Here is a 57,262-nt window from a genome sequence, read left to right as displayed (position 1 = left end):
CTAATTGAACGGATGTCGGAAGTGTCAAAGAAAGTAAATGATTGGTTTTTGTAAAGAATTCAGGTGTTAATCCTATTTCTTCTTCCGTTTCACGAATCATCGCTTCCTTCGGGCTTTCCGTTGGTTCTATTTTTCCACCTACACCATTATATAGGTCTCCATAAGGTTCTTTTGCCCTTTTCAACATAAGGACATGTTCCATGTTGTTATCAAAAATAAGACCAACCACATATTCTTTCATGAATTATTCTCCCTCTCTATCCATAATCCCTAATAATTTCTTGGCATGGTCTAAGAAGTATGTTCGCTCTCCATGACAACGAACAAATTCGCCTTTGTCATTCAGATAAATAACAGGGTTATGGTGAGGCTTTTTAATTTCAATACACATAGATTTGGTATCAATTGACGATTGAATTTCAATTACTTCGTCTTCATATACCTTGAAGCTGGTTGCTTTGGTATGAAAACTTCTTACGAATACTTCATCTTCTTTGGTTGGGTAACGCTGAATGATACGTTTGGCTAATTCCACACAATAATCACCGTCTGTTAGCGTGACAAATCCTTGGTCATACCCTTCTAATCCTCCAAAGTCAATCAATCCAATATTGCCACAATTCATACACTCATGAGGAATCGTACCACCGAATCCCATTGAGCGTGACATATAAGGTTTGTTCCGAACATCTTCGTAAACTTTAATTTCGTCAGCTAATTCACCTACACCTTTTGGATAATACTTTCCATAATGCTGAATTGCTCCTCTATTTTCACATTTTACACATTTAACGTCTTTCAGAACTGTGTAAAGTGTGTCTGTTTTCTTACTCAAAGAACTTCCTCCGTTTCAATAGTTAGTTGATAGTTTCCGTATAGACAACCATCATCTTTGATATAAACTTGTCTTTCTACTGGTTTAAAACCATTCTTCTTGCAGAATTCCACCATTGCTCTTGTTGTTACATTTTCAACAAAGAGCTTTCTTTTGTTATTTTTTGCAAGATATTGAATAAGCTCTTCCAATACTGCTGTACCCAATCCTTTTCGTTCATTTTTAAAGGACATATGATGGATACTTACATTTTCCTCATTATCTTCTTTTAATTGAAAAACAACATTTCCTAAACCACCAATGTAAGTGATGCTTTTTTTACCAAAACCAGCATCCACTCTTAGTTTTACCTTGTCTTTATTCTCAATCATTTTCTTGATATGTTCAAAATCATTTGGTTTTAACACTGTTATCACCTATTTCCTTTCTATCTATCTATCTATCTATCCATCTATCCATAAATACTCTCATATTAATTGTATGATAATTTGTTATTTTTGTCAATTTTAATTTACAAATAAGTAAAACTGTTATATAATAAATGTATAGACAGAGCACCATACGACATAGTGATTTACTATAACTGGTGTTTTGTCTATCGTAAAGATAGCACCAAGGAGTGAAGAAAACTAAACGCTTCTTTAAACCAAATTCCTAACAGCGTTTGGTTTTTTTATTTATAAACAAAAAAAGACAAAGAGCATTTACTCTTTGCCTTCGTCTTTCCGATAAAGTTCCCACTTAGAAGAAAGAATTGTCCAATCTAACTGAACTAATTTCCTTGTTTTTGACCATATAATCCCTTCTCCTTCTACGTATTCAATTTTATCTCCATCTGGATAGGTAGCGGATACACAATAGGCATAATTATCACTACGGAGCTTCCCTATCAATTCATAAAAGTAATGGGTCTTTTTCAAAATCCTTACCTCCTTTCTCATTTGCCAAGTTAATTAGCTTACTTGCTTTAACAATTGAACGACTTGCTGAATTTCTTTTTCGTTCAATAGTTTCTTCTCGGAAGTTAAAATATAATTCATTAATTCTTGTGAATCACCATAGGAGAAAACAGGAATAGAACCATCTCCACTATTGCGAACATCAACAGAAGTATTGCGATTAGAAAAATAAACAGAACTTTTAACCCATATGTTTACCTTGTTCGCTTTTAGATATTGAGACAATCTCCAAGTATGTGTTTTTACTTGTTTTACAGGATTGTAGAATGTCTTTTTATAAGGTGTTCCACCTCTACCCACTTTATGTTGTGTCCAGTTTTTCTCTTCAATATTTCCTATGATTCTTCCTTTATGGTTTTTGGTTTCTACAATACAAACGCCATAAGGCGAAACAATGATGTTGTCCATTTCAGAACTTTGACCATCTACTTCTATCTTTATATCATTAAAAATATGACAATTATCTGGTAATTGAGAAAGGAGTTCAACGGTATTTTTTTCTCCTACAACTCCTGAACGCAACACTCTTGTTTGTTTGGCAAAATAACCTGTTAAGATAACACAGAGGATAACACCAGGTATCGCAAGAATAGGAATGATGAATGATAAAGCTGGAAACACAAACAGCATCCCCAAAAGTGACCCTGCAGTTTTTAATCGGTATGAATTATATTGATTTTTTAAATGATTTTTTTTCTTTATAATTTGAGCCATTTCTTATCATTTCTCCTCTATTATTGAAAATGCAAAGTAACTTCTCCTGTTTCGGATACCTGACAAACACCTGTCAATAGCATAGCCAAAACAAAAGCATGTCCCATTTTTCTCTTTGGTTCATTCAAAACTTGCTCTAACGTCATCCCTAACGCCAAATAATCATATCCGTCAAAATCCCATAATATTACTTCTCCCCTTTGTTCGTAAGTCTTCTTTAGAATTTGATAAGCTGGTGATGTTACAACTGCTTTTGCATAAAGAGGTAGGTAAATTCGTTTACGAGCCTCAATATAATCCAGTTTATCTCCATTCCACCAAGAATAAAGTGGAATAGCTCCTTTACCCATTGGATAACGGAACGCCCATTTGCTCTCCCACCCTTTTTTCGCCCATTCAAAATAATCAGGAGTGGGATTCCCATTGGTATCAGTGTGTTCTTGATAAACTTTACTAAATTGCCAAGCGTTTTCTACATTTTGAGCTTTATACCCATCATATAGCTCTACATTTCCTAAATAGAAAGGAGAAAGCCCTTTACTCCAATTGGTTGATTTTGAAGTCGTATTAATGACTTCTCCTGCATATTTATCTCTTCCACCGATAACACGTACAACTCCCATTTAAAATAAACCTCTTTTCTTAAATTCCTATTTTTCTCTTTCGATTATTTATAAAATCAAAAATTCAAAATGATTATGCAATGCAGAAACAACAAATTCATCAGGCAACAAATGCTCTTCGTCATACTCTGGTTCTACATAATAAACAAGAGAATTGTAATCAAATCCTACAATTTTATAAACTTCACCCTTTTTAAAAATCAAAACATCTTCTTCTTTTACATCTTTCAAGCATTTTACGTGTGTGTATTTTTTTAACATCATGGTTTTAAGAGTGAATGGAATAACCCCCTTTTTTCCTCTCCTTTCTTTTTTTAAATGTACGATATTTATGAATCCATTGTATCATATTTTGATTTATTTGTATTTTATTTTTTACACAACTAAAGAAAAAAACGCTTATAAAAGCGTTCCTTCTTAATATAATTTTGATTGATTTGTATTCTTTATTTAGAGATATGTATAAGCTCCATTCCGATAGTTAGCAACCTCAATAGGTGATAATCCCTTATACCCCTGTATAGTATATAGAACCATTGAAAAAAGGAGGGGATAATGTGGTAAGATGCGAAAACTGCACATGCAATTGTTGTCCTGATTGTCCAAATTGCGAATGTGATTGCAAATGTGAGTGCAAATGCAAGTGTGAACAATGTGATTGCAAATAATATGAAAGAGCAGTTGGTTTAATACCACTGCTTTTTTATTTTAAATTTATAAGCTTTAACAAAGTTGTGATTATTGTCATCAATAAAAAAGAGCATACTGGAATGAACCAATCTACTCTCTTTTGTTTACGTTATATCATAAATAAAAGCAATGCAGGGGATAAACAAACAAGTCCTAAAAGAAACCACATAGAAGAATCACCTTTATTCATTTCACGATACATTTTACATTCAATTAACATTCTTTCCTTCTCTGAAAGTTGTTCATCTTCCAACAACATTCGATATTTCATGATTTTATCTATATTCACTCATGACATCACCTTCATGTAAAAATTCTTTCACCTTCGATAAAGTGGCTACAATATCTTCATGAAGAACCAAATCAAATAAGCGGTCTTTCTTCGTTGCTTCTCTATTTATAATAGTAAGTTTCGTGTTTTCATCGTAACGTGCGTATTGTGGCAAGTTATTTACTGGATACACCTCTAAGGAGCTTCCTAAGACGACAAATAAGCTACAAGCATTAATTGCTTCTTCTGCTTCCTTGTACCCTCTTACAGCGTCTCCAAATAGCACGACATCTGGTTTTAAAATAAATCCGCACGTATTATTCTTTTTGTTTGGCTTGTTACAGCGTGGAATATCGTGATTATTGATATAATCCAAACCGTATTGAGTTTTACATTTGGGACAAGTAGCAGTTTTGATTGTTCCATGTAATTCAATAACATGACTGCTTCCTGCATCTGTATGAAGACCATCTACATTTTGAGTTAAAATGGTCACATTCTTCCCCATATCTTCTAATTCCTTCAAAAAGTAGTGACCCTCATTCGGTTGGTAATCTCCCATTAATTTTAACTGAAATATTTCTTTAAATTTTTGCCAAAAATCCTTGGGATTGGACTGATAATATCCTTTGGAGATATAGTATTCACGATTTGTTTCTGCTTTCCACAAACCATTAGTTGAACGAAAGTCAGGGATTCCACTGGATGTACTCATTCCAGCACCACTAAACACTACAAGGTTGTTTGATTCCTGTATCCACTTACTCAATTGTTCTATTTTTTCACTCAAGTCCTTCACTTCCTGTCATGATGTCATAATCTTTCTTAGAGGCTTCCTCTTTCGTTAATTCATGGTTTTCTTCAAAGACTTCTTTTGGTAACGTATAAACGTATCCTGATTCCTCTGTAATGATATAATCTCCTTCACGAAGGGTTGTTGATTCCAGAACAAAAGAATGACTAAAAGGATTTGGGATATAATAACGACCATCTTCGGCTGTTTTTCCCCACCATAGTTCACTTAACATTGCTTTATCAAACACACCTGGATAATAGGATGTGTTTTCTGCATATTCTTTTTCTATGAATTGAATAGCTTTCATTTTTGTATTTCTTATATAGTTTGGCATTTTGTTTACTCCTTATGTTGAATTTGTTTTTTTATTTGTTCACGAAGTTTTTCTTTGTTTTCTGGAAAGAGAGGCTTTATCTTTTCACCCCAAGCAATAAATAAATCATCTATCTCTTCTTCATGTAATTCTTCATTCTTTTCATATATCAAAGTCAATGCTTCTATGACTTGCAGAATCGAATAGGCTTTCAATCTCACTTCCATAGACTGTTCAGTGTTATGCCATACACCATTCCACCGCTCATAGATTTCTTGTACTTGTTTGTTTTCTATTTTCACATGAATCCCCCCTTTCTTTTATGTAAAAAGAAGAAAAGGAATCAAAACTCCTCTTCTCCCTCACTTTCAAAGTATCTTTCTAACGCTTTTAAGTCTTGTAAATCGGAAATATCCACTTTAAATTCATGAATTTCATAAACGTGACCTTCAGCTTCATAAATTCGTTGGTTTCTCCAGCCCTCAATGAATGCGGAGGGAAATCGTTGTTCAATAAGGTTGATTAAAAGCTCCTTATTTTCAGGGCAATCTATTAATTCTTTATCGCCACCACGTTCATTTTCATAAATTTTATACCCCTGTTCTTTCAAAGACTCCAACCATTCTTTTTTCGATTGTCTTTCACTGGCTGGTTTTTTAGAAAAAATAGAGGAGCGATGAAAACTAATTCCAAGCTCTGCTTCAAATCTTCCATATTGCGTAAACCGCATTTCCTTTACATAGCCGAAGCCATCTGCTCTCCACCATCTCTGGAATAAACTTGCATAATGCTCCAATTGTTCTTTCAGTCCTTCAATCGGATTATTAGAAGCAATCTTTTTTTCCAATTCACGAATCGTCTCATTCGCTTTTCTGATTTCTGCATGTTTTTCTTCTACTTTTTTAGCAGATGCCGAATCAAACCCAATGATTTTAGATATTTCAGCCATATGGTACTCAACAAGTTGAGGAATGGTCTCTCTCATGCTTTCGTTGAGCTTGTCTACTGAAATTAAATCGTGGAGTTGTTTAACAGCAAAGTATGTATCTTTTAATGTTTTGATACAAACTTCTTTTTGGTCGTCAGTAAATGAAATGATTGGACTATCAGCCATGATAATTCCCCTATTCTTTTTCGGATTTTACGTCTTCTTGTTCGCTTACTCTTTTTTTCAAGGAACTATTTGTCATTAATTGATTTTGAAGTTGTAATGTGAGTATTTTATTTTCCATATATTGATTGCTTATCGCTTTCTCTGCTGAAATTCTTAGATGCTTCTTTGATACATGCTGTTTGATACAAATAAGGAGCAAAATAAGGATAATTGCAAGTAAAAGATACGTCATAAACTCGCTCCTTTCTTAAATTTATTTCATATCTATTCTATTATGATTTTACTCTTTTATTATTTTATAGTCAATGAATATTGCCATATTTTGACCTCTTCCATTTAGCAGTGTGAGGCAACTATCATTTTGTGTATGACTATTGTCTACAAATACAGAATGATTCTACTGTCTAAAATATAAAACACCTAAAAAAGAGGAGGAATAAACGTAATGAGTAAAAATGAAAAAGTCTATCTGGACTTATGTGAGCATGTATTAGAGATTGGTGTCAGAAAAGAGGACAGAACAGGTACAGGAACAATCTCTGTATTTGGCTATCAAATGCGATTTGATTTACAAGAGGGCTTTCCCCTTTTGACGACCAAAAGAGTTCCGTTTCGCTTAATCGCAAGTGAATTGCTTTGGTTTATCAAAGGCGACACCAATATCCGTTATTTGCTCCAACATAACAATCATATTTGGAATGAGTGGGCGTTTAAGAGATGGATAGAGAGCGAAGACTATCAGGGGGTTGACATGACTGATTTCGGATTACGCTCCCAAACCGATGAAGAATTTAACAAACTGTACGAAGAGCAAATGGAAATCTTTAAGCAAAAAATCTTAACAGATGATGAATTTGCTGAAAAATATGGAGAGTTAGGAAATGTGTACGGAAAACAGTGGAGAGCGTGGAAAACATCCACTGGTGAAACCATTGACCAACTAAAAGATGTTATTGATATGATTAAGAAAAATCCAGATTCAAGAAGATTGATTGTAACTGCTTGGAATCCAGAAGATGTACCAACCAGTGCATTGCCACCATGTCATTCTTTATTCCAATTTTATGTAGCAGAAGGGAAACTTTCTTGCCAACTTTATCAACGCAGTGGAGACATTTTTTTAGGAATTGGGTTCAATATAGCGAGTTATGCCCTTTTGGTTCACTTAATTGCACATGAATGTGGATTAGAAGTGGGTGAATTTATTCATACGATTGGGGATGCTCACATTTATACGAATCACATTGAACAAGTAGAACTTCAACTTTCAAGAGAAATGAAGGAACTTCCAACTTTAGTATTAAATAAAGAAAAAACATCTGTCTTTGATTTTGAGATGGAGGATATTGCGATTGAAGGCTATCATCCTCACCCAACGATTAAAGCTCCAGTAGCAGTTTAAAGGTAAAGTCGAATGAGCTTATCTATCGTTGTTGCTATGTCGAAGAATCATGTCATTGGAAAAGACAATCAATTATTGTGGCATTTACCAAGTGATTTGAAGGAATTTAAAAAAATCACAACAGGTCACACAATCATTATGGGGAGAAAAACCTTTGAATCCCTCCCTTCTATATTGCCTGAACGCCATCATATTGTTTTAACGAAAAACAAAGAGTATCAGATAGACCACGAACAAGTAACCGTTGTTCATGCTATTGGAGAATTGTTATCTCTCATAGAATGGGATAAACAGTATTTTGTTATTGGCGGTGGAGAAATTTACAAAATGCTTCTTCCTCTTTGTGAAACCATATATGTAACAAAAATCCATCAAGAGTTTACAGGAGATACGGTGTTTCCTGTTTTAAACTTATCTGAATGGGATATTCTGAAAGAAGAAGAAGGAATCATGGATGAAAAGAATACTCTACCTCACACATTCATGACCTTACAAAGAAAGACCACTTAATTGAGTGGTCTTTTTTAGTCTATATTCATTTAAAAAAAAGAAATCTAAAGAGAAGTGTTATCCCAAGACAACAAGTAACAAGTAACACAGATTGTACTGTTTGCTTTAATGTTCTTTTTCCTTTTCGATAATCATTTAATCCAATAGCATAAATGATTAATACAATGAGATTTACGATAGTTTTTAGAATCATTTTATTTATCCTTCCTTTTTCTGTTTTATATATTATATAAAAGAATAAAAACTATTATATTTGTAAAAAAGGAGCTATTAAAATAGGCATAAAAAAAGAGACTGAATTTCTCCAGCCCCTCTTTTATATCAAAAATAAAATCAAAGGAGTTCAGCAAATATGCCTACTTTATCTTACACACTTCCTTTAAAAATATAACTTTGATATGTCTTAGCTTTTTATAAGCCCTATGGATTCTATCAATCTATCAACAATTGTTTCATTTGGTATATAGTTATCACTATCCCTAATGCTCTTCTCCCTCTCTTTATCCTGCAGGAAACGTGTTACTCCTATGGCAACTGCAGAACTACGACTAATCCCTGCACTACAATGGATAATAACTTTATCACAATCCTTGCATTTCTGGATAAAAGAAAGAATTTCAATTGCTTGTTCTTTGGTAATGGTCTGATAAGGAGCTTCTGGTTCTCTTTCCAAGATAGAAGACAATTGTTTATCCGTTAAATCATGAAAGGATACCTTTAACACATCTACATATTGTTCCCGATAAAGCAGTTCAGCATCTCTTTCTTTTTCATAACCAGGGTCAGAAATGCGAATCATGATGGTTTTCTCATTAGAGTTTGGTTTTAAACGCAATGCGGATTGAAAAGAATGGATTTCAAGTTTCATATACCTCTCCCCTTACCTTTGTTATTGATTGATTAAATAAAGAAAAAAGAAAAGGTTTTTATCCCTTTTCCTTATTCCATGCTATCCAACGCTAATTTGTACAAGTCTCTTTTCTCTTGTGCTTGTTTTAATTGCTTTTCATACTGTTCAATGTATGACTGGCGTTTCTCTTCTGTAATCGTTTCATTTTTCATACTTTCATCTTGTAAGTATTCACGATTGATATAATATTCCTTATCTTCCTTATGCTCTTTAATGGTTTGCTCTTCGCTCTCAAACAAATTCTGAATCTGTTCTTTATACAAACTGTTCAATCGAGCTACCAGGTCATTCTCAAATTGTTTTATCAAGGAATCATGTTTGTCAAAGTATTCACTGGAAGCATAAGCTACTCCAAAGTGTTTAAGCAGAGCAACCTCATGATACTCAAACAAACTACATGCATCACTTTCTAATTCCAATTCTTTTACGTGTTCTTTAAAATTGGTTTTATCATGTAATACCTCATTCTTGTACTCTGGATAGTATTGCAAAAACCAATTATTTGATTCTTCCTTTACAATTTCAACATATGTCATCGTTGTTTCCTCCAAGTTGTTTGATTTTTAATAACATTATTTTTACATGTATTTTACGGTACATAGAAACTCTAAATTATTACCATTAATGATTGCTTTCTTATTACTTCCTTCATAATAAAAGTTATAAAGAAGGATTACAGCGTTATATTCGTTTGTCAATTCACTGCCTAACAAGTCATAGACATTAGAAATAATCACATCGTCAAAAGAAAACCCTTCTAACAGCTTACCAATTAATTTATCAGACTTGTAACAAAATTCCGATTCACTTAGGGAATCATCATATCTCTCAATATTAAATCCAAGAGAGAATATTGATGGAATGGAATCTCCATCTTCTGTATAAGAGATTTTTAGTAAACTATCTAATTCCTCTGGTGAGCTTATACTACCAACCCACATTGATACAAAACCTTCTTTTTCCATAAGTCACCCCAATACGTTTATACGTACTCTTTGATGGTTACAAAGTGTCCTTCGTTACGGAATTCAGCTTTCTCTGAGTCTACCCATTTTTGAATAGTAGCAATCCGAATGTCAGCCATGTGTACCAATTCTGTTGCATCTTCTCTGGTTTGAATCTTTGCAAACATAGAACTGTGTTTTCTTAAAATTCCATAAGGGAACATTTCTTGTTTTTTGGGGGAATATACCCAAATCCACTGTCCTATTTTATCAGTTAAATCTACGATAGTTGATTCCTTTGTTATTTTCTCTTTGATAAATACATCATCTTGGTCTTTATATTTTTGTCGGAAGATAAGCTCTGCTTCTTGTTTAGAAGAAAGACCACTTTGAAGCACCACTTCTTTTCCGTTTTCATTATAAGATTTTATTTCCCACATAGTTGTTTCCCCTCACTTTCTCTCTGTTGTCTGTCTATATATTATATCACAAAATAACGATTTTGTAAAAATTAATTTACTAAACTGGTTCTAATATTGTTTGGTTTAAAATTATATAATCTGTTCTTTCGTATAATTAAAAAAGAAGTATAGATATATCTCTACACTTCTCTCTTTGATTGGATTCATTGGTTATGCTAACTTATAAATCCCTTCCCCATATTCTTCATATGTTTTTTCTTCTTCATCTCTTCCGTAAAAGGTCAAATATACAATTTCAATATGATATGGTTCTTTTCCATCTGAATATCCCGCACAAGTCTTACAATACTGTTGTCCAATCGTAATTTTATCATTGGATAAATCCTGAATAACAGATAGAATTTCTCTCATTTCATCCTTATCCAATAATTCTTTACTTCTAAATTCAAGGGTGTAATTAACCTCTGGATTAAGGTTTCGATAGAAATACTGTAAAGTAAATTCCTTCAAAGAAAGTTTTGGAATTTCCTCTACGATTTCAGTTGTTACCAGTAATTGAGGAAAAACCTTTTGTAAAAAAGCGTTCCATTTTTGTGAAACCATTTTGCCTTCATACGAGAATTGTGGATTCGGGTGAACCATTTTCTTATCTTCCAGATAAAAAGAAATAATTTCATTTGAATTCAATGGTGTATGGAAGTGTTCCATAAGAATATCCTGTGGTGGCAAGTATTCTTCAGGACTTTCAACGGTTTGAGAAATTACCGTATTATTATGCGTAACCGTAGATACAACAGGTTTAAATCCAATCGAATTGTTGAATTTTGTTAGAAACCCTTGATTCCTTTTTTGATTTGTTCCATACTTCGGCTCTTCACGATACATGGAATCAATATATTTCTTCTTTTCTGTCAGAGTCATTTTCTCTCTCGAAGAAAGTGTTACTTTGTAAAATGGCATCGTTTACCTCCTGCATTGTCGTTATAACCATTATAGTGTGTATTTTTAGTTTTGTAAATTATTTTTTACCTAATTAAATATTATTATTTATCCTGTTGATAGATATAAAAAAAGTAGAGCGTATGATTGCTCTACTAATTTCTTTTACCCCATTAAAATGACCATTAATAGGGCTTATTTACTTACATTTTTCTTTTTTGCTTTCGCATAAGCAATCGTTCGCTTGTCATATGACAAGTCAAACATGTCTTTCCGAAGTTTTGCCATACGACCATCTTCCTTATTTAAGAAGATGACCCCTTCTGCCTCCACTTCTGGATTCAGCAAGGATTGAAGTGACAAAACCCACTCTTTCCAGTCTTCAAAGTTTGATGTTTTAGGATAGTCTTTGTACGCTTCCACGCCACCTTTGAATGGTCTAAAGTCATACCATAAGTGAGAAGTTAAGTTGTATGGGTTGTTTTGAATATTTTCACCTAACACTTCTCCAAAATAAACACCATCTTTCAATGTTTTCTTTCGAGATGCAATGAAATTGGCTACCCCTTGCATTAAATACTTATAAGAAGGATTTCCTAATTCCACTTTGACATATCCCTTTGTCTTTTGGTTTCGTGCAAACACTTCATAAACTCCATTAGAGACAACTATTTTCGTATTCTCTCCATCCACTTTTTCCAACACATACGATTGAGTAGGGTCAAAACACCATTCCCAACCTTCCGCTATCTGTGGAATACAAAGACCTGTTTCCATATCACGTAAGAATGGTGGAAACATCTTCTCAAACTCTAAAAACTTTGGATTTTCTACTGATTTTCTGTTCATATTTTTATTACCTCCGAGTATGATTTTCGACTCCCATCTCGGCACTACAAATATATTATATCACCAAATAATTATTTTGTAAATTATTTTTTACTTAATTTAAAAAATAAAAAAGTAGAGCTTATGATTGCTCTACTAATTGAATGACATCTTCTCCCCATTCTTTCCCATATTCTTTTTCAATCTCTCCGAAAATGTAAACAGGGTATGTTCCTGGTCTTAAAACAATTTCTTTTTCATCCATACTTCCGATATACTCTTCACTTATATCGCATAATACCATGCTTTTCTTTAGGTCAATGGCTAAGACTACGCCTTTATAGCCTGTAATATTGGCTTTTTGCTCAAACATGATACGCAATTCTTCTTTTCGTGTATGGTCATTCTTCCTTGTCCCTTTTTGAATATGAGTAGCAAACCGTTTGGCATAGGAGTAATTTAAGCTCCAAGATGAAATCTCTTTGAACTCATATGTTCCTGATTCGATTTCCTTGATAAAAGTTTCATATTCTTCTTTGGTTTGAAAGTTAATCCCACGAAAAGCCATTCTATTCCCTTTGCGTAGAGGATATTTAGTTCTCAACTTTGTTAAGTACCCTCTTTTTAATTCTTTGTTTTCAACTGAATTTTTTACATATTGATAGAGCCAAATGTCTTCTTCTTGGCAATCATGTTGTAAATCATTGAGAGGGAACTTCACTCCGCAAGTTAAGCAATGGATTTTTGTTTCCATGCTATCTTTTCCTTTTTCCAATAACATATCCAGAAGTTTTTCTAACTTTTTTTCTGAATATCCATGTTCCTCCCCAATTTCATAAACGACCTTCCGATAATGGCTTAAATCAAAATCACGAAAAGTTTTCATCTATCTCTCCCCTGTTCAATGTACTATTATCTTTTCCTAAATACAAGAAAAGCACAGGAAATGACCTGTGCTGTATGACTTTTTTAAAGAGCTTCACTCCAACCACATTGGTCACAGCATTGTTCTCCTTCTTCTGGTTGCCAATACGTTTGGCGTGTAATCGTTCGATAGGACAATTCTTGAAAGCAATCAGGACACAAATCATTATCCTTTACATAGTCTTCCATAATCCAAAGAAGTCTTTTCGCTACCAATTGAGCAAAAGGTTTTGTTTTAAACACCTTTTTCAACGTATCCGTTTTATCAGATAAAAGCTCCAACTTTTCCGCAACATTCAATGTTGAAAACCGCTCATTTTCCATATGGAAAGTAAACATTTCATTTGCTACGTTGTGAGCCTTAAGTTCTTGTGCCTTATTCATGTTGTCCATATATAAACACTCCTCTAAAAAAATATGAAAAAACAAACCTGATTTATCAAATTTATATATTATAGATAGACAATGGAGCGGTTATAAAAGAAAAAGAGCGGAATACTACCCCTCTTTACTTTTGTGTTATTGTCGCAACATACGTATCTATGGATTGAAGTATAATAAAATAAAAATGTTCATTCCTTTAGAGAAAATAAAAGAAGAAAAGGAGGTTTTGACTTGCAGGGTATTATTTTATTTGATGGAGACTGTTCTTTCTGTAACCGAAGTGTTCAATTTATTATCAAAAGAGACCCCAAGGGATACTTTCAATTTGCCTCACAGCAGAGTGAAATTGGTCAAGAATTACGAAAGAAATATCGTATCCCTGATAATATAGATAGCTTACTTCTTATTGAAAATAACCATTGTTATCAGGAATCAACAGCAGTTTTAAAAATATGTAAACATCTTACAGGAGTGTGGAAAGCAGGATTTTTATTTTTGTTCATTCCTAAACCCCTTCGTGATTTCTTTTACCGAATCATAGCCAAAAACCGATACAAATGGTTTGGAAAACAGGATAGATGTATGCTCCCTTCTCCTGAAATACGAAATCGTTTTTTATCATAACAAAAGACCCTCATTACTGAAGGTCTTTTTCTATTAATCTAACTTAATAAAAGGTAAAGGTGCATTTATCGCAATGAAAATTTGGTTTAATATTCACACCCCTTTTCAAGCAGTTTGTTAATTTAGTATTCTGGTAGCAGTAGTGAAGCTGGAAGGGTTGTAACTTGAAATTTTGACCACATCTCCTGTACGTGGAGCGTGGATATACTTACCCCCACCAATATAGATTCCAACATGGTAAGCAGGATTCCCCATAAAAATCAAATCACCTGGTTGTACTTGACTTGGAGAGATTTGTTGACCCACATCTTGTTGGTCTCTTGACACCCTTGGTAATTCAATACCTACTGCATTTCGGAATACATAGGAAGTAAATCCAGAACAATCGAATCCGCTTGGAGTTGTTCCACCCCATACATACGGTACACCCATATATTGTTTGGCTACTTCTATTACTTTAGAGGCTTTATCAGAAGAATAGCTTATATTAGACGTATCGAAAAAGTTCTCCTGTACTTTTGGAGCATGGAAAGTAACTGCAGATTGTTGAGCTAACTGTTGAGCAAGTTCCGCTTCTCTTTGTACTCTTTCAGCTATTTGTGTTCTTTCCGCTCTTTCAGCTCTTTCCGCTTTTTCCACTCTTTCCGCTTCTTGACGTACTTGCTCCTTCAATTGATTCTGTTGTTTTTCTAAGTTTTTTTCAGATTCTTTCAATTGATTGTGAATTTCTACTTTATTGGCTTCAATTGTTTTTTGTTCTACCTCTAATTCCTTTTGCTTTTCTTTCAAGCTATTCAATTGATTATCCAATTTTTTCTTTGCTTCTTCTAACTCCGTTTGCTTTTCCTTTAAGCTATCCATTAAGGCATTATCACTTTCCAAAATGGTTGAAATAGCGTTAGCACGACTAATTAAATCAGAAAGGCTTTTAGAGGAAAATAGAACCTCTGCATACATTAGAACCGAAGATTGGTCTTGTTGCTGAATGCTTCTTAATCTCTCCGAATAAATATTCTGATGTGCGTCAAATGATTTTTGAGCTTCCTCAATTTCTACTTTCGTTTTTTCAATTTTCTCTTGCTGTGTTTTTATTTCGTCATTCAGCTTTTGGCTATTATCCATTGCACGAATGATTTGGTCATCCAACTCTTGAATTTTTGTATCCAACTGATTAATTTTCTCCTGAGTTGATTGAATCTGTTCTTGCGTTACAGGACTGGCGTAAGCAGGAACACTTTGCATCAAGACAGCCAAAACAGCTACCGATGCTGAATATTTAAAAGGTTTATTTTTCATGATTTTACTCTCCTTTCCCTTTTATCACTATAAACTATATTATATGTTTTATTGACTAAAAACAACGAAACGGTGCTCTATGTATTGCTTTTGTAACATTACTTCCAGAAAAAAGGAAAAGCCCTGCAACAGCAGAACTTTATAAATGGAGTTCTTTTTAAGTTTTTATATTATATACAAATAAAAGAGAGGTAAAAAATCACCCCTCTTACTTTAATCCATATCGGTTTAATGCTTTATTTGCTTTGTGTAAAAAAATGAAAAACGTAATTGTATTGTATTTGTTTGGGTCTTTTTGACTTTCATTGTAAAACGTAATAATGTTCTCCATTTTATTTGTTCGTATGGAATGGACAAAAAAATCAACCGTTTCTTCCAGGGAAACAACTAACTCTTTTTTGTTCGTAAGCCCTAACATATACCCTTCTTGAAATTCTAATTGAGCATAGGCTTGAATATAACGAAGGTGATTATCTGGTTCTCTTAAATTGATTTCGGTTAATAACTCTGGTTCAAATAAAAGTTTCACTATTTCTTTATGAAATGCAAGAGTCACCATACTTCTCCCCTTTTGATTATGTAAGAAGGCTCTGCAGAAAGCAGAACCCCTTGTATCAGATAGATACGACTTTTAAAATGTTATTTTCAGAGCACACTCGTAAGGAAAGTTGCTTTTTAATACCACCCTCAAATTGGATATGAATAATATCATTTTCCATATAAGTGATTGTACCAGTACCGAACTTCTTGTGAGAAACTTGACTGTTCACACTTACATTCAGTAACGTAACAGCTTTTCCTTCAAATGGTTTCTGTTTCTTCTTTTGGTGAGCTAACTCTGGATGCAAAATCTTTTTCACGTTCGTAACAAAGATAGATTCTCCCACTCTTTCCTTTCCTTTTCTCTTATAAGAAAGAAGTTCCAAGTGAGTTCTTGCTCTCGTCATACCAACGTAGAATAAGCGAACTGCTTCTTCCATGTCTTCCTTTTTTCCATCCTTGTAGTCTTTGATATTTTCAGCCGAAGGAATGACTCCATTAATCAAGTCAATCATATAGACATTATCAAATTCCAAACCTTTTGAGCTATGGAATGTAGAAAGAGTTAGAGCATTTTTACGCTTATTGAATTTTGATTTCTTTAGCAAGTCTTCTAAGTAGACAATACGCTCTGCAAATTCTTCTGTTGTTTGAAGAGTGTCTGCAATAGCTTCCAGCGTATTTAAGGTCTCCATTAAATTATCTATGCTAAATCCAAGGCTGTCACTAATTTTTTCTAAACTTTTTTCATATCCTAACTCTTTGCGAACCGTCTGAATGATTTTCTTTGGTTTCATTGCTTTCATTTGTACGAAGGTAGATTTAATTGTGCGAAGATTCTTCTTTTGCCAAATCTTCAAGTCTGCATTTTCTAATAGATTATCAAATACAGATTTCTTTGGATTACATCCTTTCAGCATAAGAACTTGCTGTTTAGAAATGTACCCATTAAATTTGGTATGAACCTTTTCCAACATTTCTACATTTGTAATATCTTTTGAAAACGACATAAAATTCAACATATCATTCAAAATCCAATGGCTAAAGAACTTGTTATCTGAATCTTTCATGTAGAAAGGAATACCAGCTAAGTCCAACGCATTGACAATATTGATAGAAGAAGAGTTATTACGATACAGAATCGCTGTTTCTTTCAGGCTCTCCTCTTTTCTCAATTTCTCAACCACATAATGAATTTGAGATTCATACGTATCCAAGTCTTCAATCACAATGTCTTCTTGTGATGGATTTTCTGTAAACATATTCTTCTTGTAACGCTTTTCATTGCGTTGAATGAATTTGTTTGACGTTTCTACAATTTCTTTAGAAGAGCGGTAGTTTTGCTCCATAAAAAGAATGGTTGCATCAGGATAACTGTCTTTAAAGTTTAAAATCTTGTTTACATCTGCCCCTCTCCAGCTATACAAAGTTTGGTCATCGTCTCCGACTACACAAATATTGTTTTGTGGTTTGGCTAATTTTTCAATGATTTCATGTTGAACCAATGAAGTATCCTGACTTTCATCCGTCAAGATGTACTCAAATTTTTGCTGATATTTAGAAAGAATGACTTCATCTTTTTCTAAAATATCGTTCGCATACGTCAACATATCATCAAAATCCAATAGCACTTTAGAATGGTCTTTCTTTTTGAAATCTTCATAGGCTTTGTAAATCACCGCAAAGTTTTTGATATTACTTTTTACTTTAGCGATTTCTTCTTCACCTAACAGCTTGTTTTTCACATACCCAATATTCCGAAGAAGGTCATCCATTTGCTCTTCAGTAATGTTCGTGCTGTTAATTTCTTTAAACAATCTTTTTAAAATTAACTTTTTGTTCAATACCGTAGAGAAATCACCGCCTCCTACCTTTTCTTTATCAAAATCTCCTTCAATCACTTCAAAAGGAATACGATTTTTGATGTAATACTCACGCACAATTTTAAATGCGAAGCTATGAATGGTAGAAAACACTACTTTCTCTGGAATAATGTTATGGAAAAAGCTCTGGAATCGTTCTTCCATATCTCTTGCAGATGCTTGGCTAAAAGTTAAACCTAAAATAGCATTAGGCGAAATGTTTTTCTCCAAGATAAGATACGCAATCTTAATGTTTAGCGTAGTGGTTTTCCCTGAACCTGGTGACGCTAAAACCAAGAGTGGTCCTTCAGTGTGTAAAACCGCTTGTTTCTGCACATCGTTTAATACTTTACCTGTTTCTTCTTTAATAACCTCAAAAAAATCTCTTTTCATAATAAAAATTCTCCTGTCCTTTTTATAAATTTCTTCCCTATATAATAAATGAATGATATGGTAATTTATTTTTTACCATTATATAAGTTGTTTCGATAACCGTCAAAAAAAGTGAAGCTATCTTCTGTTAGTTATCTAAGTTCTTTATCATTGCCATATAAGTCTCCTTCCTAATTCAAAAATGTTTACACATACCTGTTTTTTGTCCGTTTCTTTATTATAGAAGACACACCAAACAATTATAGATAAAGACTATCTTTTTCTCCAAACCTTGTTTTGTATTGAACAATATTGGAAGTATTTTTTACAAAAATATATATTTAACCTATTTTATTTTAGGTTTTCGGTAAAAAGTTGTTGACCTAATGGATTCTGTATGATATACCTATAGTACCAGCTAAACAAGATATAGTTGGTAAAACAAAAAACAACACTACATATGGATAGTTAAAAGGAGGAGCATTTAAGATGAATGCACTATTTGGGAAAGTAATGAAAGACCTACCAGGAGACGCACTATTTGTTGCGATTGGTTTTTTTGCTGGATACATTGTTCAACATATGTTTTAATCAGGCTTTATCGTGAACCGTTCGTTGCGAAATAAACAATCACGAAAGGAAGACATAGATGAACTATTTGTCACATAGTAGAATATAACAAAGACTGTCTATCAATATAGAATAGACGGTCTTTTTTGTGTACCCTTTTGATATCTTGTTTTAATTCAGTGCTCATTTATTAGACACTTTTCAGGTGTCTTTTTTGTTAAATTCACCCCTAAAAATAACCTCAAATCAGATGTCTACCCATTATTCCATCAAGCGGTCTTTACTCATGCCACCCCCTTTTTGAGAGGCACTACTTAAGAGCTAAACCACCTTTTTTCGCTTTATAATAGATGTAAAATTGCATATACTATAGTCCATACCGAAATAAAGGAGGACTAAAAACTATATGAACACACCGAATTTTTTATCAACTAAATTTTTACAAAACTACGTAAACAAGAAAGTACCGTTTACGGAATTAGGCGAATTTGTTTATCTACGTACTTACAGTAGATTTCTTGAACAAGAGGGCAGACGTGAGAAGTGGGAAGAAACTATTAAACGAGCAATCGAATATAACATAGGTTTAGAGACACGATTTAATCCAGAAGCGAATGTTGATGCATTACGCAAAGAAGCAGAGGAACTATTTGAAAATATGTTCCACCTTCGCCAATTCCCAAGCGGAAGAACTTTATGGGTTGGAGGCACACCTGTTGCAGACCTATTCCCTATTTCAAACTTTAACTGTTCTTTCCTGGTTATGGATAGCTTTGAAGGCTTTTGTGAACAATTTTATCTCCTCATGATTGGTTCTGGTGTTGGATTTAGAACAATGCCTTATGATGTAGAGAAAATCCCTTCTTTCAGAACAGGTGTTAAATTAACTTCTAAAGATTACCGACCTGTTCCGAAAAAATACCGCAGAGAGTTTACCAGTTTAAAAGTCGAAGGTGATAAAGCGATTATCATCGTAGGCGATTCTAAGGAAGGCTGGATTACTGCATTAGATTTATATTTTAAACTATTAACTTCTTTCCTTTACAAAAATGTAAAACACATTATTGTCAACTTTGACAATGTGCGTGGCAAAGGAGAAAGATTAGCTCGATTCGGAGGTACTTCTTCTGGTCATACTTCTCTAAAAACGATGTTTGAAAAAATCCACAAAGTTATGATGCGTACAGAAGGAAAACTACAACCAATTGACGCACTTGACATTGGTAATATCATTGCAGAAAACGTAGTTTCTGGTGGAGTTCGTAGAAGTTCAGAAATCAACTTAGCTTCTAAAGACGACATGGACATCGAAAATGCAAAGAATGGCATGTACTATCAAGATGAAAACGGAGAATGGGTAGAAAACAAAGAAATCCTTCACCGCAGAATGAGTAATAACTCTATCTTCTATGAAGACAAGCCAACAAGAGAGGAACTTCACCAAAACTTTATCAATATGAGATACACTGGTGAACGTGGCTTTGTTAATGCCAAAGCTGGTAGAAAACGCAGAAAAGACTTCGCTGGAATGAACCCATGTGCTAAGATTTTGGCTCATGTAAATCATCGGGTAAAATCGGTAACAGCTAAATAAGCATGATGATACTTTTGAGTGGTCAAAAGAGGAGTGGCGAATACGCTGACTAAGAGAGCCTAAAGTCCTGAAATATGGATAGTTGGTAATACCGAGGTAAAGCAGAGAATCAAAGCTCTGGCTCACCGTAACGCATAGCAGTTGAAACTCTATCAATCTTAGAGAATAGAACACTGCCAAGAGTATCCGAACCTTAAAGATTGAAACCAAACTTTAATGGTAAAATGTATGCTAACCTGAATAGGAATGAACCTATTGTACTTTTTATATAAGCAAGATATAAAAGGAATGAGGAGAAACCTCCAGAAGTATCAGATAAAAAACTGATACGATAATAATTGGAAATCTTACTTGCTGACAGAGGTTTATGTAACCTAACAACTGTTAATATGTTAGCCTTTGTTGAAAATGGCAAACTAAATAAAAAGAAATTATTCAGAGCTTTTGCTTTGTCTGCACGTCTTGGATTCCGTATGACGCTTCCAGAACTTGAAATCCAAAGCTGGAACGAACAACAGAAGAAAGACCGTCTAATCGGATGCAGTATGACTGGTTATTACGACATGGTAGATGCAGTCGATATGTCTAAAGAAGACCAACGTAAATTGCTAAAAGCTCTTAAACGTGTAGTAAGAAAAACAGTTGATGAATACGCAAGACAATTGGGAGTAAATCCAAGTTTATTGGCAACAACTGTAAAACCAGAAGGCACAATTTCTCAATTACCAACGGTTTCTTCAGGTATTCACAGAAGTCATTCTCCTTACTTTATCAGACGTGTTCGTATTTCTGCTCATGACCCACTTGCTAAAGTTGTAATGGCACTTGGATACCCTGTTCATCCTGAAACTGGACAAACATGGGCTGACGCTTCTACTTTAGTTGTTGAATTCCCTGTGAAATCAACTGCAAAAACAGTGAAATCACAAGTTTCAGCAATTGAACAATTAGAAACGTACAAAATGTTCCAAGACAACTTCACTGAACACAATACGTCAATTACAGTGACAGTTAAAGCTGACGAATGGGAAGAAGTTGAACAGTGGGTTTGGGAGAATTGGGATTCTTTCGTGGCAGTATCGTTCTTACCATTAGACGATGCGGTTTACCCATTAATGCCATACGAAGAAATCACTGAAGAAGAGTACAACAAACGTAAAGACGAAATGAAACCATTCGATGCTTCCCTGCTTTCTCGTTTTGAAAAAACACAAGAAGAGTTAGACATTGGAACAGATGGTTGCGAAACTGGTGCTTGTCCAGTTCGATAATATAAAAAAGAGAGAGGATAACTCCTCTCTTTTTTTATTGTCTTCTTATGAAGTCCACTCTTCATTCGCTATAGGCTGATACCATTCTTTCAATTGTGAAAGGATAATATCCCCTGCCATATAAAGAGCTATCATGGATAAATTGTGGTGAATGGTTGATAATAAGACAAATATTCTTTGTGGAGCAATCAAGTTAATCGACCCCTTGGATAACACATGAGCCAAATGTTGCTTTTGACCTTTGTGATAAGCCTTATTTATTCTATGGTTTCCATCTAACACAAAAAATCCTGGTACTGCATATGGATACTCCAACAGGACAACAGGTTCTTCTTTTATATTTTCGTAATGAGGGTCAACAACAATAAATTGAGTATATTCATATAATTTACTTACTTCCATTGAAACAGGTATTAATTCTGCTTGTTTGATTAACATATTTGCATAGACAATCGGGAAAAGATATCGGATATATCCTGTACTTCTCCCTAAAACAACTTCTGTTTCAAATATTTGCTCATTTTCTTCCATTTTAGAATGATTTATCATGTCTATCATTGATGATTTGTCACGCTGGAATTGTTCTGCTAACTGTTCTTGATAAATCGCTTCAAAATTTTCTCTAAAAGGAAAATCCTTTTTTTGCTGAAAAACGGAAAGTGTTTCAATTTTCATGTTTTTGATTTCTTCTATGTAAGGTTTTATGTGACATATATCATGTAATTCTATTTCTTTCCCTTTTAAAAGAGCTTCATATAGTCCAGTCATTTTCTCTCTCCTTTGCTCTCTTTTCTTTTCTTCCATTATCTACTGAACTTCCATAAAAAGAAAGATAAGGTTACATATTTTTTAAGCGAAACGACCATTCTAAGAAATGAAGCGGAAAAGATGTTTGGATAGAAACATTTTTAAGCACACAAAAAGAGAGGCTAACCCCCCGATTACCTCTCTTCTTGTTATATAGACATTACCCTTTATTCGTTTCTTACTATTGTATCCTCCCCAGGAACAATTTTCTGACCGTCTATAAAGAATAAAGCTATAATTATTTTGTTGTTATATCTTATGGTATTTTTCTTATTTTAAAACTCTATATTGCCCTAACCTTGCTTAGTTTTTAGCTGATGTTCTTATTGAAATGGGCTACTTTTTAAAAATTTAATTAGAAAACTGAACAAGCAATAAAAAACATCTTCCAAAAAGAAGATGTTCTTTCCTCATGCTAAAAAGAAAATGGCGGTTACTGCGACAATAATAGAAGCAACAGCTTCCAATATCGCTAAAAAGATATTTCCGAAACCACCTGTAAAAGCGGTTAAAGCTCCTCTAATCGTTGCTTTAAATGCCTTTAGAATAGCTGGTATTGCTCCACCTATAATAATAGCAATAATCCAATGTGTCATAGGATTGTCTGTCTGAACAACAGAGAACATGACTAAGATACCAGCAATCACCGCAATAGGTGTATCAATCATATCCATAATATTGTCAACTCCTGGTATCAAATAAGAAAGCAATTCAAATACTGTCCCAATACCAAGAACGATTAAAGCAGTATCCGTTCCCAACCATTCCATATTGGGTGATAAATCGATGAACCCTGTTAATGACCCTATTGATAAAAACAACATAGGAATAAAGATTCTAAATCCAGTCGCAGTGGCTAAAGCCAATCCAACCAAAATACTGACCATTGTTGTAATAATAGACCCTCTCCTTTCTCTTTTTCTACTATTAGTTTATACGAATAAATGACTTTTGGATATAAAAATATGTCAGTATATATTGTATATAGTCAACGCATATGGTATAATAAGGTTTAAGTAAAAGGATTTCACCTTCTTTATAAATAAGGGTATAAATTTGTATGATGAAAGAGTATTTCGTTACATTCAAAAGAAAGGGGTATGAAAATTTATATGGAAGAACAAAAACGATTGAACGAGAATAAAAAGAAATTTGAGTGGACTAAAAAGAAAATTATTGCAACGAGTATTGCTGGTTTGTTAGTCCTTTCGGGTTCTGTATGGGGAGTTCTTTCCTTCATGGACAAAGGAGAAGAAAAAGAGCCAACAGTTGAAGCATCTGTGCCTGAAAAAATAGATTTCGGGAAAGAAGATGTGAATAAATCTAAGTATGAAAAATTACTTGCGTTGGACTACACGCTACTAAATGCAGAAGTTATTACAGATGAAACCAAAGATAATACACTTTTCATGAGTGTTCAAGTGAAGGAAGCCTTGGCAGAAGATGAATTGTATTCTCTTGGCAAAGAAGCCTATAACGTATTGAAGAAAGAAGTAGGAAAAGATGATACCATTTCTTCTGTTCATATCAACGTCTTTACATCGAAAGAAGGATATGCAAAGACACAAGATAAGGATTATGTTGGTGGGCATGTGGAAGGTTTAATCCAAGAATATTCCTCTAATCATGTAAATGGTAACAAGGCGTTTGTTCAAGAATATATTCCATTTGAACAAAAGACAGATGCAGAAGCTATTGAAGCAACACTTGACTTTGAAGTATTAAATGCCAATGTAACTGCTGACAAAACATTAGTAGACGCTGATGTGATAATTGCTGGTGGTACACAAGAACAAATCAAAGATATGATAGCAAGTATCGTATCTGCATTGAAAATAAAGAATGAAGGCACAAAAGATGTTGCTCTTCGCATTTATAATTCCGAAGAAAATTACAAAAATGGTCATATCAATTATGAATATTCAACTGAAAAGCCAAACATCATCTTAAAACAAGCTCAATTCACATTCTAATAAAAGAGAGAGTTCTAATCATCAAAGGTTAGATACTCTCTCCTTTTTATTCTACATAATAAGTAGTTGTCTCACTATTTTGGTCATTTTCATAAATGTGGTGCAAAGTGTGTAAGATAAAAGATATTTTATAGGAAAGGAGTTACGTCTTTAACACGTTAAAAGGGAAAAAGGTTTATTAATAAAGGAAAGATTTCAAAAAAGAAAAAACACATAATCAAGGGAGAGATTTTACATGTTAAAAAGGAAAAGTAATAAAATATTATCAGGAATTTTAGCTTCAAGTATTGTGATTTTAGGTGCATCCGTATATAGTTACTCATTATTTGATTCTCACGCTGAAAACCCTTCATCCGTTGTTGAAAAAGCCTCAACAAAAGCACAACCAGTTGAGAAAAAAGACACTGCGAAGAAAGAACAAGTGAAAAAAGAACAAGTTGTAGTAGCAATCCCTAAACAAGAAGACTTGTTTGAAGGATTTGTTCGTGTTCCCCACAAGATTGTTGCAGGAGAAAGTGCTTGGAAAATCCAAAACTCTTTAACTCCCAATCAAAACATTGGAACAATGTTGCAATTAGTATCAAAAGCAAATGGAAATATGGCTTTGCACCCTATTTATACAGGTCAGACAATTTACTTCCTAAAAGAGCAGGATAAGTCGGTAGTCCAAGCAACAACAGAAACTCAAACTGTTGAATCGAAGACTACTACATCACAAACTGCTACTAACTCTCAAGCAGTTCAATCAAAAGAAGGAAAGACAACCCAACAAACGGTTGCAAATAATCCTAAACCAAACAATACAGGCAATAAACCTTCCCAACCAGCAACTCCTCCTGCAAGTGGTGGTGCTGTTAAAATAGATAATAATACAAGTACACAAGACATTATTGCAATGGCAAAGAAATCAAACAAATCATCACAAAATACTGTAACCATTCAGTATTCTCCTGATGTGACAGTTACATTAAATAATCTAACAAATACTGGTGAAGTAAAGCGTAATTATACTTACTCTGCTTCAAACGTAGAGTATGCTACAAAAGTTGATTACAATGTTGTGGATGCTTCTATCGAGGGAAATAAAGGTGTTGCTCACGTTATTTCTCCTGATGCAAATAGCCAAGCGATGTATGATATTTCTAAAGAACTTTCTGCTCTTATTAACAGTGCAAATGGAAGTGTGTCTACTGTAGACGTGTACTTCTATGACAACCAAGGAGCGGTTGATTCTGGAAATTATAAATGGAAATACACTGACGCAAATCCTAACAAAGTAATGGAACGTGAAACCTTTACTTTTTAATCATAAAACACTAAAATGCGGTTGATTTTTCAACCGTTTTTTTATTTTTATAGAATTATTTCTGACTGTATATAATAGATGGAATCAAGTTATAGGAAAGGTGTGTATCTAACACAAGAAAAAAGGAGGGACAAAAATTGGTTTAGTAGATTTTTAAATCAATGGTCTAATTCAAATAGGAAAAAACATTAAAAGGAGTGTCTATCATGACAAAAAAGACAAAGTTAATCGTTAGTATTTCAGTGTTTGCTATTATTTTAGTTTCAGTTATTGGGTATCTTGGCTTTAAAGGAGCTTCTTATGCAGACGAATCCTCAAAAAAACCTTCTAAAATAGAACAACAAAAGAAGGAAACTGCCCCTACTTCAAAGAAAGAAGAAGTTGAAAAGCAGGAAATAAAAGAAGGATTTAAGAAAGAGGTAAATGGTTCTACCTTCACCATTCTAAAGAAAAGTGGAGAAGGCAATCAAGTAGTCGTTGATATTTTAGTAGATAACGCTACGAAGAATGAACAATTTATCGCTATCGCTAAAGAGGTCAACACCCTTGTAAGCGAAGAAGGTAAAAAGAATGTAACTGTAAAAGTATTCCAATCTGAAAAAGGAGCTTCTGTTGCAGAGTTTACATTCGATAACCTATCTGGTAAGAAACAAGCTGAACTAAATCGTACTCATTCTTTTGGAAAAGTTGAAATTCAATACGGAAGGGTAGACTACGATGTGTCGAACGCTACTGTAAATGGAGCAACTGCAGATATTTCTGTGATAGCTTCTAACTCTGATAGTCGAGCAATGTTTGATATTGCAAAAGAACTTTCTGAACTAACAAAGGAAGAGAATAAAAATATTACTACTATCAATATTTCTTTCTTTAATAGCTCTGAAGCGTATAACAACAAAACTCCACAATGGGTTTATACAGATAATGCTTCTACACAAATCAGTGAAAAAAGCACATTTGGGTACTAATCCAATCAAGGGTACAGGTTAATTCCTGTACCCTTTTCTCTTTCTATCCCCTCTTTTTATTGACGCTTACCCCCCTATCCTTTATCCTAAAAATAAGTTTTCTTTTGGAAAGGATATATACATATATGAATACCATAAACAATGGCGTTTTGAACAAAAATACATTACGTGTAAGATATGAGAATTCCACTCCCTTTTTTGAAATTCATGTCGAACCTGATTTGTTTTCAAAGTTTCAGACTGACCATGTATTAGATATTCGAGTTCATTCAGTAGAAGATGATTCATTGAAATTCACTATCCGTTTAAAAAGTTTTCGCACCACCATTCATTTTCATACTACTCTTTCCAGTTGGAACAAACACCAACAACCTATTCGGAAATTCCTTATCGCTTTTAGCTCTCTTGAAACGATACAGATTAAGATTTTTTCAACAAAAGAAAAAGGACAAGTTGAACGAATTATCCCCCTCCCTGCTTCTGTTCGTGAAACTTGCAAATATTTCATTGGTGATTTTGCCTATTTTGAACCAAATGACGGATTAGAAGAAACCTTTACTGAACTTCCGAATGGATTCTTAGTTCCTTATGTTCAGTCTCAATTTGTGTTTTTATGTAAAATAGAAGATTCCTTGTTTGATAAAATAAAGTTAGCTCCTTACGATGAAATAAAGTTACATACTACACAAAACAATCATTCTATTAGCTTTTCTTTGTCTTTTCATGATATTCCTTTAGCTTCGTTTCCGCTTGAACGAAAGAATGTTTGTGAAGACATTGAATCCGATTTTCTCTTTTTGGTAGAGCATCCCATGATTCGTTATATCATCACAAGCTCTTCTATGAAGGATAATATGTATCTACAATTTAATCATTTTATCAGTGAGGATATGACGGAAAACATTCATACGTTTTTTCGCCCAATCTCATTAGTTGAACAAGAAACCTCTCTGTAATAGAGAGGTTCTTTTTTTAAGCTATTTCTTTGGACAAATCATATAATCTTCCTTTTAATCCATTTGTATCCAGATAGAAAGGAAAACAATCATAATCGTCTCCATCTAAAAGCATTTGCCCTTCTTGAAAAAAACATTTTGCACCATATTTATCATACCCTGCAGTAAAAGAGGGGAATTCCTCTTTCACAATTTCTTCAAACAGTCGATTATACACTCTCCAAAAAGCGTACATATCTACATTTTTGACACTTCGTTCTTTCAAGGTAGATAAACTATCCCCAAAGTAATCAGCTATTACCATATTCTCACGTACTTCTTTCAACTTCTTAAAGGCAACCTTCGCTTCCTTTTCATACATTAAATCTGCCTTCTGATACACATGAATAGGAGCAATCATATTAAATAAATCATCTTTTGTTACGATTGTCATTTTTACCATATTAAACTTCCTCCCTGTTATATACCGTTTGATTTGAAACACCTTTTTTATAAAAACTCTTATATCTTATTCATAAATCCTTTTATCTAAAAGCGTAGAGCTAAAAATCGCAATGAATCTAATTGACTATAGTCTATAAAAATTGGTATGATTGAATAGTATAATGAAGTAACTTTTGCAAATTTAACAAGAAAGGAATGAATGTATGAAAAAGAGCAAGATTATCCCAATTACCTTGTCCCTTACCCTTCTTCTTTCGGGATGTACAGGCGTAAAAGAAAGCGTAGAAAACACCGTAAAAGATAATTTTGGTGCTTCTGCCATGACGGTAAAAGACATTAAAGCAAAATATGGTGTGGAGGAAAAACAAGGCATTATGCCTATGTACAACGTGGAAAGAGACAAAACATTTACATTTACTTTCCCATACAAATTTGGAGACATCTCTCCTTACGATGTTATGTCTGTTCATACAGATATTAAAGCATTACCTGAAAGCAAAATCTTGGCTTTCTATGAAGATGATTATCGAATTGGAGAAGAAAGAGGAAATGAAACCAAGTTGACAATTAAACCAGGGAGTGCGGTACTTCCTTCTAATAGTGATATGGAATCTGGTAAACCTACATGGGGCAACGCTCCTATTTACTATATCCGTATTAACTATGATTTGAACTCAAAAGAGCCAAAGAAATTAGATGAACCTATTATCGTTCCGTTTACCGTTAAATCTGAGCTTCCAGTACCAAATGTTCGGAAAGAAATTAGTCCTGACGGAAGATTAAAACTGGTATGGGACAAAGTAGAAGGTGCGGAAAAATACAATGTTTATAAAGTTAGCAACCTTACTTTATTAGAAACAAAAAATGAATCATTAAACGGAGCAGAGACAGGATACAAAAAACTTCCACTGCTTGATAGTACAACTACTGAAACTGAATATACTGATTTCGTTGGTAGTGGGAAAGATTCTCTAAATGAATATCAAGGTATTGTTTCTGGACAAAACTATGGTGTAAATGGCGATTACTTTGTAACTGCAGTAGCAGAAGAAAAAGAATCTAATTTCAGTGTTCCTGTAAGTACAGCTTCATTATCTTCTCAATTACCTCTTGAATTAGAGGACAACATTTCTCTATCAAGTTATGAAACCGTAAAAGATTTGCCAAAACAAGTTCGTGTTAAATTTATTGATGGTTCAATTCAAAATCGTGATGTAATTTATGATACAGAAAAAGTTGTTTACAGCGAATATGACCCTGCACAAATCAATTACACGATTAAAGGCACTGCTTTAAAAGGATATGTCATGGTTAAAGATATGAAAAAAACTGATACAACGAATCTAAATCCAAAAGAAGATTCAAACAGTGGATTCATTGAGCCAGATAATGAAACAGATAATGTTCCAAATCCAACAGTCCCTACTATCATTGAAAAATCAAAAGATGATAGCAAATCTAAACCATCTTCTGAATCAAAGAAAGACCAAGAATCTGAAAAACCAAGCAAATCAGATGAACCAGCTAAATCAGAAGAGCCTGTTACAAAAGAACCTGTTGCAACTGAAGAGCCAAAAGAAGAAGCTCCTGCTGAATCTACGGATGATGTTGTAGCGGAACAACAAGAGAACACGAAGGAACATGTAGAGGAAGGAAATAAAGAGGAAGTTGCTGTTCCAGAAGTTGCAAAAGAATTAGAAATTAATGCAAAATCCGCTTTAGAGGAATACTTAGCGTTAAAAATGATTGGTGCAGAAAATGAAATTTCCTTAGAAGCATTCCCTGAAGCTCAAAACTTCACAGTGATTGAAGATACGTTCAAAAAAGTTATTTACCAAAACCCATTAATTCTTGGTGTTAATCGCTATGCGTATGATTACTCTACTTTAACGCTTTATGTAGAATATGATGAAACTGCTGATGTTATTAAAAAGAAACAAGAGGAAATTGTGAATGAAGCCCAAAAGATTGTTTCTTCTACAATTAAGAAATCTATGTCAGACGAAGAAAAACGGTTGGCATTATATGATTACTTGAACGATAATACCAAGTATGATGACGAAGCTCTAAAAGCTGGAGAAGCAAGTGGCTTTAAAGATGTCGATAAATCATTTGCTGATTCGTTCTCCACGTATGGTATTATGGTTGAAAAGAATGGCGTATGTCAAAGCTATGCTATGACCTATAAAATGCTATTAGACTTATCTGGTGTTCAATCTATTGTTGTAACAGGAACAATGGATGGTGTTCCTCACGCTTGGAACAAAGTCAAAATTGACAACGAATGGTTACACACTGATAATACAAACAATGAAACCAATGTAGGTATCCCTTATATGGTCTATGAGAGCAATGATACAACTGTCGAGGCGATGAACTACAATGTTAATAAAGATTATTGGGTAGATGGTGAACTTGGTCAATTTGCTGGTAAAACAGATAAATATGACTACTATGTAGCCCATAAATTAGAAGTAAAAAATGCCAATGACTTAAAAGTTCAATTAGAAAAAGAAATCAAGGCTGGAAAAACAACCATTATTATTCGTATGGCAACAGCACTTGACCAATCCACACTCAATAATGTTTTGGGTGAAGTCATCAGCAAAAATGCCCCTGACAAACTAAGCTCTACTCGATTTGGTATGATGGGTGAAAAGTATCTCATGATTAAACTATAATGGTTTGATAGTTTAGAAGAAAGAAAGACAAGGAGATTATTCCTTGTCTTTTTTGTGTTCAGACGTTTTTTGTTCGTCTAAATGATATTCAAATACAAATCCACCTGCTTCATTTGGGAAGAATCGCTCAAATGATACCAACCCTTTCCCCTCTTGATAGACTGCCCTTTCTTCATATTGTTGATTTGGATAGTCTTCAAAGCCTTCCGCTTTTACGGTTGTGACGGTTGATATGTTTCTTTCCCCCTTCTCACCTGTTATTTTTTCAATTTTAGTATCAGCAAGATACTCTTCTCCATCCCCTAAAATAACCTCTTGTGACCAATGATTCCCTTCTTTCAATGGTGTTTTTAACACAACTTTATTAAGAATCATGTTCTTAGGGTCATCGTATTGAGCTTCTTCTAATTCTTCTCTTACAGAATCTTTATCTATTGTATAGATGACATCTTGCTTATAGATATCTTTATTTTCCTCTGTTTCATCTTCCATTACTTCATATAGGGCAATTTCAGAAGTAACCCTTAATTGATTTTGCTCTTTCTTTAATTCTTTTACATTGACAGAATGAAGGTATCCCAATGTTCCAGCGAAATACAAAGGTTCTTTTTCATTTTGATAAATGAACCCACTTAATTCATTTGAATAGCTTCCCTCTTTCTCTTTTTCTATTTTCGGTTGCTGTACAGTCTGTTCGGATGTACAAGCAGTCAAAGTCATTAGTGATAAAGATAATAATGTTCCAATGGTTATGATTTTTTTCAATTTTTTCTTCCCTTCTATAAAAGATACCAGCTCTATATTGTAGATTTTTAATAGAAAGATATAATAAATTCTCCTTTTTCCTTCATATCTGTTAGTTTATGACCTGGTAATAAAACCATTTAAGTGCATTTTTCATTGCTTTTAGTCTATAAATAAGGTATGATAGACTATATGAAAGGCAGTCTTGTCGTGATTGCAAAAAGGTTTCTATAAAATAGAAGACCATTTAGAAGGGAGATTTTACTAAATGAATAAATTTGACGAATTGGCAAAAGAATGTCAAACTTTGACCTTTGAAGAAGGTTGGAAACGTATCTGGACAGAGGTTTTTTCATTAGAAAAGATTTTAGTTGCAGTAAAAAAACCAGTAGAAGAGCAAGACCAAAAAGAGCCACTATTGTTCATTGGAACAATGAATGAAACTCCATGTGTTTTCGCTTTTTCAGATAAAGAACACTTTGAATTATTTGAAAAACGTGTGATTGAAGAAGGTGACGAGCGTGAACTTGCTTTTCACGAAGTAAATGTAGAAGAGTTCCTAAACTTTTCTCAACACGTAGCCATGAATAACATTTCAACGATTATGATGAACTTTGGTACAGAATTTGCGTTCCATACTTCAACAAGAGAAATTGTTCCTATGTACAATGCGTTTGTCAAAGGAGATTTTCTTCAAGAACAGCGAGTTCAAGAAGGAACAATGATTCAAGTGGCAGTTCCAGAAGAAATCAATCAAATCAAACAAGCCATTGAACAAGTGAAAGGAAACTACCGAAATGTTCTTAACCACATTTCCCCTGTTTTAGTTAAATTAGGGAATCGTGTAGACCTTACATTTGTAATGGGATTCAAAGGTGGATTGCCTGTTGCCATTAAGAAAAGCGTCATGCAAAACATCCATAAAGAATTGGCAGTATCGCCATTGTTTCAAACCCAAATCTATTTCACCGAAGAACAAAATATTGTTCCACCACAAATTACAAATGTGGTTCGAGTGAATTTCTAAAACAGCAAACACAACAGGGTATTGGGACTTCTTTTCCTAATACCCTTTTTTTACCCATTAGATAGACTTCTACGACAACAATATGAAAAATAAAGGAGGAAATAAACAAATGAGAAATTCCCACCTGTATCAATATCTCAAAGGTTTGAGAAAGGCTCAGGGAAGCCAAAAAGATAATGTTACTGTTACTACTGCCAATGTGAAAAATCGAAAAGAAAAAGGTCAAAAGGTCTTACTTACAGCGATGTCTCTTATGTTATCAGCAGGGATATTTCTACCTTTTGGAGAGCAAGTAGCGGAGGCTTCATCTCTTACCCATGTTATTCAAAAGGGTGATACCTTGTATAAAGTCGCCAACGAATATCATGTATCTGTTGATAAATTAAAACAAGCAAACAAATTATCAAGCAATACGATTTATGTAGGGAAGAAATTAGTCATTCCTGGTCAAACAGCACCAGTACAAACGACAGCACCTAAAAAAGTTACTTCGCCTTCAACGTCAAAAAGTATCTACAATCCTAAAGTTCCTATGAAAAAGGAACAACAAGAGTATTTATACAAGTTGACTCAACAGAGAGGATTAGATTATAAAAAGACATTAGCACTAATCAAAACAGAAAGCACCTTCAATCCTAATGCTCTTGGTGGAAGCAATTATGGATTAATGCAAATCAATAAGGTGAATCACGCTTCATTAGCGAAAACATTGAAAACTGCTAATAAACCGTATGACCCATATATAAACATGAATTGGGGTACGTACATGCTCTCCGATTTGTATAAGTATTGGAAAGGTCGAGGATTGACTGGTACTAAATTAGACCAATATGTATGGAGTAGTTACAATCGTGGATTAGGTGGAGCGAAGAAGTACGGAATAAAGACTTCTTATGTCAACAAAATGAATGCGAATGTAAAATATATTAACAATCTATTCTAAATAAACCACCATTTAAACTGCAAAGATTTTTTATCTTTGTGGTTTTTTTTATGTCTTTTTTATTCGATTATAAACAATTCCCTCACTCCTTCCCTCCTTTTTATTAATCACTAACAATTCACATATAATATTTTATATTTTATATAAAACAGGAAAAATTTCGTTTTTATTTATTAGGAGGAAAAGACATGAACAACGGAAAAGTATTAACTTTGATGGAGAAGATACGATTACAACAGGAACAAGCAATTAAAGCACAAGAATTGCAAAAAAAGAAACGTGAAAGACAACGTATTCTTAGAAGAAGAAGACGTGTGGCAGTAGTAGTTTTAGCTTCACTTATGGTAACTTTTATTTATGGTATGAATCTTTTATTTAATGACAATTCTAAAAGCTATGCAATTGAAGCACCAATTGAAGAAAAAACAACAAAAGAAGCACCTCAAAAGGAAATAAATGTAGAACAGAAAGAACAAAAAGTTCTACCTGTTACTACTGAAGTATCTTCTACAGTGGAAACAACTCCAAGCAAACCAAGTGTTTATAACGAAAACATTCCTATGCCAAAAGAACATCAGGAATATCTTTATGAACTTTGTGAGGAACGTGGATTAGACTATCATAAAACTTTAGCAGTTATTCAACATGAAAGTAAGTTTAATCCCAATGCGTTAAATGAAACAAATGATTACGGTTATTTCCAAGTGAATGCTGTCAACCATGCTGATTTAGCGAAAAAACTTCATACAGATAACAGTGCATTTAATCCTTACATTAACATGAATTGGGGAACATACATGTTAGCTGACCTTTATTCTTATTGGGGAGAAAAAGGTTTTACAGGAAGCACATTGGATGAAGTTGTATGGAGCAGTTACAACAAAGGTATCACTGGATTCAAAGAAAATGGACACGCTACAGCGTATGTTTATAAAATGAAAGCATCTATTCAAGAAATTGATGAAAAATTTTAAAAAAGAAAGAAGGTATTCCAATAAGGAACGCCTTCTTTTTATTTTGCATTAAGTTTGTTTGTTTTTCTTTGCTTTTTTCCAATGATGATAAGTCCAAAATAATTCTCCTGCTGAAGCAACAAGGAATAGCGTTCCCCATAAAAATTCACCATCTGTAATTCTATTATAACCATGATAACCAAACACCAGAGCCAATACTAAATAAGAAATGATATTTAACATCTCTATTTTACTCATATTTTCATCCCCTTCTCCTCTCTATTGAAATCATTGTATTTATTAATCCTGTGCCTCTACATTCGTTAAAATAGCGTGTCCATTGCGAACTTTTATAGTTGCAATAGCAGGACTCCCTTCTTCTTCAGAATTGAAATCTACTACACTATCAACTTGATTAATGGCATCTTCTAATTCTTTTCCAGTATTTTCAGGAACAAAGAACTTATCCAATTCATAATAAATGTCGGCTGTTTGGTTTGCTTTTATGCTCTCAAAGTCTTTTTCACTTTCTGCATATTCTCGGATTTCTTCGTCTGATTTAATCCACAAGTAATCCATTTCACCTTCCAAAAATACGCCTGTCTTTGGCTTTTCAGTAACCACTTTATCGACTTCGTAAATACCATTCTTGTTTTCTTTTAAAACCGAATACACAACCAATGGTTCATCACGATAGGAGGAAGCGTTTTGTTCGAGAAAATAATCCTTTACTGCGTTATCCAACTTACTTTCATGCACTTCTTCAGCTTGATAACTAAGCGTGACATAATCTCCCCTGAACAAATCTCTTGGGTCAACTGGTTTGGTTTCTAACTTTATTTCTTTCCCTGTGGTAATCGTCAACAGTGGAGAAATAGTCATTCCCACCAATGCGACCATTGGAATAGAAAAGGCAATCATTTTTTTCATGTTATTATCCAACATTCTTTTTTCCCCCTTTCTTTCTTTGCTTTTCAAAGTAGTAACCGAATCCCATTAGGATAGCCCCACCTAAAATAAAGACCATAGACTTTGGTAAGAAGTCATAAGAAAGGTCAACGTAGAAACGTAAAATTAATGCACATAGTATAACAATACTGAACAGACTTCCTCTTTTCATAAGGAACAAAACAAATAAGAAGTAAGCAACACCAAAGATAAAATGGAAGTGGCTTCCAAAGATACTTTCTTCCCAAAGGAATGAAAAAGTAAGAGCAATCCCCACAAATCCATGAATCAAATGCCCCTGTACTTCAAATATTGTTTTGATTCTATCTTTAACAGGGATAAATACCATTGCAATCCCGATAAAGAATAAAAATAAAAGTCCAAAGATAGCTCTTTCTTCATCGAAAGCTACGAAACGGAACACCAACAATGTCACAAATTCAATTGCCAGTGCATTAACAAAGAACGTAAAGAGTTTTGAATAATTAATTTGCTTGTTAATGAAGCATAACAATGGAATCATTAACAACATGCTATATGGGATATGGAGACCAAAATCGTCATCTATGAAAATAGCAGTTTGATAGAAGAACAATAGGAAACTTATAAAAATTAAAATAATTTTATCTTTTAACACATACGCAATTGGAATACTTCCCAACGCCCATATCAATAAAGAATTTTGGTATTCACCACCAATGTTAAACATTTGTTCAACTAAGAAAATCCCTGCTCCAAAAAAGAGAACGCCTAAATAATGCATCGTTAATGCGGTTTTAGGATGGTTTTTAGCCATTTTTAAACCAGCGATATTTACGCCTAAAATTGATAAAAGAATGAGTGCAAACTTTAAAGTTTTCCCCATATATATCCAGTTACTTGCCACAAAGCTCAAAACCCCTATTCCTAATAAGAAAGCTCCAACAGTTAAAAGGATACGAACAAAATTCAATCCACCGCTTACCTCATATTGACCCAAGATTTCTTCTTTCTGAAGGTCTGGAAGCAGTCCTTTTCTTTCAAAGAATTCTAATTCATTTTTCATGAATTGATAATTCCCTTTCGTAATCTTTCGTTTACTCATTTTTTTTAACCCCTTCCTCTTTCAATTTTTTTCGATACAGATTCATAAAAATAAATCCATTACAAGCGTTTATAAAAGCAAGAAATACCCACATCATTCCTTCAAAACCACTCAATACCCATGACATAAAAAAGAGTCCAGAAGCCAAAAAGAATAAAGTAAAACTACTCTTTAAATTTTGTATTTCTTTTTTCAAGTTTCGACCTCCCTTCATTATTGACGTTTTCCAAAAAAGTCTGTTTCTTGTCCGATTCGTTCTTCAAAGAACTTGTCAAACTCGCTATCAAACTTTGTCAGTGGAATGGTTTTAAGAATAAACCACATTTTATCTACTTTTGGTTGATACTCTTCAAATTTTTGATTGAAAAACTCTCGAATTTCTTCATCGGTCTTTTCTGTTTTATATTTTTCTATTCGTTTTCCCCCTGTTCCATTTGGGGCTGACACGATTACATCAACTTCTTTATCGTCAAACCAGTTACGAACGACTTGATATTTCATATCTCCCTCTAATTTTTTACTCATTTTAAACGCATTTTCTACAATCACCAATTCAATTCTTTCTCCTTTCCATTTCAAGTTAAGTCTTTTATCTTACGTAAATATAAGTTTATTTACTATATTCATATTATACCAATTCATTGACTATAAACAATGTTAATGTTATAATTTTTATATACACGAACCAAAGAAAACGTGAAGATTTAACCATAATTCAAAAGGCATGTAAGAGCCAACCGAATTATATTGGCTTTATAATGCTTTTTTATTTTATTCAAGTAAAAATACTATTATTTAAGTCGTCAACACACATTATACAAACAGGAGGATAATTATGAATATCTACTTTAATCGCTGTTTCACACAAACAGCAAAGGTCATAGAACTATTACAAAACAATCCAAATGGAGAGAAGTTTACGATTTTTATTTCTCATTCTTCTCCCAATAACTATTTAGAAGCTGTAGCTGACCATTTTGAAATTGAACCTAAATTAAGTGGTCAAGAATATGTTGATTATATTTTACAATTCTGTCGCACTCATAATATTGATGTATTCATTCCACGTAAAAACATGGAGTTACTGGCAAAACATCAAGATGAATTTGAAAAAATAGGTGTAAAAACACTCTTTATTGGAACAGAAGAAATCTATACACTTTTAAATGATAAAGTGGCTACGTATCAAGATTTAGAAGGTACAGATATTGTAAAAATTCCTTCTACTTATACGATTACAACGTATGAAGAATTCCAAAAAGCCTATGAGGAAATCACTTCTATGGGTGAAGTAGCTTGTATGAAACCAATTAGTGGAATTGGTGGAGATGGGTTTAAAATTATTCGTGAAAATGTAAGTGAAGTAGACGAACTTTATACGACAACTGGAGCAAATATTGCAAAAAGTCGTGTAGACAGAGTTCTTCAAAGTGTAGATAATATCGAACCTTTCATGATGTCTGTATTTATGGAAGACGAAGAATATAGCATTGATTGTTTAGGTAAAGACGGAGAGTTGATTGTAGGCGTTCCAAGACGTAAAATTGACCGCTATCGTAACAATATTGAGTATCGTGAAGAACTAATGGAGATTGCACGTCAATTAACAAAACGCTATAACTTAAGTGCTTTATACAATATTCAAGTTCGTTACCATAAAGGAGAACCTTATCTTATCGAAATCAATACAAGAATGTCTGGTGGCATGTACAAATCATGCTTTGCAGGAGTAAATTTCCCTTACTTAGCGGTTCAAGCTCTACGAGGAGAAGACGTAAAAGCACCTGATACCCTTCATTATGATTTCCAAATGTATATGACCAATCATTTTGAATTTAAGGCATTGAAGTAATGCTGGAAGATGTATTGCTCCCAATAGGTTCACTCGTTAAGGTAACGCCACACCATGACGAACAAAGATTGTATATGATTATTGGAAAGAGAATCATTAATCATGACAGTTTACGAGCATGGGATTATATTTCTGTTCCTTTTGAAGAAGGAGCAAAGCGGAAAATCTTTAAAAACATGGAACATGAAGAAAACTTTTTCTATTTTAACCATCATGAAATCGAAGAGATTGTTTCAACATTCACGCTTCCAGAGGCTACGACAGGCTCAATACATGAAGAAGAATAATCAGGAATCGGATTGATTATAGTATAACAAGCATACGCATCACTCCTTTTCATAGAGGGTCATTGATATTTTATCAATGGCTCTTTTTTTATCCATATTTATATAGAAAGGAAGATAATAGACTATCTATGAGAAACAATCCCATTCCACATTTAAAAAAAATAACAGGATGGAAAGAGCATCCGATTGAGCATAAAGAAGAAGAAATGCTTTTATTAAAAGAAAATGAAGGTTATCCTATCCTTCTCTCCCCACAGTATTTTTTGCAAGAAATTCCTTTTGCAACGAAAGATATGTATGTACGGAAAACGGTTCATGATAAACTTTTTATGGCATCCTCTAAACTTCCAAAGGGATACCAGTTGGTTATTTGGGATACATGGAGACCAGTAGAGGTTCAGCAATCCCTTTTTGACCATTATTATCGTATTTTTCAATCGCAATTCCCTTTTATGAGCCATAAGGAGCTAATTGATTATACCCAAACCTATGTTTCTTTACCAACTGACAATGAAGATTCCCCACCCCCACATAGCACTGGTGGAGCAGTAGATTTGAGTATTTGTGATTCAAAAGGTAATTTACTTCCTATGGGAACAAGTTTTGATGAAATGTCTCCACTATCTGCTACCAGGTATTTTGAAGATAAACTCAACCAAGAAGGAACATTGTCAAATTCAGAGCAAGAAGCTCTTTTGAATAGAAGATTACTTTTCGATGTTATGTGTAGCTCTGGATTTACCAACTATCACGAAGAATGGTGGCATTTTGATTTTGGCAATCAATTTTGGGGAACAATTAAAGGAAAAAACGCCCAATATAGAACGGTTTTATGGAATAACTTAAGAACATTCACATAATATAAAGAAACCACACTCCATTTCATATTTAAAACCACTGATATTTTTTATCGGTGGTTTTTTATATGTTTCAATCGAGTTATTTTTTAAACTTTATGTAGAGACTCCTGTTCTTTTCTTTACTCTTTTACTAATTCATTTACGAGATGCCAATAGTCAGACGGAATCTCAATGCCTTCTAATTCATTTAAATCCCCATTGTACATTTCTTTTATTTGTTCTTGAATGACTTCTTTTACTTCTCTTCCTTTTTTCAATTCTGATTCTATTAAAAGACAATCTCCTTTGTCTAAAGACAATGTATTTTGTTCAATAATCAAGATTCTCTCCTCCTTCTTTCCTTCTTTTTAATCATAAGAAAAAACCTCTATTTTGTATAGAGGTTTCTTACAGACTTTCAGCTATTTCATTTTCTTCTTCTATTGCTTCTTCTTTTTTGATGTTAAATTCTTTTTGGTAGAAAGTAGTTAATTCACGCAAACGAGCTAATTCCTTTTCATTATATTCCTTATTTCCACAAGAAGAACAAATTTGAAGTCTTGCACTGACAGGCATTGTATAGTTTGTTTCTTTATCTATCATAATATTTGCTTTTACACGTTTTATGGTTGTTTCGGATTTACATTTTGTACAAATTGTTTCTTTTTTCATATTGATATACTCCTTTTCTTCGCTGTTATTCTATAAAAACGCTATACACATTTGGATATTCATTTCCTTCTCTTTGTAAATTTATTATACCAATTGCATTGACTATAATCAACTACTTTTAAAATTTAGACTATAAAAAGAGCCACTATGTTTGTTCATAGTAGCCCTTCTCTTTTAATGATTATTTGGTGTTGTTGGCGTATCTGTTCCTTCTGCTTCTGTACCGTCTCCTGTGCCTTCTGGTTGCTCTTCTGTTGGTGGATTAGTTTGAGTATCATCTTCTCCATTCTCCGTTACAGGTGGCGTTGTAGGCTTACTTGGTTTCGTTGTTGGCGTAGAAGGTTTTGATTGAGATGGTTTCTGTGTATTTGTTGGATTTGTTTGCTCTGGAATCACAACTTCTTCTACTGGTACTTCAGGCAAAATTGGTTCAGGCTCTGGTTCAGGCTCAATGACTACTGGATGTTCTACATCATATCGCTCTGCCTCAATACGATTAACCTCTTTATTATATCTGGAATATAATTTATCTCTTGGCTCTTTTAATGCCACACGTTCAATTGCCATTTTCGCTTCATTCATAACTCCATACACATACTCATAATCATATTCACTATAAATACGAGCATCTTCTAAAGAAGCTAAAATGCTGTCTGCTTCATATTCCAATTGAGTTTCTTCTTCTTGCGTAATACCAGCGTCTTCTAACGCTTGTTTAATGGCTTCTAAACGCTGTCTCTCCGCTTCTTTACGGTCACGTTCAGCTTTTAGCCTTGCTTCTTCTTTACGCTTTTCTTGAAGCTCCCAATAAATTTCAGGTACTAACTCTTGTCTCCACCAACCTTTTCCGTCTTGTTTGTTTACTTCTCCTGTATTTGGATTTACAAACATATAAGAGATTCGGTCAGGTTGTTTGAAGTCTTTTTTCTTTAATCCTTTGTGAATCGTATTCATGAAGTCTTTCCAGATTTCTTTTGATAGATTCGTATTGGATAATGCTTGAGGAGTATCATATCCTGTCCAAATAACCGTTGTGTAATATGGTGTATATCCAGCCATCCAAGCATCTTTATTACTATTAGTTGTCCCTGTTTTACCAGCAGAAACTTGATTATTTAAAGCGTATTGTTTGGCAGTACCCCTTGTCATAACACCTTTTAATACGTCTGTCATGAGGTAAGAAGCACCACTGTCATAAACACGTTTTTTCTTATGCTTATTTTCATAAAGTGTAGTATTCGTAAAATCTACAATCTTCTTTATTCCAGTTGGCTTTATATATTCCCCATTACGTGCAAGTGTCGAATATCCTGCGGTCATTTCAAGTGGAGTTGCCCCATAGGTAAATCCACCAATTGCGACAATCGGATTTGCATCCTCTGGAACAAGATTAGAAAACTCTAATTCTGATAAATAAGAAACCATTTCTTTTGAGCCATATTGATTTAATAGCTGGAATGGAATGGTATTCCAAGATTGCTCGACTGCTTTACGAAGAGTCATGCTTCCATGATAACTGTTATCCCAATTGGAAGGACCATCCTTGACTTTTTTATCTGTCATAATCGAAGAAGCTAACTTTCCTTTTTCAAACGCTGGTGTATAGGCTACTAACGGTTTAATAGCAGAACCAGGTTGACGATAAGCAAGGAACGCACGATTAAATGTGTTGGCTACATCGTTTTGTGTTCTTCCTCCTACAATCGCAACTAAGTCTCCTGTTTCATTATCAATAACCGCTCCTGCTCCCTGCATTTTGTAAAGACCTGATTCAGAATCTTTAGCAGTAAATCCAGAAAGATTTTTATTTACCGTTTCTTGTAATTGAGCTTGTTTTTGCATATCAATCGTTGTATGAATTTGGTATCCACCATTACGAATTTTTTTGTTTAGCTGAAGGAATACATCATTGTAATTTTCCCAATACTTATTACGTTCCTCTTTAGAATCAAACCAATATTTAAATTGGAATCCTTCGTTTTCCATCAAAATCTTCGTAGCACTACTTAAGGCATATGAAACTTCATATGTTTCAGGTTGATATTTCTTTTCAGGCATATTCAATACAATCTTTTGAGCTATTGCCTCTTGGTATTCAACATCTGTAATGAAGCCATTTTCTTTCATTTCAGAAAGAATCATATCTCTTCTCTTTAACGTATTATCCATATTACGGACTGGATTATAAACGGTTGGGTTATTTGGGATAGAAGTCAGTAAAGCAATTTCAGAAATTGTTAAGTCTTTAGAAGGCTTGTTAAAATACGTTTTTGAAGCTGTTTCAATTCCATATGCTCCATTTCCGTAGTTAATATTGTTTAGGTAAAATTCAAGAATGTCTTCTTTGCTGTACTTTTCTTCTAATTTCATTGCGATTAAAATTTCTTCAATCTTTCTTGAATAGACCTTTTCCAAACTTAAAAACTGAACTTTAACTAATTGCTGTGTGATGGTACTACCACCTTGAGTAATTTCCCCTTTGTTTTTAATGAGTTCAAAGACTGCTCTTCCGATTGCCTTTACATCAAAGCCATTATGCTCTAAGTAACGAACATCCTCTACTGCAATGACCGCATCTTTAATATCAGCCTTAATATCTTTCCCTTCAATGTAGTAATAATCGTGACTGGCAACCTCTTTAATCACTTTTCCTTTGTTATCATAAATAACCGTTTCGGTTTTGTTTTTAAATGTCCCTTCATTAATGGAAGCAACTTTATGATTGGCATCATTCCAAATGTCCGTTGCAATTGGCTTGTACTTAATAACCATTGCACTTGCTCCAATAACGCCTATCAAAGAAACTGTACAGAAGGTCAAGGTCACACCTTTAACGAATTTTTGTAGTTTACTTTTCTTTTTCTGTTTCTTTTCTTTTTTTCGTTCTTCTCTTCGTTCTCTCCTCATTTATTTTTACCCTCCTTTTGTATTCAGAAGAAGAGAGTGACAACACCCTCATTCTTCCACAATCACTTCCGTTTTGCTCTCCTTTAAAAAGTCAAAACGAATATCTTTTATATCCACCAAAGACAGAATTTCTACTTGAAAACCTCTTGCGTGTTCAAGAGCGATTGCCTTATAAGCATTAGGCACTTGTTTGTGTACAAAGCCTAACAATCTTCCTTCTTTCTTCTTAAACTCTTTTTGGTTTTGAAGGTGAGAAGGAATCAATGACCATAGACGCTGAAATTCTTTTTCAGTATATTTGTCAATGAAAGGTTCTTTCCCGAAGGCTTTGGAAAGCAAGGCTTCTTCTAACTCTGTCTTTTTGTTTTTTGATAGCTTATCGTCAATTAATGGAGCAATTTCTTCTTTCACCAATTGTTTGAACTCCATATGATTCTCTATTTCTTCTTTAGAAAAAAGAATTTCTTTTGGAATTAATGACAAATGGTGTTCCACATCTTTTTTCAAAGATTGGATATACTCCCAAATCACATTCGCAATATCATAAACAAGAGGCTTTACGACATCTGGTACTTTCGCAATGAAATCATCAAATGTATCCTGAACAATCTGTTCAAAGACAACTTTTGGTGAATTTGCAACACCAATAACTTTGTGAATTTCACAATAGTCTTCGCATTTCAATTTGAACATAAGTTCTTCTTTCAGCGTTTTAACCGTAAAGACCCAACCCTCTTTTTTATCTGCAGGGTGTAGCTCTTTGTTTTGAGCTTCCTCTATCAATTCAGATAATGCTTTGTTTTCAACCTCTGGTGTTGGAATTTTATACATAAGTCCGAAAAACTGAACAATTGTATCTTCAAAATACATTCCGTTTAATGTGCTTCGCATATTGGTTAAAACCATTTTTTCTTCACCTTGATAGTCAATAACAATGCGGTTTTCAGGATAAATAGCTTCAAAAATAAAAGTGATATGAGATGGCATATCATCCAAAAAGGCTTGATAGTGTTTAGAAAGAAACGCCTTCGCCCATTGTGCTTGACTGCTTTCCATAGAGCCTGGTGTTGCTACAATAATTTGACCATTGTATTTCGTTACACTGACCATACTTCCGTCTTCTTTGTTTTTAATTACTATCTCTTTTGCTTCTTTTAACAATTGAGTAATTCTCTCAACAGAAGTAAAAGGTTTCTCGTTAAAATTAAAGAATTTACGATAAGGTGAAGCAACTAACTCCATTCTTCTAAGGTCAACAATGACACCTCTTGTTTCCATGTAAAACTCATTCCACAAATCGTAAAAAGAAACTTCTTTGCCATATTTAAAAACAATCAGTTCTCCTACTTGCATAGAAGATACATGGCGAGTCATTTCTAAAAAGAGGAGTTTCATCTTGTTAATGTCTTCTTGATACAAAGAGCGATAAGATTCAAAATCCCCTCTCTCATACACTTTTTTCATTTTTTCACGTAATGGAATTGATTCTTCTTCAAATGCACTTGCTGAAATCAGACCTTCCAAATTCATAATGTGATAATCGGCATTTTTATCTTCGAGACGTTTCATGACGCTTTCTAACAGTGTCCGATTTTCAGTTGTATCATCAATTTTACTTTGACTTAATAATTCAATCCATTCATCATAGACTATAGTCAAATTCTTGTTTTTAAAAAGTGGTTGAACCAATTGTTTAACAGTCGAAAGAACAACCACTGGTACATTCCAATGATTCATCATCATAAACGCCCCCCTTTGTTGTGTATGTGTTATGTAGTCAATTTTCATACATTCATTGACTATAAAATACGGACTTCTGTCATTATTATATCGTTTTTCACCTTGAAGGTCAATTTTATTTTCTATTTTGCACCGCATAAAAAAAAGACACCTCTAAGGGTGTCTGATTTTTTCATGGAGTTATGTACCATCCCCCCAGGCCTTACGGCCTGGGGCGTGGTGAATCGGTGTAGTAAAAAAAAGGTTTGTTGGATGACCTCCCAACTGAGGTGAACCAGTAGTCGTGTTTGTTGTACAGCTTAATTCGATTTCAGTTGTTTGATACATTTACTACACCTCTCCTTTTGTAGATAAATTTTTCATTCACCTTATTCTTAAAGCATTTCGTTAGTGCTATGGTATATTACATTATAGACGAAACCACTCAAGATATTACTCAGGTTTTTTCGTTTTTTTGTTACTTTTAAAAACCCTTATCGAAGGTTTAGTTGAGCCATTTGAACTAATCGCTTCGTGATTTCTCCACCAACAGAGCCATTAGCACGAGATGTTGTATCTGCACCAAGATTTACTCCAAACTCACTTGCAATCTCGTATTTCATTTGTTGAAGAGCTTGTTCTGCACCAGGTACTAATAAACTATTTGAATGATTACGTGCCATATATATCTCCTCTTTTCTGTATAAAGATTTTTCTGATATATAAACTATACCAGTTAGTTATAGTGTGGATAAGGGTTTTGTTGTCTATCCCTGTTAATATTCACCAATATTTAGTTTTAAATAAAAAAGAGAGGAAATTCCTCTCTTATGTTAATAGGCTTGAATGAAGTTCCTCATATTCTTCTCTTTTTTCTTGTGCATAAGGATTATCCTCTTCTGGTTTAAATAGGTTATCGAGTAATTCCTCTAATGTTTTCCCTACTCCGAACCTCATGTTGGTTAATCTATCTCCAAATGAATTATCCATATGATAAGCAGTTGCTTCATAAGTCATTCCATATCCTCTTCCTTTGGCTTTACACTCAATGGAAATGTTCCAACCCTCTTCCATTTTTTGCTTTAATCTTTCTTCACCAGTTGCACGAATTGGTTTAAAATCCAATAGAGGGAAGGTAGACTCTTGTTGATTTTCTGTCCGTTTGGAAGGGTGAGTGGGTTTCGCAAACACTTCTTTATTTCGCTTACAGTCTAATTTGAAGTGAGTGGCTAAAGAGAACGTATTAAAGCAAAGTTCTTTCGCTGAACGCTTATTTCCTACAAAACTAAGTCCATAAACAGACAACAAATCTTCCAGTGATACGTGCTCTTTTTTCAATCCTAACCGATAGGTCATTTCATTTTGGATATTCCAATACTGATAGCTCATGATTTTATGAAAATCTCTTATTTTTGATTTGTAATGACTTTGTTTGAAGTCTTCCATAAAGTTTTTCATATCATTCGGTTCAAATGTAACAAATTTTGTTTCATACGGATTTTGAACCCATTCTTCAAAAGAATGAAGTAATTCATATAAGGATTTTGTGTAATTATCTCTATCTATCTCATATTCAAAGTGAGATAAAATCTTTAAATCCTCATTCGTTTTGAGTCCTACTACTTTTTTTACTTTTCCTACTTCTAATTCTTCTTTGCTTCTGTCTACATTAAAGAAAATAAAGCCCATTTTTTTCACGTATTACGCCTCCTTTTTATCAGTTCTTCTCGACTTTTTATTCATTATAGTTCATTCCCTTTTTCTCTAACAGGCTTTTTCTGGTCTATCGTTCTCAACAAAAGGACATTCCTTTTTAAACAAAAAAGGAGAGGGATGTCCCTCTCCTTCTTATCCTGCACTTTGTTTTTTTACTAATTTATCAATTTCTTCTACAATTCGATTCGCCCCATCATATTCAGGGTAGAGGACAGGAATATCTAACTTTTCGTCTTTTATTTTCCACATATTATCATGGGAGACGAAATTTCCAATAACCACAACAATGTCTTTATCCTTAATGGATGATTTAATCTTTGTCCAAGGGTCATATCCATCTATCACTTCTGCTCGATATCCACTTTTGTATAGAGACATTTTATAAGTGTTTTCATATGTGATTTTTCCTACTATCAAGATTTCCTTTTCAACTTCAATATTTTTAAGGCTATTCTTCTTGTAAGTAGACACTTTGGGAGAAGCAGACAATATTCTCCGTTCTTCTGTATCTGAATACACCATTTCTCCTTTTTTAATCATCATATAGTTATTAAACTCGTCAACAATAATAACTTCCCCTTCACGAAAAGAGAAATGTTCAGGTATCTCATTTACAATCACGACTTCTCCTGACAGTTTTCGGATAAAGACGATATCATCCTTGATTTCCACAGTACCATGTTCTGACTTCTTGTAAAAATGAGAAAATGTATAAAATTTAGGAGAATAATACACATGGATAATTTGATTTTCTTTTACACAAAGAATTTGCTGTTCCTGTACTTGTTCCTCACCAATTTCTATATCTTTAAACTCTTCAACATTCGTTTCAATGTTTCTTACTAACAATCCATTTGGAAAGACCTTTAGCACATAATATGCCACTTGACCTTTCGCTTTGATGGAATCCATATAATGGTTAGCGTTATGCTTGAACGAACGGTAAAACCGCAATAATTGTCCTCTACTGTTGACGGAGACAACTTGATTTTCTTTTAACTGAATACGCAAAGAATGAACTTCTATTTTTTTAGTATCCCATACCGCCTTCATTAAATAGGGTTCATTGTTTCGATAGATAACTGAGCCGAAATCGGAAATTAGATAATCACGTTCATTTTCATCAAATTTATAGCCATATGACCACTTAAAGACACCATCTGCTTGAACTTTTACAAATTGCCATTGTCCTATATAGACATTTTCAGGTATCTCGTTTATCTCTATTCTTGAACCATCTGCAAACACAACATAGTGAATATCGTTTTCTATTAAACAATATCCAACTTTTTGCTCCATTCTTTCTTCTTCTGGTTCTTGAATTTCTTCCACTTTCTTCTTCTCTAATTCCTTATTCCTTTTGTACTCTTCAATAAAAGGTTCAAGATATTGATAAAGAGTTTCAGTAAAACCACTTATTTCAATAAATTCTTCAACATGTGTTTCAATGGTTTTTGATTCTAAATGCTCCATTTTTCTTTTTAACATCGTAATTTCATGGTCTTTCTCCTTTTCAACTGCCTTTGCTACAGCTAATTGCTGTTGGTATCCATCTATTGATTTTGTATAAAATGCTTGATTTTCTTTCTTTATTTTCTCAATGTCTTTTTCATATTGGGTAAGTTGCTTATCTTTCTTTTGAAGGTCTGCCTGTAACCGATTGATTAAATCTTCTTGAAGTTTTTCCTTTTTCTGATATTTAGCGGTATCCCATTCTTTTTTTAATGTCTTCAACTCACCAATTAACTGTTTGTTTGATTCTTTTGCTTTTGAAAGAGCATCTTCTTTTTTTCGATATTCTTCTTCACTCTTTTTTAACGCCCACTCTTTCTTTTTTAGGAGACTTTCCTGTTCTTTTCGCTTCTTTTCTTCTATCTCTTCAAATTGGTCTAATAGTAAACAAAAATTATTATCACGAAAATCTATCATAATAGTTGAATAATCTAAAATATGTTCCAAGACATAATCAATTTTCCCCATAAGGGTAACTAAGCCTAATGTATTTAATATCGGGCGATTTTGATAAAGAATCCGCTTCTGGAATTCGTCAATGACGTTTTTCTTGTTCAGGAGCTTTCCTGATATTAAATCTTCCTGAATCTTATGTATTTTCTTAGAGAACATCATGGAGGTAAATCGCTCAATAATCTGTAACTTGGAATGGAACAAAATAAAATCAGAATCAAGTGTATGTTGATAAATTGACCTATAAACAAAGTTCGATAAATTAGAAATATCAAATTTAGAAACAATCATTTCCACGATTTCTTCTTTGGGTATTTTTTTTAGTTTCCCACCAATCGTTCGTTGCATATCTCTTAAAAAATAATCAATATCATCACCTTGATAAAGCCTATCAAAGTCTACTTCATCATCTTGTGAAGCTAAAAACAGTAAAAATAACAATTCTTTTTTCTCTAATTCATTGAGAAAACCTTCTAAATCAAAGTCTCTCTTTTCCAGATAGCTTATTATCATTTTTCTATCTCCTTTCGCATGATACTTCTACTGTAACTTAAATAATGGTCAGTTTCCAACTACTATTGTTTCATTTGTTTACCTTTTTTACAAATAACAGTATTTTCTAAAAGGAAGGGGGTATTATCATTATAACCATTCCCATAAGAGCTAAACGAATAGAACGGTATCTCTAATAAAGTTTGGATAAAAACTTTATTATAAAAGAAAAGAGCTATCACCATTATTAGTGACAACCCTTTCTTAATTTACTCTTGTTCTTGATTTACTCCTCTCTTAACGTGCCAACCGCATATAGTCTTTGCGTCTCCAACTGCTTGACCAAGAATTTTCATTCTCCTTGTTTACACGTCTGCAGAACTTTTTAGTTAAAGTTTTATGCTCTCCCCAAAAGTCGCCACAAACTGTATTCCAGATGTCCATATACACAGTGTCATACTTCGCTCCCTTTTCAGGTTTAAAGTCAAATACGTCACACTGGATAATTTCTACCTTATCGTTCAGTGGAAGTTGAGAAGCAACTAAATCCATTACTTCTTGATATTTCTCGACAACTGTAATTTTCGTTACTTCAGGCTTATCCTGAATGGCTAATAGAATCATACCTAATCCCAATCCACCAATTAAAACATGTCCATTTGCATTTTCATACAAATCCATATTGGTTTCACGTTCCATTTGTGTATCACTCATTACAACCCCATCAAAAGATTTAGTTTTGTCTACGAGCTTCACATATGTTCCAGGCAAAAATTCACTGTATTCTCCATATCTATCTCTGACTTGAGCAAACTTTACTTCTTGTTCTGTTACAGTAAAGTGTTCCAGCTTAAATCGTTCACCTTCACGTTCTTCTAAAACCGTTGCCATATCTGTAAACATTTCATATTTCTTTTTAATTCTCTCTACACGTTCTTGTTCCCAATTCATAAAAAATCGCTCCTTTAATAAGTAAAAGTATCTTTCCCCTGTTTTTTGTAAATCCCTATATTCTACACATTTTCTAAAGAAATTATTTTATCAAGAAAAACCTTATAAATCCTTTACTATCAAGGAATTAGAGCGTTTATAACTTTCGGAAAACATAAACCTATATAGGGGGCAAAAACTTGACCCTTTTTTATGTAAAACGCAGTTAGTTAAAAAGGTTTTTGCTTATTAAAAAACGAATCTAAGATGTAAATGTATCTAAATTACAATTAAAATATCTACCATCCCTCTTAAAACAAAGACTTTTAACATTCGCCTATGCGAATAGACCAAAACCTTTCTTTTGCACTATCTAAATATGTAAAAAAGGGAGAACCATCTCTCCCTTAATCTTTAAAACTAATACTAAGAACTTTGTCTAAAAATTCAATGGATGTGGTTTTCACTATCCCATTATTATAAACGATAGCAATATCTTCATCTGTTTGTATTTGAATGGACTTAATATCTATGTTTTTTTCATAAGCTAAATAATGAAGTTCTGAAAGAAGATGTTGTAAATCAGCTTTTCGTAAAGGTTCATTGGTTTCCGTTGCAATCCGTTGAGAGTAGCCATCAATGAGCAATTGACTATCTACTTCAATTTCTTCTGTAAACTCCAATAAAAATGGATACCGCTCCAGCCCAAAATGAGTAATTAACTCCCTTATGTAAGAGAATGTAAACATAGCTTGACTAACATGTAACATAGCCATTTTAGTAAAAATCTCTTTCCATGTAAGACCTTCTTCGTGATATTGGATAACCGCATAATTTTCTGCTGGAAAATAAAGGTCTTCTGGTTGATAAAGGTCTTTTAATTGAGAAATGGTCATATCTCTTTTTTGTTCATATAAACGATAGATTTTATAAGTTTTCATGGTTCTGATTCCTTTCCTTTTAGAAAATGCCTCTCACAACGGAGAAGCATCCTTTTGATGGGGTTATTTGGACTTTAATTCAATTGTGTGAGAACGAATGACACGATGGTTTTGGTCAAGGGCTAACATGACAAGTTGAGTTGAGCCATTCTCTAAGGGGATTTCTTCAATTTGATGGTCTTGAACATTGGTATCGTATTCAAAATTATCGTCAATAAAGTTTTTGTATAAAGCATTTAGATTTAAAACTCCATTACAGATGGCATTACTCAAGATATAATGCCCCACCAATTCTTTCCCAATATCTATTAGAAAATATTTATCTTCTTTATAGATGCACGTATTTATATCTATCTTTTTCTCTTTAAACATAAGCGTTTTCAGCACATTTTTCCCTCCTGTTCTATTCATAGTTATTTATTCAAAATGTCCTTTATTGTTTTAGTCATGAGAGGTTAATTTGATAAGTGTTTTTTCGTCTTTTGAATTATATTTCATCACCGTTTTTAAGTGAATTATTTTTCGTAAAAAATGTACGCATAAAAAAAGAGTATGTGAAGGGGGAGGACACATACTCTCTTTAAGGGAGATTTCATGTTACATTCAATATAATATATACAAAAGGGGGAGAGTGATAAACCTTTCCAGAGACCGTTATTTTTTCGTTCTAACTTCTCTTTATTTGTTTACCTCTATAAATAGATTATATCAAAAACATAGACTATAGTCAATAAAAATTTGCTTAATAACCAGCAAAAAGAGTTCGATTCAGAACTCTTTTCATCGTTTCTTATAAAGTAACAGTATGACCGTTAATTAAGACAGGAACAAAACAATACCCTTTTTTTCCTTCAGAAGAAAAAGGTTTTAATACTCCATAAGATTCTTTCGTAACTTTAGACTGAAAAAGAAGGAAAAACCCCTCTTGCTCTGATTTTTGGATAGCTTCGACTAAAGTTGTCAGTTCAATTCCTGCAATCGTTTTATTTTCAATGGTTTGACATTGTACCATAATGGTTTCCCCCTTATCATAAGAAATTCGTTTCACAAGGCGAAGGCGATAAAAAAAGTACGAAAACCAAGTTTATTTACTTAGAGTTCCGTACTTATGTACTAAGATAACGATAGGGATTTTTACCCTATATATAGCCTACGCACGATAAGAAGCGTACTCACATTATCGCTGACCCATTTGAGGCTACTGTAACGTCTGTGTCTACCTATTCCACCACGCTGTCTGTATATTTTCAGTATTATAGTATTTTTAGTAGTTAAATTATTACTTCATTCACTATCAATACGAAAAACCAACTAACAACCATCCTTGGTTTTTTGCCTCCATCCTTGGAGAAGTTGGTACATTTATTATACCAAATAAATTAGACTATAGTCAATGATTTATTTTCAAAAAGATAAAAGAAAAGGACTCCCTTTAACGGAAGCCCTTTTTCTCAATCCCCACCAATTGAGTACGTTACAAAGGTCTCGGTAAGCTACTTGCCATAACTTACCCTTATGGGGAAAGTCGCTTCGACCCTCCTCACTCCCTCTGCAACTATTTCCCTGAACCGAATGAACTGGCAAGTATCTTCGGCTCACCTATACCAAAATATCTAATGTCTTAGATTTCTACGACCCAACCATCGTAGTGCTAACAACTGTAAGCAGAGTTACTATACAGCGTTATCCCTTCCTAAGTCTTCTCTGGAATCTCTCGGACTCTGCTAACCCATCCAGTCCATCACTTAGGCTTCTCCCTATCCGCTCAACTGTCCACCCGTTCACTTGTTCAATCCGTTCCATTACGAACATTCCGAACCATCCAAACTACACGAACAATATTGCTTTACCACTACCAACCCTCAGATAGCAGAAGGATATGTCTATGAGCATTAAGGGCTTGTTTGCCCTGCTCGTTCCACCCACTTAAGGGGGTTTTCCAATACCCTTGTCCCACACCCTTCTTTAAAGTCCATTGTGGGAGTTCCAGTGTTTTATTCTACTGAAAAAGGAATGATTTATTCCACATTCCTTTAGTCAATCAGTTCAATATAAGACGTAACCAGCTTTCCGTTCTTGTCATACCCTTCTTTATAAAGGACTTTGACTTTTCCACCTTCATTTACTTTATTGTAAAGGTCTTTATCTTCAAATTCCGTTACAATATCTTTGTATTGAAGTGTCACTTCGTATTCTTCTGGTTTAGTTTTTTTCTTTTTTACATTTTTACCATTTTCTTTCACCGTTTTATAAGTAGTTTTAGGTGCATCATACTCTTTTTCAAGAACGGTTGCTGTGACCGTTTTTGTTTTGTATTCTTCCACACATCCTACTAATACGGTAGCTGTAAAAATAAACAAAATGGAAAGTATCCAATATTTTTTCTTCAAAAGGAAATCCACCTCTTATTAATGTAATTGGAATAATGATGGACTCTACTGGAATCGAACCAGTGACCGCTCGGTTATGAGCCGAGTGCTCTACGCTACTGAGCTAAGAGTCCAAATAATACGGGAGTGACAGGAGTCGAACCTGCAACCGAAGACTTAGAAGGTCTTTGCTCTATCCATTGAGCTACACCCCCAAAATGGGATTTGGTACAGGAAGAGGGACTTGAACCCTCACGCTCCAAGGAGCAACGGATTTTAAGTCCGTTGTGTCTGCCGATTCCACCATTCCTGCAAGGTGATATTTGGTACTCTTATAATATAACAAATTCATAGACTTTAGTCAACAGTTATTTACATAAAATTTATGAGTTTATTTTTATCAACCGTTAATCCAAGGTATATAATAAAAGGATTTTATATAGAAATGGCGTTTCTTTGGAAACACTTTATTTAAAGGAGAGATTTATTGATGGAACAATTATTAGAAGGAAATCTACCGAGTATTGCAAAAAGTTTGGAACGTATTGCAAATGCGTTAGAATCGACACCAGTGGAGAACGTGAAAACCATACAAGAAATTGTAAAAGAGGAAATACAAGACATACAGGATAACGTATCACCTGAAGAGTTATTTCTACAGAAAGTGGAGAATTTACATTCTGCTTTTAAAGATGTTGTTGATTCATTTGCTAATGGGGAAGCAAAAAATGTCAATTATATGGAGAAATACCCTTTTGAGGCGTTCAGTGTAGTGGAATTATCTTTATCTGTTCAAGATTGGGTAGGTTCTATTCGTCATGATGTATTAAAGAAAGAGGACTGATTATCAGCCCTCTTTTTTGTTTTGTTTCCAAAATCCATAACCAAATGGAATTTGAATAATATTATTTTCTTTAAATACTTTATCTTCATATCCTTCGTCAAATAAACCAGGATAATCAGAAGGACTGTGAAGAATGGTTTCAATTTTCACTTCTTCAAATCCAAACTTTTCTTTCATGAGATTTGCAATCATTTCATGATTATATTTGGTTTTCCCTTCTTCATGGTAAAGAGAGATACACGTATTAAACATATTCAAAAAGTCTTTCTGTGGGATTTTCTCTTTGTGTTGAAAAAGAACAGGTATTTTATCTCCTTGTGTTAGCATGTATTGATACAACGCAGATACTCCTTTTATTAGTTTTGTGATTTAATTGGCAACAGCATGTGCTTATACGATTTGTTTCCTACCCCTTCTAAAATGACAGGGTTTATGGCATTAATAAGGTTAAAGGCAACTCTGTCTTCTTTTATTGCTTGTAAAGCTGAAATTAAATAGGAGACATTAAACGTAATTTCAATAGCTTGTCCTATCATATTGGTATCCAGTGTTTCTTCTACATTTCCTGATTCAGAGGCAATATTAATCTCTAACAAGTCATCTTCTGCTTTTAAAGAAACTAAAGCAATTTTATCCTTTGGAATAAAGATAGAAGCTCTTTCTAATACTGCCAGTAAAGGTTCTTTATCTATCATGATTCGGGTAGATTGCTTCAACCCAAAGATTCGTTTATAGTTTAAAAATTCTCCATTCATAAATGTTGTCAAAACCCTAACTCCATTCACTTCAAAAATGGCTTCTTTTTCAGACATAAACACGTTCATAAAGGACTTCTTGTTAGAAGAAAGCACTTTCCCTATTCCAGCCAATGAATCAACTGGAATAATAGATTCTCCATTTTCTGTTAAGTGTTCAACAGAAGTCATCTTTAAAGACATGCGATGTCCATCTGTTGAGACCATTGTTAAATATCCTTCTTCAACTTTAAAAAGGACACCAGATAAAACAGGTCTGCTTTCGTTTTTTAATGTAGAAAAAGAAACTTGCTTAATGCTTTCCATGAAGGAATCTCCATTAATCGTGAAAGTCGATTCTCCTTCACTCCATTCAATCACTGGATACTCTTCTGGGTCTGCTATTTTTAATTTGGTTTTAGAAGAATCAATTTCAACTACTAACTCTCCTGCTTCTATATAGAAACCAATCTCAACATCCTGTTTAGCTTTTAATTTGATTTTCTTTAGCAAACCATCTAATAGCTTGGCATCCACACAAACCTTCCCATCTGATTCAATGGTTGTCGCTTCTGTTTCAGATTGAATACTAATAACGGTATCCGTTGCTGTAACAAAAACCTTCCCTTTTTCTTTATTTACTTCAATTAAAAAGTTTTTTAAGATAGGCTGGTTCGTTTTAGAAGGGATTCCTTTTAGAACTTGACCTATATGATTCGCAAATTGTCGTTTGCTGATTGTAAATTTCACATTTTTTCCTCCTTTAGCGTTCTCATGTTGACTATAAACTATATTATAGTGTTTATTGACTAAAAAGTAAACGAACGATAAAAGGGAAATCTTGTTCCTTTATGTAAAAAAGACAATAAAAAAAGAGAGGATAGCATTGTATCCTCTCAGTTTCCCTTATTGCAAGTAAGTTCTCCCCCTCAAAAGAACACAACTTGCGAAGCGAACGCCATAATCCCAAGTGAAACACGTTCTAATAGTTTAGGAACTTTAAACTTAATGTCCTCACTTTCATTTACAATTACGCATCCTGCTTTGAAAAACAGATACACTAACAAGATGATACCTACCTTTAGTATCATATAGTCCTCTCCCTTTTTAATGTATTTGAAACACTCCATATGTAAGAGTATGTTTCACCTTATTTATCTCCGTTTCTACATTATATGCACATGATATTCAATCAATAAAAAAATAGTACGTCACCGTTATGTAGATATGTTATTCCTTTTTTCATTGACTATATGCTATAATGTTCCTGTAATCTACTATATATCATTTTTATGGAATTGTCAAAGAACATCTTTCAACTGTCATAAAAAAATCTATATTTCATTTTTGAATAACCAAAAATAAATTAACTAAAGGAGTGAACTTTTGTATGTTAGTGGCTGAATTAATCAAAGAAGTAGCATTTGAAGAAGTAAAAAAAGAATTAGTTATAACAAGTAAAGGTTTTGAGAAGGTGCTTTCTCAATTTGAAAATTATTATGAAGGACTAAAAAATACAGAGTTATCGTTAGAACCACAACACAGTAAAATTCAAGTAAGTCGTGAATATTTTGACGTTTCTTATTTTATTGGAACAGAAAAGAAAGATGCAGTGGAAGACGTAACTACATTTGTACCAGCAGAATTAATTTTAGCGTCACAAGTAGCCGATGAAGACCTTGTTGATTTAGAAAAACCACTTATTGTTTCAGGTCTTTTATGTCTATTGACTTTTAATGGAACGTGCTTTTCAGAAGAAGAAAGACAAGCAGAAGTGGATTCTTTGAAGCAACATATCGCTGATGTAAACGAATAAGAACGGAAGGTGGTGTTCAGTATTTTAGCATCTTCATTATTGGAGAATTATCTCTCTCAATTTAAGATGCAGAACAAACCATTTCAGTATATTCTTCTTCATCCTATCCCTTGCAAAATAGACCAAAGTTACTTAACGGATGATAAAAACACAAAAAGAAATAGAGAATATCGGGGGTCTCATATTAGAAAAGTCGAATTAAAGGATACCCCTGTTCTCTCTTATGAGTTTTTACAAGAGGACAATAAGGAGCTTCAACTTTATTTTCCATCCATTTCGATTAGCTTGTCTATTGTTGACCATTATTTTGTAACGGAAAAAGTCCTTTTGTTTGAAAAGTCTAAAGAACTGGATATTGAACGCCTTTTTCATTATACCTTTAAAGAAGTGTTCTTTACTGTTCCTTTAAAATCAGAAACAATGGAACTTTTTCAAGAAAAGTTGACTTTTGCTATCTATGATTATATGGAGGAATTAGCAAGGGATATTATTAATGGGGAAGTTCTTTCTGAAGAGGGATTTGTCTTGCAATTACCCGAATGGCAAGTTGACCACGTTTTTGACGAAGACGTATTGTTGTTTGAACCATAAAAAAAGAGGAAGCCAAAAGGCTTCCCCAGACTGTAGACAAACTCGAT

At 33.6% G+C, this 57,262-nt stretch carries 69 protein-coding genes and 3 tRNA genes (1 of these 72 cut by a window edge); 19 read left to right on the top strand and 53 right to left on the bottom strand.

Annotated features, from left to right (window positions below; all coding sequences use genetic code 11):
* The 13 genes from CVD28_RS00345 to CVD28_RS00285 all read right to left on the bottom strand — a co-directional run.
* Positions 1-241, bottom strand: the 5' portion of a protein-coding gene (locus CVD28_RS00345; RefSeq protein WP_101590267.1) for an NUDIX domain-containing protein. The gene continues 188 nt to the left of window position 1, outside the view; the window shows 241 of its 429 coding nt (coding positions 1-241); the start codon lies at positions 239-241; its stop codon lies off the left edge, out of view.
* Positions 242-244: 3 nt separating this feature from the next.
* Positions 245-835: a hypothetical protein gene (locus CVD28_RS00340; RefSeq protein ID WP_101590266.1), complete on the bottom strand. Its 591-nt coding sequence runs from the start codon at positions 833-835 to the stop codon at positions 245-247.
* Complete coding sequence (locus CVD28_RS00335) at positions 832-1,242, bottom strand: GNAT family N-acetyltransferase (protein WP_101590265.1); 411 nt, start codon at positions 1,240-1,242, stop codon at positions 832-834. Before CVD28_RS00335 ends, CVD28_RS00340 begins: the two co-directional genes overlap by 4 nt.
* A gap of 297 nt (positions 1,243-1,539) precedes the next feature.
* Entirely contained in the window at positions 1,540-1,755 is a 216-nt protein-coding gene (locus CVD28_RS00330; protein ID WP_101590264.1) for a hypothetical protein, read from the bottom strand.
* A 33-nt stretch (positions 1,756-1,788) separates the two neighbouring features.
* On the bottom strand, positions 1,789-2,508 hold the full coding sequence (locus CVD28_RS00325) for a nuclease-related domain-containing protein (RefSeq protein ID WP_101590263.1): 720 nt from the start codon (positions 2,506-2,508) through the stop codon (positions 1,789-1,791).
* Between the two features lie 20 nt (positions 2,509-2,528).
* Positions 2,529-3,131, bottom strand: coding sequence for a DUF6939 family protein (locus tag CVD28_RS00320; RefSeq protein WP_101590262.1), 603 nt, complete (start codon positions 3,129-3,131; stop codon positions 2,529-2,531).
* Between the two features lie 48 nt (positions 3,132-3,179).
* Positions 3,180-3,362 carry a hypothetical protein gene (locus CVD28_RS00315; protein ID WP_142384699.1) on the bottom strand — a complete coding sequence of 61 codons (183 nt, stop codon included), beginning with the start codon at positions 3,360-3,362 and terminating at the stop codon, positions 3,180-3,182.
* 568 nt (positions 3,363-3,930) lie between these two features.
* Positions 3,931-4,110, bottom strand: a complete 180-nt coding sequence (locus CVD28_RS00310; protein ID WP_101590260.1) for a hypothetical protein — start codon at positions 4,108-4,110, stop codon at positions 3,931-3,933.
* On the bottom strand, positions 4,097-4,882 hold the full coding sequence (locus CVD28_RS00305; protein ID WP_101590259.1) for an NAD-dependent protein deacylase: 786 nt from the start codon (positions 4,880-4,882) through the stop codon (positions 4,097-4,099). Before CVD28_RS00305 ends, CVD28_RS00310 begins: the two co-directional genes overlap by 14 nt.
* Positions 4,875-5,222, bottom strand: a complete 348-nt coding sequence (locus tag CVD28_RS00300) for a hypothetical protein (RefSeq protein ID WP_101590258.1) — start codon at positions 5,220-5,222, stop codon at positions 4,875-4,877. Before CVD28_RS00300 ends, CVD28_RS00305 begins: the two co-directional genes overlap by 8 nt.
* Positions 5,223-5,227: 5 nt before the next feature.
* Positions 5,228-5,503 carry a hypothetical protein gene (locus tag CVD28_RS00295; RefSeq protein ID WP_101590257.1) on the bottom strand — a complete coding sequence of 92 codons (276 nt, stop codon included), beginning with the start codon at positions 5,501-5,503 and terminating at the stop codon, positions 5,228-5,230.
* A gap of 41 nt (positions 5,504-5,544) precedes the next feature.
* Complete coding sequence (locus CVD28_RS00290) at positions 5,545-6,315, bottom strand: hypothetical protein (RefSeq protein WP_101590256.1); 771 nt, start codon at positions 6,313-6,315, stop codon at positions 5,545-5,547.
* Between the two features lie 10 nt (positions 6,316-6,325).
* Positions 6,326-6,547, bottom strand: a complete 222-nt coding sequence (locus CVD28_RS00285) for a hypothetical protein (RefSeq protein WP_101590255.1) — start codon at positions 6,545-6,547, stop codon at positions 6,326-6,328.
* A 213-nt stretch (positions 6,548-6,760) separates the two neighbouring features.
* On the opposite strand from CVD28_RS00285, the gene CVD28_RS00280 reads away from it, so the two are divergent.
* Positions 6,761-7,717: a thymidylate synthase gene (locus CVD28_RS00280; RefSeq protein ID WP_101590254.1), complete on the top strand. Its 957-nt coding sequence runs from the start codon at positions 6,761-6,763 to the stop codon at positions 7,715-7,717.
* A 12-nt stretch (positions 7,718-7,729) separates the two neighbouring features.
* Positions 7,730-8,227 carry a dihydrofolate reductase gene (locus CVD28_RS00275; RefSeq protein WP_101590253.1) on the top strand — a complete coding sequence of 166 codons (498 nt, stop codon included), beginning with the start codon at positions 7,730-7,732 and terminating at the stop codon, positions 8,225-8,227.
* Positions 8,228-8,630: 403 nt separating this feature from the next.
* On the opposite strand, the gene CVD28_RS00270 is transcribed toward CVD28_RS00275, so the two are convergent.
* The 8 genes from CVD28_RS00270 to CVD28_RS00235 form a co-directional block, all read right to left on the bottom strand.
* Positions 8,631-9,095, bottom strand: coding sequence for a protein-tyrosine phosphatase family protein (locus tag CVD28_RS00270; protein WP_101590252.1), 465 nt, complete (start codon positions 9,093-9,095; stop codon positions 8,631-8,633).
* Between the two features lie 71 nt (positions 9,096-9,166).
* Positions 9,167-9,673 (bottom strand): hypothetical protein, encoded by a 507-nt coding sequence (locus CVD28_RS00265; protein WP_101590251.1) that lies wholly within the window; start codon positions 9,671-9,673, stop codon positions 9,167-9,169.
* Between the two features lie 42 nt (positions 9,674-9,715).
* Positions 9,716-10,102: an immunity 22 family protein gene (locus tag CVD28_RS00260; RefSeq protein WP_101590250.1), complete on the bottom strand. Its 387-nt coding sequence runs from the start codon at positions 10,100-10,102 to the stop codon at positions 9,716-9,718.
* Between the two features lie 17 nt (positions 10,103-10,119).
* The gene (locus CVD28_RS00255; protein WP_101590249.1) at positions 10,120-10,521 is read right to left on the bottom strand and encodes a hypothetical protein; all 402 of its coding nucleotides are present in this window, start codon (positions 10,519-10,521) and stop codon (positions 10,120-10,122) included.
* Between the two features lie 192 nt (positions 10,522-10,713).
* Positions 10,714-11,463 carry a hypothetical protein gene (locus tag CVD28_RS00250; RefSeq protein ID WP_101590248.1) on the bottom strand — a complete coding sequence of 250 codons (750 nt, stop codon included), beginning with the start codon at positions 11,461-11,463 and terminating at the stop codon, positions 10,714-10,716.
* Positions 11,464-11,637: 174 nt separating this feature from the next.
* Complete coding sequence (locus CVD28_RS00245; RefSeq protein ID WP_101590247.1) at positions 11,638-12,291, bottom strand: RNA ligase family protein; 654 nt, start codon at positions 12,289-12,291, stop codon at positions 11,638-11,640.
* Positions 12,292-12,412: 121 nt separating this feature from the next.
* Positions 12,413-13,156, bottom strand: coding sequence for a hypothetical protein (locus tag CVD28_RS00240; protein ID WP_101590246.1), 744 nt, complete (start codon positions 13,154-13,156; stop codon positions 12,413-12,415).
* Positions 13,157-13,239: 83 nt separating this feature from the next.
* Positions 13,240-13,587: a hypothetical protein gene (locus tag CVD28_RS00235; protein WP_101590245.1), complete on the bottom strand. Its 348-nt coding sequence runs from the start codon at positions 13,585-13,587 to the stop codon at positions 13,240-13,242.
* A 222-nt stretch (positions 13,588-13,809) separates the two neighbouring features.
* Here CVD28_RS00235 and CVD28_RS00230 point away from each other — a divergent pair, with 222 nt between their 5' ends.
* On the top strand, positions 13,810-14,202 hold the full coding sequence (locus CVD28_RS00230; RefSeq protein ID WP_101590244.1) for a thiol-disulfide oxidoreductase DCC family protein: 393 nt from the start codon (positions 13,810-13,812) through the stop codon (positions 14,200-14,202).
* 117 nt (positions 14,203-14,319) lie between these two features.
* Here the strand turns inward: CVD28_RS00230 and CVD28_RS00225 are convergent, their stop codons facing one another.
* From CVD28_RS00225 to CVD28_RS00215, 3 genes are all read right to left on the bottom strand, one after another.
* Positions 14,320-15,498, bottom strand: a complete 1,179-nt coding sequence (locus CVD28_RS00225; RefSeq protein WP_219621170.1) for a C40 family peptidase — start codon at positions 15,496-15,498, stop codon at positions 14,320-14,322.
* Between the two features lie 208 nt (positions 15,499-15,706).
* A complete protein-coding gene (locus tag CVD28_RS00220) occupies positions 15,707-16,054 on the bottom strand; it encodes a hypothetical protein (RefSeq protein WP_142384698.1) in 348 nt (115 codons plus the stop codon).
* A gap of 58 nt (positions 16,055-16,112) precedes the next feature.
* Entirely contained in the window at positions 16,113-18,293 is a 2,181-nt protein-coding gene (locus tag CVD28_RS00215; protein WP_101590242.1) for an ATP-dependent helicase, read from the bottom strand.
* A 955-nt stretch (positions 18,294-19,248) separates the two neighbouring features.
* Between CVD28_RS00215 and CVD28_RS00210 the strand changes: the two genes are divergently transcribed.
* Both CVD28_RS00210 and CVD28_RS00205 read left to right on the top strand, forming a co-directional pair.
* Complete coding sequence (locus CVD28_RS00210) at positions 19,249-20,436, top strand: hypothetical protein (RefSeq protein WP_101590241.1); 1,188 nt, start codon at positions 19,249-19,251, stop codon at positions 20,434-20,436.
* 449 nt (positions 20,437-20,885) lie between these two features.
* Positions 20,886-21,707: a hypothetical protein gene (locus CVD28_RS00205; protein WP_142384697.1), complete on the top strand. Its 822-nt coding sequence runs from the start codon at positions 20,886-20,888 to the stop codon at positions 21,705-21,707.
* 45 nt (positions 21,708-21,752) lie between these two features.
* Here CVD28_RS00205 and CVD28_RS00200 read toward each other — a convergent pair whose 3' ends face one another.
* Entirely contained in the window at positions 21,753-22,511 is a 759-nt protein-coding gene (locus CVD28_RS00200) for a hypothetical protein (protein WP_101590239.1), read from the bottom strand.
* A gap of 413 nt (positions 22,512-22,924) precedes the next feature.
* Positions 22,925-23,401, bottom strand: coding sequence for a DUF4126 domain-containing protein (locus CVD28_RS00195; RefSeq protein WP_101590238.1), 477 nt, complete (start codon positions 23,399-23,401; stop codon positions 22,925-22,927).
* A 225-nt stretch (positions 23,402-23,626) separates the two neighbouring features.
* On the opposite strand from CVD28_RS00195, the gene CVD28_RS00190 reads away from it, so the two are divergent.
* The 4 genes from CVD28_RS00190 to CVD28_RS00175 all read left to right on the top strand — a co-directional run bounded on the left by CVD28_RS00190 (position 23,627) and on the right by CVD28_RS00175 (position 27,717).
* Positions 23,627-24,487, top strand: a complete 861-nt coding sequence (locus tag CVD28_RS00190; RefSeq protein WP_101590237.1) for a hypothetical protein — start codon at positions 23,627-23,629, stop codon at positions 24,485-24,487.
* A 235-nt stretch (positions 24,488-24,722) separates the two neighbouring features.
* Positions 24,723-25,793 (top strand): hypothetical protein, encoded by a 1,071-nt coding sequence (locus CVD28_RS00185; RefSeq protein WP_101590236.1) that lies wholly within the window; start codon positions 24,723-24,725, stop codon positions 25,791-25,793.
* 206 nt (positions 25,794-25,999) lie between these two features.
* A complete protein-coding gene (locus CVD28_RS00180) occupies positions 26,000-26,761 on the top strand; it encodes a hypothetical protein (RefSeq protein ID WP_101590235.1) in 762 nt (253 codons plus the stop codon).
* Positions 26,762-26,886: 125 nt separating this feature from the next.
* The gene (locus tag CVD28_RS00175; protein ID WP_101590234.1) at positions 26,887-27,717 is read left to right on the top strand and encodes a hypothetical protein; all 831 of its coding nucleotides are present in this window, start codon (positions 26,887-26,889) and stop codon (positions 27,715-27,717) included.
* A 16-nt stretch (positions 27,718-27,733) separates the two neighbouring features.
* On the opposite strand, the gene CVD28_RS00170 is transcribed toward CVD28_RS00175, so the two are convergent.
* Positions 27,734-28,159 carry a hypothetical protein gene (locus CVD28_RS00170; RefSeq protein WP_101590233.1) on the bottom strand — a complete coding sequence of 142 codons (426 nt, stop codon included), beginning with the start codon at positions 28,157-28,159 and terminating at the stop codon, positions 27,734-27,736.
* 205 nt (positions 28,160-28,364) lie between these two features.
* Between CVD28_RS00170 and CVD28_RS00165 the strand changes: the two genes are divergently transcribed.
* The gene (locus tag CVD28_RS00165) at positions 28,365-30,842 is read left to right on the top strand and encodes a transglutaminase domain-containing protein (RefSeq protein WP_101590232.1); all 2,478 of its coding nucleotides are present in this window, start codon (positions 28,365-28,367) and stop codon (positions 30,840-30,842) included.
* Between the two features lie 36 nt (positions 30,843-30,878).
* On the opposite strand, the gene CVD28_RS00160 is transcribed toward CVD28_RS00165, so the two are convergent.
* The gene (locus CVD28_RS00160; protein WP_101590231.1) at positions 30,879-31,607 is read right to left on the bottom strand and encodes a hypothetical protein; all 729 of its coding nucleotides are present in this window, start codon (positions 31,605-31,607) and stop codon (positions 30,879-30,881) included.
* 247 nt (positions 31,608-31,854) lie between these two features.
* Between CVD28_RS00160 and CVD28_RS00155 the strand changes: the two genes are divergently transcribed.
* The 3 genes from CVD28_RS00155 (at position 31,855) to CVD28_RS00145 (ending at position 34,530) form a co-directional block, all read left to right on the top strand.
* Positions 31,855-32,613, top strand: a complete 759-nt coding sequence (locus tag CVD28_RS00155) for a hypothetical protein (RefSeq protein ID WP_101590230.1) — start codon at positions 31,855-31,857, stop codon at positions 32,611-32,613.
* Between the two features lie 109 nt (positions 32,614-32,722).
* Positions 32,723-33,556 carry a LysM peptidoglycan-binding domain-containing protein gene (locus CVD28_RS00150; protein ID WP_180953811.1) on the top strand — a complete coding sequence of 278 codons (834 nt, stop codon included), beginning with the start codon at positions 32,723-32,725 and terminating at the stop codon, positions 33,554-33,556.
* Positions 33,557-33,744: 188 nt separating this feature from the next.
* Complete coding sequence (locus tag CVD28_RS00145) at positions 33,745-34,530, top strand: transglycosylase SLT domain-containing protein (RefSeq protein ID WP_101590228.1); 786 nt, start codon at positions 33,745-33,747, stop codon at positions 34,528-34,530.
* Between the two features lie 48 nt (positions 34,531-34,578).
* Here the strand turns inward: CVD28_RS00145 and CVD28_RS00140 are convergent, their stop codons facing one another.
* Genes CVD28_RS00140 through CVD28_RS00120 form a run of 5 tightly spaced genes read right to left on the bottom strand, consistent with a single transcriptional unit; the run spans position 34,579 to position 37,093 of the window.
* Positions 34,579-34,767 carry a hypothetical protein gene (locus CVD28_RS00140; protein WP_101590227.1) on the bottom strand — a complete coding sequence of 63 codons (189 nt, stop codon included), beginning with the start codon at positions 34,765-34,767 and terminating at the stop codon, positions 34,579-34,581.
* A gap of 42 nt (positions 34,768-34,809) precedes the next feature.
* Positions 34,810-35,454: a GDYXXLXY domain-containing protein gene (locus tag CVD28_RS00135; protein ID WP_257985716.1), complete on the bottom strand. Its 645-nt coding sequence runs from the start codon at positions 35,452-35,454 to the stop codon at positions 34,810-34,812.
* On the bottom strand, positions 35,444-36,502 hold the full coding sequence (locus CVD28_RS00130) for a DUF2157 domain-containing protein (protein WP_257985715.1): 1,059 nt from the start codon (positions 36,500-36,502) through the stop codon (positions 35,444-35,446). The genes CVD28_RS00135 and CVD28_RS00130 overlap by 11 nt, the downstream gene beginning before the upstream one ends.
* Positions 36,503-36,533: 31 nt before the next feature.
* Positions 36,534-36,737, bottom strand: coding sequence for a hypothetical protein (locus tag CVD28_RS00125; RefSeq protein WP_101590225.1), 204 nt, complete (start codon positions 36,735-36,737; stop codon positions 36,534-36,536).
* Between the two features lie 17 nt (positions 36,738-36,754).
* Positions 36,755-37,093, bottom strand: a complete 339-nt coding sequence (locus tag CVD28_RS00120) for a hypothetical protein (RefSeq protein ID WP_101590224.1) — start codon at positions 37,091-37,093, stop codon at positions 36,755-36,757.
* A gap of 283 nt (positions 37,094-37,376) precedes the next feature.
* Here CVD28_RS00120 and CVD28_RS00115 point away from each other — a divergent pair, with 283 nt between their 5' ends.
* The 3 genes from CVD28_RS00115 to CVD28_RS00105 all read left to right on the top strand — a co-directional run bounded on the left by CVD28_RS00115 (position 37,377) and on the right by CVD28_RS00105 (position 39,540).
* Positions 37,377-38,393: an ATP-grasp domain-containing protein gene (locus CVD28_RS00115; RefSeq protein ID WP_101590223.1), complete on the top strand. Its 1,017-nt coding sequence runs from the start codon at positions 37,377-37,379 to the stop codon at positions 38,391-38,393.
* On the top strand, positions 38,393-38,680 hold the full coding sequence (locus CVD28_RS00110; RefSeq protein ID WP_101590222.1) for a DUF4176 domain-containing protein: 288 nt from the start codon (positions 38,393-38,395) through the stop codon (positions 38,678-38,680). Before CVD28_RS00115 ends, CVD28_RS00110 begins: the two co-directional genes overlap by 1 nt.
* 128 nt (positions 38,681-38,808) lie before the next feature.
* Positions 38,809-39,540, top strand: coding sequence for a M15 family metallopeptidase (locus CVD28_RS00105; protein ID WP_101590221.1), 732 nt, complete (start codon positions 38,809-38,811; stop codon positions 39,538-39,540).
* Positions 39,541-39,659: 119 nt separating this feature from the next.
* Here CVD28_RS00105 and CVD28_RS00100 read toward each other — a convergent pair whose 3' ends face one another.
* From CVD28_RS00100 to CVD28_RS00030, 17 genes are all read right to left on the bottom strand, one after another.
* Positions 39,660-39,860 carry a hypothetical protein gene (locus CVD28_RS00100; protein WP_101590220.1) on the bottom strand — a complete coding sequence of 67 codons (201 nt, stop codon included), beginning with the start codon at positions 39,858-39,860 and terminating at the stop codon, positions 39,660-39,662.
* A 67-nt stretch (positions 39,861-39,927) separates the two neighbouring features.
* A complete protein-coding gene (locus CVD28_RS00095) occupies positions 39,928-40,191 on the bottom strand; it encodes a hypothetical protein (protein ID WP_101590219.1) in 264 nt (87 codons plus the stop codon).
* A 174-nt stretch (positions 40,192-40,365) separates the two neighbouring features.
* A complete protein-coding gene (locus tag CVD28_RS00090) occupies positions 40,366-43,098 on the bottom strand; it encodes a transglycosylase domain-containing protein (RefSeq protein ID WP_101590218.1) in 2,733 nt (910 codons plus the stop codon).
* Between the two features lie 48 nt (positions 43,099-43,146).
* Complete coding sequence (locus CVD28_RS00085; protein ID WP_180953810.1) at positions 43,147-44,841, bottom strand: RNA ligase; 1,695 nt, start codon at positions 44,839-44,841, stop codon at positions 43,147-43,149.
* Between the two features lie 177 nt (positions 44,842-45,018).
* Positions 45,019-45,165, bottom strand: coding sequence for a hypothetical protein (locus CVD28_RS27615; protein WP_180953809.1), 147 nt, complete (start codon positions 45,163-45,165; stop codon positions 45,019-45,021).
* Positions 45,166-45,311: 146 nt separating this feature from the next.
* The gene (locus CVD28_RS00080; RefSeq protein ID WP_101590216.1) at positions 45,312-45,500 is read right to left on the bottom strand and encodes an alpha/beta-type small acid-soluble spore protein; all 189 of its coding nucleotides are present in this window, start codon (positions 45,498-45,500) and stop codon (positions 45,312-45,314) included.
* 145 nt (positions 45,501-45,645) lie between these two features.
* Positions 45,646-46,515 carry a hypothetical protein gene (locus tag CVD28_RS00075; protein ID WP_101590215.1) on the bottom strand — a complete coding sequence of 290 codons (870 nt, stop codon included), beginning with the start codon at positions 46,513-46,515 and terminating at the stop codon, positions 45,646-45,648.
* 150 nt (positions 46,516-46,665) lie between these two features.
* Positions 46,666-49,011: a DUF2325 domain-containing protein gene (locus tag CVD28_RS00070; protein WP_101590214.1), complete on the bottom strand. Its 2,346-nt coding sequence runs from the start codon at positions 49,009-49,011 to the stop codon at positions 46,666-46,668.
* A gap of 276 nt (positions 49,012-49,287) precedes the next feature.
* Positions 49,288-49,941, bottom strand: a complete 654-nt coding sequence (locus CVD28_RS00065) for a hypothetical protein (RefSeq protein WP_101590213.1) — start codon at positions 49,939-49,941, stop codon at positions 49,288-49,290.
* A gap of 386 nt (positions 49,942-50,327) precedes the next feature.
* Entirely contained in the window at positions 50,328-50,861 is a 534-nt protein-coding gene (locus CVD28_RS00060; protein WP_101590212.1) for a hypothetical protein, read from the bottom strand.
* A gap of 63 nt (positions 50,862-50,924) precedes the next feature.
* On the bottom strand, positions 50,925-51,248 hold the full coding sequence (locus CVD28_RS00055; protein WP_101590211.1) for a hypothetical protein: 324 nt from the start codon (positions 51,246-51,248) through the stop codon (positions 50,925-50,927).
* Between the two features lie 403 nt (positions 51,249-51,651).
* Positions 51,652-51,873 (bottom strand): hypothetical protein, encoded by a 222-nt coding sequence (locus CVD28_RS00050; protein WP_101590210.1) that lies wholly within the window; start codon positions 51,871-51,873, stop codon positions 51,652-51,654.
* Positions 51,874-52,544: 671 nt separating this feature from the next.
* The gene (locus CVD28_RS28520; RefSeq protein WP_257985714.1) at positions 52,545-52,673 is read right to left on the bottom strand and encodes a hypothetical protein; all 129 of its coding nucleotides are present in this window, start codon (positions 52,671-52,673) and stop codon (positions 52,545-52,547) included.
* Positions 52,674-52,894: 221 nt separating this feature from the next.
* Positions 52,895-53,251 carry a hypothetical protein gene (locus CVD28_RS00045; RefSeq protein ID WP_101590209.1) on the bottom strand — a complete coding sequence of 119 codons (357 nt, stop codon included), beginning with the start codon at positions 53,249-53,251 and terminating at the stop codon, positions 52,895-52,897.
* Between the two features lie 39 nt (positions 53,252-53,290).
* Positions 53,291-53,364, bottom strand: a tRNA-Ile gene (locus CVD28_RS00040).
* A gap of 8 nt (positions 53,365-53,372) precedes the next feature.
* A tRNA-Arg gene (locus CVD28_RS00035) sits at positions 53,373-53,445 on the bottom strand.
* A gap of 11 nt (positions 53,446-53,456) precedes the next feature.
* Positions 53,457-53,543, bottom strand: a tRNA-Leu gene (locus CVD28_RS00030).
* Positions 53,544-53,717: 174 nt separating this feature from the next.
* Between CVD28_RS00030 and CVD28_RS00025 the strand changes: the two genes are divergently transcribed.
* A complete protein-coding gene (locus tag CVD28_RS00025; RefSeq protein WP_180953808.1) occupies positions 53,718-54,074 on the top strand; it encodes a hypothetical protein in 357 nt (118 codons plus the stop codon).
* Positions 54,075-54,077: 3 nt separating this feature from the next.
* Here the strand turns inward: CVD28_RS00025 and CVD28_RS00020 are convergent, their stop codons facing one another.
* The 3 genes from CVD28_RS00020 to CVD28_RS27610 all read right to left on the bottom strand — a co-directional run bounded on the left by CVD28_RS00020 (position 54,078) and on the right by CVD28_RS27610 (position 55,899).
* Positions 54,078-54,413 carry a hypothetical protein gene (locus tag CVD28_RS00020; protein ID WP_101590207.1) on the bottom strand — a complete coding sequence of 112 codons (336 nt, stop codon included), beginning with the start codon at positions 54,411-54,413 and terminating at the stop codon, positions 54,078-54,080.
* 17 nt (positions 54,414-54,430) lie between these two features.
* Positions 54,431-55,558 (bottom strand): DNA polymerase III subunit beta, encoded by a 1,128-nt coding sequence (gene dnaN, locus CVD28_RS00015; protein WP_180953807.1) that lies wholly within the window; start codon positions 55,556-55,558, stop codon positions 54,431-54,433.
* A 179-nt stretch (positions 55,559-55,737) separates the two neighbouring features.
* The gene (locus tag CVD28_RS27610; protein WP_180953806.1) at positions 55,738-55,899 is read right to left on the bottom strand and encodes a hypothetical protein; all 162 of its coding nucleotides are present in this window, start codon (positions 55,897-55,899) and stop codon (positions 55,738-55,740) included.
* Between the two features lie 299 nt (positions 55,900-56,198).
* On the opposite strand from CVD28_RS27610, the gene CVD28_RS00010 reads away from it, so the two are divergent.
* Positions 56,199-56,624 (top strand): DUF6557 family protein, encoded by a 426-nt coding sequence (locus CVD28_RS00010; RefSeq protein WP_101590205.1) that lies wholly within the window; start codon positions 56,199-56,201, stop codon positions 56,622-56,624.
* Between the two features lie 12 nt (positions 56,625-56,636).
* Positions 56,637-57,215: a hypothetical protein gene (locus CVD28_RS00005; RefSeq protein WP_142384695.1), complete on the top strand. Its 579-nt coding sequence runs from the start codon at positions 56,637-56,639 to the stop codon at positions 57,213-57,215.
* The last annotated feature ends 47 nt before the right edge of the window (positions 57,216-57,262 follow it).

This window comes from Bacillus sp. M6-12, from assembly GCF_002860285.1.
Lineage (GTDB): Bacteria > Bacillota > Bacilli > Bacillales > DSM-1321 > Peribacillus.
Note: the sequence above shows the minus strand (reverse complement) of the source record. Positions and strands in the feature narration are given on the sequence as shown.

Excerpts from the sequence above, each read along its gene's own strand:
- CVD28_RS00325 (WP_101590263.1), bottom strand. The coding sequence starts at position 2,508 with ATGGCTCAAATTATAAAGAAAAAAAATCATTTAAAAAATCAATATAAT.
- CVD28_RS00320 (WP_101590262.1), bottom strand. The coding sequence starts at position 3,131 with ATGGGAGTTGTACGTGTTATCGGTGGAAGAGATAAATATGCAGGAGAA.
- CVD28_RS00300 (WP_101590258.1), bottom strand. The coding sequence starts at position 5,222 with ATGCCAAACTATATAAGAAATACAAAAATGAAAGCTATTCAATTCATA.
- CVD28_RS00290 (WP_101590256.1), bottom strand. The coding sequence starts at position 6,315 with ATGGCTGATAGTCCAATCATTTCATTTACTGACGACCAAAAAGAAGTT.
- CVD28_RS00285 (WP_101590255.1), bottom strand. The coding sequence starts at position 6,547 with ATGACGTATCTTTTACTTGCAATTATCCTTATTTTGCTCCTTATTTGT.
- CVD28_RS00280 (WP_101590254.1), top strand. The coding sequence starts at position 6,761 with ATGAGTAAAAATGAAAAAGTCTATCTGGACTTATGTGAGCATGTATTA.
- CVD28_RS00275 (WP_101590253.1), top strand. The coding sequence starts at position 7,730 with ATGAGCTTATCTATCGTTGTTGCTATGTCGAAGAATCATGTCATTGGA.
- CVD28_RS00270 (WP_101590252.1), bottom strand. The coding sequence starts at position 9,095 with ATGAAACTTGAAATCCATTCTTTTCAATCCGCATTGCGTTTAAAACCA.
- CVD28_RS00265 (WP_101590251.1), bottom strand. The coding sequence starts at position 9,673 with ATGACATATGTTGAAATTGTAAAGGAAGAATCAAATAATTGGTTTTTG.
- CVD28_RS00260 (WP_101590250.1), bottom strand. The coding sequence starts at position 10,102 with ATGGAAAAAGAAGGTTTTGTATCAATGTGGGTTGGTAGTATAAGCTCA.
- CVD28_RS00255 (WP_101590249.1), bottom strand. The coding sequence starts at position 10,521 with ATGTGGGAAATAAAATCTTATAATGAAAACGGAAAAGAAGTGGTGCTT.
- CVD28_RS00250 (WP_101590248.1), bottom strand. The coding sequence starts at position 11,463 with ATGCCATTTTACAAAGTAACACTTTCTTCGAGAGAGAAAATGACTCTG.
- CVD28_RS00245 (WP_101590247.1), bottom strand. The coding sequence starts at position 12,291 with ATGAACAGAAAATCAGTAGAAAATCCAAAGTTTTTAGAGTTTGAGAAG.
- CVD28_RS00240 (WP_101590246.1), bottom strand. The coding sequence starts at position 13,156 with ATGAAAACTTTTCGTGATTTTGATTTAAGCCATTATCGGAAGGTCGTT.
- CVD28_RS00235 (WP_101590245.1), bottom strand. The coding sequence starts at position 13,587 with ATGGACAACATGAATAAGGCACAAGAACTTAAGGCTCACAACGTAGCA.
- CVD28_RS00225 (WP_219621170.1), bottom strand. The coding sequence starts at position 15,498 with ATGAAAAATAAACCTTTTAAATATTCAGCATCGGTAGCTGTTTTGGCT.
- CVD28_RS00215 (WP_101590242.1), bottom strand. The coding sequence starts at position 18,293 with ATGAAAAGAGATTTTTTTGAGGTTATTAAAGAAGAAACAGGTAAAGTA.
- CVD28_RS00210 (WP_101590241.1), top strand. The coding sequence starts at position 19,249 with ATGAACACACCGAATTTTTTATCAACTAAATTTTTACAAAACTACGTA.
- CVD28_RS00200 (WP_101590239.1), bottom strand. The coding sequence starts at position 22,511 with ATGGAAGAAAAGAAAAGAGAGCAAAGGAGAGAGAAAATGACTGGACTA.
- CVD28_RS00195 (WP_101590238.1), bottom strand. The coding sequence starts at position 23,401 with ATGGTCAGTATTTTGGTTGGATTGGCTTTAGCCACTGCGACTGGATTT.
- CVD28_RS00190 (WP_101590237.1), top strand. The coding sequence starts at position 23,627 with ATGGAAGAACAAAAACGATTGAACGAGAATAAAAAGAAATTTGAGTGG.
- CVD28_RS00185 (WP_101590236.1), top strand. The coding sequence starts at position 24,723 with ATGTTAAAAAGGAAAAGTAATAAAATATTATCAGGAATTTTAGCTTCA.
- CVD28_RS00180 (WP_101590235.1), top strand. The coding sequence starts at position 26,000 with ATGACAAAAAAGACAAAGTTAATCGTTAGTATTTCAGTGTTTGCTATT.
- CVD28_RS00175 (WP_101590234.1), top strand. The coding sequence starts at position 26,887 with ATGAATACCATAAACAATGGCGTTTTGAACAAAAATACATTACGTGTA.
- CVD28_RS00170 (WP_101590233.1), bottom strand. The coding sequence starts at position 28,159 with ATGGTAAAAATGACAATCGTAACAAAAGATGATTTATTTAATATGATT.
- CVD28_RS00165 (WP_101590232.1), top strand. The coding sequence starts at position 28,365 with ATGAAAAAGAGCAAGATTATCCCAATTACCTTGTCCCTTACCCTTCTT.
- CVD28_RS00155 (WP_101590230.1), top strand. The coding sequence starts at position 31,855 with ATGAATAAATTTGACGAATTGGCAAAAGAATGTCAAACTTTGACCTTT.
- CVD28_RS00150 (WP_180953811.1), top strand. The coding sequence starts at position 32,723 with ATGAGAAATTCCCACCTGTATCAATATCTCAAAGGTTTGAGAAAGGCT.
- CVD28_RS00145 (WP_101590228.1), top strand. The coding sequence starts at position 33,745 with ATGAACAACGGAAAAGTATTAACTTTGATGGAGAAGATACGATTACAA.
- CVD28_RS00140 (WP_101590227.1), bottom strand. The coding sequence starts at position 34,767 with ATGAGTAAAATAGAGATGTTAAATATCATTTCTTATTTAGTATTGGCT.
- CVD28_RS00135 (WP_257985716.1), bottom strand. The coding sequence starts at position 35,454 with ATGTTGGATAATAACATGAAAAAAATGATTGCCTTTTCTATTCCAATG.
- CVD28_RS00130 (WP_257985715.1), bottom strand. The coding sequence starts at position 36,502 with ATGAAAAATGAATTAGAATTCTTTGAAAGAAAAGGACTGCTTCCAGAC.
- CVD28_RS00115 (WP_101590223.1), top strand. The coding sequence starts at position 37,377 with ATGAATATCTACTTTAATCGCTGTTTCACACAAACAGCAAAGGTCATA.
- CVD28_RS00110 (WP_101590222.1), top strand. The coding sequence starts at position 38,393 with ATGCTGGAAGATGTATTGCTCCCAATAGGTTCACTCGTTAAGGTAACG.
- CVD28_RS00105 (WP_101590221.1), top strand. The coding sequence starts at position 38,809 with ATGAGAAACAATCCCATTCCACATTTAAAAAAAATAACAGGATGGAAA.
- CVD28_RS00095 (WP_101590219.1), bottom strand. The coding sequence starts at position 40,191 with ATGAAAAAAGAAACAATTTGTACAAAATGTAAATCCGAAACAACCATA.
- CVD28_RS00090 (WP_101590218.1), bottom strand. The coding sequence starts at position 43,098 with ATGAGGAGAGAACGAAGAGAAGAACGAAAAAAAGAAAAGAAACAGAAA.
- CVD28_RS00085 (WP_180953810.1), bottom strand. The coding sequence starts at position 44,841 with ATGATGATGAATCATTGGAATGTACCAGTGGTTGTTCTTTCGACTGTT.
- CVD28_RS27615 (WP_180953809.1), bottom strand. The coding sequence starts at position 45,165 with ATGTATCAAACAACTGAAATCGAATTAAGCTGTACAACAAACACGACT.
- CVD28_RS00080 (WP_101590216.1), bottom strand. The coding sequence starts at position 45,500 with ATGGCACGTAATCATTCAAATAGTTTATTAGTACCTGGTGCAGAACAA.
- CVD28_RS00070 (WP_101590214.1), bottom strand. The coding sequence starts at position 49,011 with ATGATAATAAGCTATCTGGAAAAGAGAGACTTTGATTTAGAAGGTTTT.
- CVD28_RS00065 (WP_101590213.1), bottom strand. The coding sequence starts at position 49,941 with ATGAATTGGGAACAAGAACGTGTAGAGAGAATTAAAAAGAAATATGAA.
- CVD28_RS00060 (WP_101590212.1), bottom strand. The coding sequence starts at position 50,861 with ATGAAAACTTATAAAATCTATCGTTTATATGAACAAAAAAGAGATATG.
- CVD28_RS00050 (WP_101590210.1), bottom strand. The coding sequence starts at position 51,873 with ATGGTACAATGTCAAACCATTGAAAATAAAACGATTGCAGGAATTGAA.
- CVD28_RS28520 (WP_257985714.1), bottom strand. The coding sequence starts at position 52,673 with ATGTTCGTAATGGAACGGATTGAACAAGTGAACGGGTGGACAGTTGAG.
- CVD28_RS27610 (WP_180953806.1), bottom strand. The coding sequence starts at position 55,899 with ATGATACTAAAGGTAGGTATCATCTTGTTAGTGTATCTGTTTTTCAAA.
- CVD28_RS00010 (WP_101590205.1), top strand. The coding sequence starts at position 56,199 with ATGTTAGTGGCTGAATTAATCAAAGAAGTAGCATTTGAAGAAGTAAAA.